The 57671-nt window shown below is 41.5% G+C and carries 42 protein-coding genes and 1 pseudogene (1 of these 43 running past the window's edge); 17 read left to right on the top strand and 26 right to left on the bottom strand.

The features are described 5' to 3' along the window. Positions 1–364, bottom strand: partial view of a T9SS type A sorting domain-containing protein gene (locus tag AC59IL_RS37680; RefSeq protein WP_496557424.1) — the beginning only. The gene continues 1121 nt to the left of window position 1, outside the view; only the first 364 of its 1485 coding nucleotides appear in the window; its start codon is at positions 362–364; its stop codon lies off the left edge, out of view. A gap of 610 nt (positions 365–974) precedes the next feature. Between AC59IL_RS37680 and AC59IL_RS37675 the strand changes: the two genes are divergently transcribed. Further along, complete coding sequence (locus tag AC59IL_RS37675) at positions 975–1178, top strand: hypothetical protein (protein WP_496557423.1); 204 nt, start codon at positions 975–977, stop codon at positions 1176–1178. Between the two features lie 295 nt (positions 1179–1473). On the opposite strand, the gene AC59IL_RS37670 is transcribed toward AC59IL_RS37675, so the two are convergent. Beyond that, positions 1474–2961, bottom strand: coding sequence for a T9SS type A sorting domain-containing protein (locus AC59IL_RS37670; RefSeq protein WP_496557422.1), 1488 nt, complete (start codon positions 2959–2961; stop codon positions 1474–1476). Positions 2962–3849: 888 nt separating this feature from the next. Continuing rightward, complete coding sequence (locus AC59IL_RS37665) at positions 3850–5322, bottom strand: T9SS type A sorting domain-containing protein (RefSeq protein WP_496557421.1); 1473 nt, start codon at positions 5320–5322, stop codon at positions 3850–3852. A 275-nt stretch (positions 5323–5597) separates the two neighbouring features. On the opposite strand from AC59IL_RS37665, the gene AC59IL_RS37660 reads away from it, so the two are divergent. Continuing rightward, on the top strand, positions 5598–5732 hold the full coding sequence (locus AC59IL_RS37660; protein ID WP_496557420.1) for a hypothetical protein: 135 nt from the start codon (positions 5598–5600) through the stop codon (positions 5730–5732). A gap of 66 nt (positions 5733–5798) precedes the next feature. Here the strand turns inward: AC59IL_RS37660 and AC59IL_RS37655 are convergent, their stop codons facing one another. From AC59IL_RS37655 to AC59IL_RS37645, 3 genes are all read right to left on the bottom strand, one after another. Then, positions 5799–7241 carry a T9SS type A sorting domain-containing protein gene (locus AC59IL_RS37655; RefSeq protein WP_496557419.1) on the bottom strand — a complete coding sequence of 481 codons (1443 nt, stop codon included), beginning with the start codon at positions 7239–7241 and terminating at the stop codon, positions 5799–5801. Between the two features lie 488 nt (positions 7242–7729). Next, the gene (gene cmk, locus AC59IL_RS37650) at positions 7730–8455 is read right to left on the bottom strand and encodes a (d)CMP kinase (protein ID WP_496557418.1); all 726 of its coding nucleotides are present in this window, start codon (positions 8453–8455) and stop codon (positions 7730–7732) included. Between the two features lie 415 nt (positions 8456–8870). Then, complete coding sequence (locus AC59IL_RS37645) at positions 8871–11396, bottom strand: ATP-dependent Clp protease ATP-binding subunit (RefSeq protein WP_496557417.1); 2526 nt, start codon at positions 11394–11396, stop codon at positions 8871–8873. Positions 11397–11525: 129 nt separating this feature from the next. Between AC59IL_RS37645 and AC59IL_RS37640 the strand changes: the two genes are divergently transcribed. Both AC59IL_RS37640 and AC59IL_RS37635 read left to right on the top strand, forming a co-directional pair. Beyond that, a complete protein-coding gene (locus AC59IL_RS37640) occupies positions 11526–11900 on the top strand; it encodes an STAS domain-containing protein (RefSeq protein WP_496557416.1) in 375 nt (124 codons plus the stop codon). A 425-nt stretch (positions 11901–12325) separates the two neighbouring features. After that, the gene (locus tag AC59IL_RS37635) at positions 12326–13018 is read left to right on the top strand and encodes a 2-C-methyl-D-erythritol 4-phosphate cytidylyltransferase (protein ID WP_496557415.1); all 693 of its coding nucleotides are present in this window, start codon (positions 12326–12328) and stop codon (positions 13016–13018) included. An 83-nt stretch (positions 13019–13101) separates the two neighbouring features. Here AC59IL_RS37635 and AC59IL_RS37630 read toward each other — a convergent pair whose 3' ends face one another. The 12 genes from AC59IL_RS37630 to AC59IL_RS37575 form a co-directional block, all read right to left on the bottom strand. Continuing rightward, a complete protein-coding gene (locus AC59IL_RS37630; RefSeq protein WP_496557414.1) occupies positions 13102–14025 on the bottom strand; it encodes a GNAT family N-acetyltransferase in 924 nt (307 codons plus the stop codon). Between the two features lie 103 nt (positions 14026–14128). Beyond that, entirely contained in the window at positions 14129–17128 is a 3000-nt protein-coding gene (locus AC59IL_RS37625; protein WP_496557413.1) for a M1 family metallopeptidase, read from the bottom strand. Positions 17129–17258: 130 nt separating this feature from the next. Next, the gene (locus AC59IL_RS37620) at positions 17259–18821 is read right to left on the bottom strand and encodes a M1 family metallopeptidase (RefSeq protein WP_496557412.1); all 1563 of its coding nucleotides are present in this window, start codon (positions 18819–18821) and stop codon (positions 17259–17261) included. A gap of 130 nt (positions 18822–18951) precedes the next feature. Further along, entirely contained in the window at positions 18952–20361 is a 1410-nt protein-coding gene (locus tag AC59IL_RS37615; RefSeq protein ID WP_496557411.1) for a sugar transferase, read from the bottom strand. Positions 20362–20369: 8 nt separating this feature from the next. Beyond that, on the bottom strand, positions 20370–21344 hold the full coding sequence (locus AC59IL_RS37610) for a Gfo/Idh/MocA family protein (RefSeq protein WP_496557410.1): 975 nt from the start codon (positions 21342–21344) through the stop codon (positions 20370–20372). 183 nt (positions 21345–21527) lie between these two features. Further along, positions 21528–22292, bottom strand: coding sequence for a murein L,D-transpeptidase catalytic domain family protein (locus AC59IL_RS37605; protein WP_496557409.1), 765 nt, complete (start codon positions 22290–22292; stop codon positions 21528–21530). Between the two features lie 435 nt (positions 22293–22727). Beyond that, positions 22728–23126, bottom strand: coding sequence for a hypothetical protein (locus AC59IL_RS37600; protein ID WP_496557408.1), 399 nt, complete (start codon positions 23124–23126; stop codon positions 22728–22730). 3 nt (positions 23127–23129) lie between these two features. Next, positions 23130–23600, bottom strand: a complete 471-nt coding sequence (locus AC59IL_RS37595) for a Panacea domain-containing protein (RefSeq protein ID WP_496557407.1) — start codon at positions 23598–23600, stop codon at positions 23130–23132. Between the two features lie 238 nt (positions 23601–23838). Beyond that, positions 23839–24546 (bottom strand): LytR/AlgR family response regulator transcription factor, encoded by a 708-nt coding sequence (locus tag AC59IL_RS37590; protein WP_496557406.1) that lies wholly within the window; start codon positions 24544–24546, stop codon positions 23839–23841. Then, positions 24536–25933, bottom strand: coding sequence for a sensor histidine kinase (locus AC59IL_RS37585; protein ID WP_496557405.1), 1398 nt, complete (start codon positions 25931–25933; stop codon positions 24536–24538). Before AC59IL_RS37585 ends, AC59IL_RS37590 begins: the two co-directional genes overlap by 11 nt. Beyond that, a complete protein-coding gene (locus AC59IL_RS37580) occupies positions 25933–26253 on the bottom strand; it encodes a DUF4907 domain-containing protein (RefSeq protein WP_496557404.1) in 321 nt (106 codons plus the stop codon). The genes AC59IL_RS37585 and AC59IL_RS37580 overlap by 1 nt, the downstream gene beginning before the upstream one ends. Before the next feature lie 10 nt (positions 26254–26263). Continuing rightward, entirely contained in the window at positions 26264–27292 is a 1029-nt protein-coding gene (locus tag AC59IL_RS37575) for a Kelch repeat-containing protein (protein WP_496557403.1), read from the bottom strand. Positions 27293–27944: 652 nt separating this feature from the next. On the opposite strand from AC59IL_RS37575, the gene AC59IL_RS37570 reads away from it, so the two are divergent. Continuing rightward, positions 27945–29291: a DUF4270 family protein gene (locus AC59IL_RS37570; RefSeq protein ID WP_496557402.1), complete on the top strand. Its 1347-nt coding sequence runs from the start codon at positions 27945–27947 to the stop codon at positions 29289–29291. A 10-nt stretch (positions 29292–29301) separates the two neighbouring features. Beyond that, positions 29302–30549: a BamG family beta-barrel-assembly machinery protein gene (gene bamG, locus AC59IL_RS37565; RefSeq protein ID WP_496557401.1), complete on the top strand. Its 1248-nt coding sequence runs from the start codon at positions 29302–29304 to the stop codon at positions 30547–30549. A gap of 289 nt (positions 30550–30838) precedes the next feature. Here bamG and AC59IL_RS37560 read toward each other — a convergent pair whose 3' ends face one another. Next, positions 30839–31738 (bottom strand): hypothetical protein, encoded by a 900-nt coding sequence (locus tag AC59IL_RS37560; protein WP_496557400.1) that lies wholly within the window; start codon positions 31736–31738, stop codon positions 30839–30841. Positions 31739–31887: 149 nt separating this feature from the next. Further along, positions 31888–32877 carry a helix-turn-helix domain-containing protein gene (locus tag AC59IL_RS37555; RefSeq protein WP_496557399.1) on the bottom strand — a complete coding sequence of 330 codons (990 nt, stop codon included), beginning with the start codon at positions 32875–32877 and terminating at the stop codon, positions 31888–31890. A gap of 430 nt (positions 32878–33307) precedes the next feature. Here AC59IL_RS37555 and AC59IL_RS37550 point away from each other — a divergent pair, with 430 nt between their 5' ends. From AC59IL_RS37550 to AC59IL_RS37505, 10 genes are all read left to right on the top strand, one after another. Beyond that, positions 33308–33952, top strand: coding sequence for a GNAT family N-acetyltransferase (locus AC59IL_RS37550; RefSeq protein ID WP_496557398.1), 645 nt, complete (start codon positions 33308–33310; stop codon positions 33950–33952). A 499-nt stretch (positions 33953–34451) separates the two neighbouring features. Further along, positions 34452–34802, top strand: coding sequence for a helix-turn-helix domain-containing protein (locus AC59IL_RS37545; RefSeq protein WP_496557397.1), 351 nt, complete (start codon positions 34452–34454; stop codon positions 34800–34802). 1389 nt (positions 34803–36191) lie between these two features. After that, positions 36192–36467 carry a hypothetical protein gene (locus AC59IL_RS37540; protein WP_496557396.1) on the top strand — a complete coding sequence of 92 codons (276 nt, stop codon included), beginning with the start codon at positions 36192–36194 and terminating at the stop codon, positions 36465–36467. A gap of 171 nt (positions 36468–36638) precedes the next feature. Further along, complete coding sequence (locus AC59IL_RS37535) at positions 36639–37505, top strand: glycosyltransferase family 2 protein (protein WP_496557395.1); 867 nt, start codon at positions 36639–36641, stop codon at positions 37503–37505. 83 nt (positions 37506–37588) lie between these two features. After that, positions 37589–38056 (top strand): MauE/DoxX family redox-associated membrane protein, encoded by a 468-nt coding sequence (locus AC59IL_RS37530; protein ID WP_496557394.1) that lies wholly within the window; start codon positions 37589–37591, stop codon positions 38054–38056. A gap of 67 nt (positions 38057–38123) precedes the next feature. Next, entirely contained in the window at positions 38124–39677 is a 1554-nt protein-coding gene (locus AC59IL_RS37525) for a hypothetical protein (RefSeq protein WP_496557393.1), read from the top strand. Between the two features lie 4 nt (positions 39678–39681). Beyond that, positions 39682–40116, top strand: a complete 435-nt coding sequence (locus AC59IL_RS37520) for a MauE/DoxX family redox-associated membrane protein (RefSeq protein ID WP_496557392.1) — start codon at positions 39682–39684, stop codon at positions 40114–40116. A gap of 63 nt (positions 40117–40179) precedes the next feature. Then, complete coding sequence (locus AC59IL_RS37515) at positions 40180–41733, top strand: hypothetical protein (RefSeq protein ID WP_496557391.1); 1554 nt, start codon at positions 40180–40182, stop codon at positions 41731–41733. Positions 41734–41754: 21 nt separating this feature from the next. Then, a complete protein-coding gene (locus AC59IL_RS37510; protein WP_496557390.1) occupies positions 41755–42249 on the top strand; it encodes a TlpA family protein disulfide reductase in 495 nt (164 codons plus the stop codon). A gap of 293 nt (positions 42250–42542) precedes the next feature. Continuing rightward, positions 42543–42800 (top strand): hypothetical protein, encoded by a 258-nt coding sequence (locus tag AC59IL_RS37505; RefSeq protein ID WP_496557389.1) that lies wholly within the window; start codon positions 42543–42545, stop codon positions 42798–42800. A gap of 933 nt (positions 42801–43733) precedes the next feature. On the opposite strand, the gene AC59IL_RS37500 is transcribed toward AC59IL_RS37505, so the two are convergent. The 6 genes and pseudogenes from AC59IL_RS37500 to AC59IL_RS37475 form a co-directional block, all read right to left on the bottom strand. Further along, positions 43734–46523, bottom strand: a complete 2790-nt coding sequence (locus tag AC59IL_RS37500; protein ID WP_496557388.1) for an alpha/beta hydrolase family protein — start codon at positions 46521–46523, stop codon at positions 43734–43736. Between the two features lie 445 nt (positions 46524–46968). Beyond that, complete coding sequence (locus AC59IL_RS37495; protein ID WP_496557387.1) at positions 46969–48636, bottom strand: thioredoxin family protein; 1668 nt, start codon at positions 48634–48636, stop codon at positions 46969–46971. Positions 48637–49458: 822 nt separating this feature from the next. Continuing rightward, positions 49459–49977: pseudogene (locus AC59IL_RS37490) on the bottom strand (IS66 family transposase); the annotation flags it as partial. A 319-nt stretch (positions 49978–50296) separates the two neighbouring features. Beyond that, on the bottom strand, positions 50297–51748 hold the full coding sequence (locus tag AC59IL_RS37485) for a RagB/SusD family nutrient uptake outer membrane protein (RefSeq protein WP_496557386.1): 1452 nt from the start codon (positions 51746–51748) through the stop codon (positions 50297–50299). A gap of 47 nt (positions 51749–51795) precedes the next feature. Continuing rightward, on the bottom strand, positions 51796–55206 hold the full coding sequence (locus tag AC59IL_RS37480; protein WP_496557385.1) for a SusC/RagA family TonB-linked outer membrane protein: 3411 nt from the start codon (positions 55204–55206) through the stop codon (positions 51796–51798). A 594-nt stretch (positions 55207–55800) separates the two neighbouring features. Continuing rightward, positions 55801–57072, bottom strand: a complete 1272-nt coding sequence (locus AC59IL_RS37475; RefSeq protein WP_496557384.1) for a FecR family protein — start codon at positions 57070–57072, stop codon at positions 55801–55803. Between the two features lie 390 nt (positions 57073–57462). On the opposite strand from AC59IL_RS37475, the gene AC59IL_RS37470 reads away from it, so the two are divergent. Continuing rightward, positions 57463–57671 (top strand): hypothetical protein (locus AC59IL_RS37470; RefSeq protein ID WP_496557383.1); only part of this gene is annotated, 209 nt, incomplete at its 3' end.

Raw genomic sequence — 57671 nt, 5'->3', positions numbered from 1 at the left:
CATAAATATTCTCAGGTAATTCAGCATCCTTTGAATCTGTAACGGTTGATTTTACAAACAAAATATCGGCATACGTTGTACATGGAAATGCCTGGATATAATTTCCATTGGCATCGATAGCATATATATCGAAACATACTTTAACGGTATTGGATGTTTTGTTTACCGGGGGCGTTCCAATATTTGCCGGGTTATTGCCACCTACCCCTGGCGTGAGAACAACGCCATTACTATATGTAGTTTCAATTTTAGCGCCCTGCGATAACACCCAACCTGTTGGAGCAGGATAAAAGCCTTCTTCTAATTGTGCCTGCAAAAAATTTACAGTCGCTGCAAAAAAAGCAAGTAGTAAAATGTGCTTCATAAAAATTCATTTTTGTGGTTAAGAAATGTTGGAGGGGCAATGGCTTACAGCGGTATATTGGGGTTTAAATTTTCAATGGGTATAGCGAATAGTTTACCTCACCGGTAAACCGGTGGCACATGCAGTATGAAACAATTTGATTAATGGTTGCTAATACTAATCAGTCACGCGGACCGGATAAAAGCGGTGCACGTTACCTGCCAGTAACAGGTCGCTGGCGTTGGCGTTTTTAAGGGAAGAAAATCAATTAATTCAACTATCAGTTTAATACGTGAAGAAGGGTGCGTCGTTAAAAGAAAGCTTTTGTGATTGAGAAACAAAGGAAGAATTGGATACAGATAAACAAATATAATATCCGTTATTAATATTTGCAATACTTAAAATATTTAATTGACTTAAAACATGTTTTTAATACATAAAAAAGCCTTCTACTGACTCACAAACAGACCCGGACCTTGACCATCATCAATAAATATTCCCGGCTCAAAATCATAACCACCTGTTATACATCGGTATATATGCGGCTTAGGCAAAACATAACCTGGATCAATAGGCCGTGCTGCTTTTAATTTCTATTTTGATAGCCATTAACTCCTAAACACCCACCTATATGAAACGAATGCTTGTTATCTGTGGCCTGGTAGCCCTGACTGCTTTTAGTACTGCCTTTTCAGCTTTTGCATACCATCACGAAAAAGAAGTAAAAGATCACCATGCCAAATGCACGGGATCAAGGTATTGCAACGCCTGCAAAAACTGTAACTATTGCGGCCATTGCGCTAAAAATGGCGGCACCTGCGGCGTTTGCCGGTAATGTGCAGTAACACTAAGAGATTAAAACAGAAAAGGAGAAAAAGAGAACGGTCAATTCTCTTCTTCTCCTTTTTTATTCAGATACACTGAAATGCTCAAACGAAGGGACTATCAGTGTTCAGTATTTTGTGAGAATTTTAAAACTGCCAGGCGATCTTATTTGCGCCTTAGCGCGAACCTAAATGCTCATCTTAGCAATTCTTCCTGAGCGAAGCGAAGGAACCTCCAACAAATAAAATGGCCCTCCCACCCCATCCGGGATGAAAAGGCCATTCCTAACAACAAAAAACAATACGTTATTTCACAATTACTATCTTATGCGTTTGTCTTTCATTTGTTGCTTTGTTAGTGATCAGCAACATGTATACACCGGCATTTAAACCGTTGATCGCCAAATTGTCGTTGTGGTAGTTGCTCCAGTTCTTCACAATCTTACCACTTAAATCGGCAATTGAAATATCGCGGTTGGCACTGCTGCCGAACAGCACATTCATATTACCCGATGTTCCGGGGTTGGGATATACCGATACACGGGCCGATTCTTCCAAACCACGCACACCACGCGAAACGCTGATGGTTGGTGTGTTGTCTTTATCTATCTGCACTAAACGGTACCAGGTAAAGCCGGCAGCCGTATTGGTTTCCTGATACTGATAAGTGTTCGGCGTACCGCTATAACCATCCGGGGTTTTGGTAGCCACATACCCGCTGGTTTCCCAGCCACCATTGCCTGTGCTACGCTGAATTTTAAAACCGGCATTATTGCTTTCGAATGTTGTAGTCCATCGCAGATTTACATTTGTACCACTACGATTGGCACTGAAATTAATCAGCGATACAGGTAATGTAGAGGCAGCGGGCCAGTTTACCGTTACCGTGGCATCATTAAACATATTATCGGCGCTGGTGCCAAAATTATTATCCGGCCCGTCGTCGGTTAAACGATAAGTGAAGGTTAACTGGGTAACAGCCGTTCCATTACGGGTAATGGTAAAGGTACCATTGCTATTTACGATTACACTACCATTAACCGGCTGTGTTAAAACCGACCATTGCAAATCACTGTATGCATCATTGGCATCGTTATCGGTACCGCCGGCATCAACAGCATAACCCGATGGTGCAGCCGGATATGAACTGTTCGATCCATACAGTATACCGCTAAATGATAACTCGTTTTTATCGCCCCTGTTAAAGGCATCATCGAGGGCCACCGGTGGACAATTGCTTCCACCACAAATAAGCGTTACACCGCTAATGCTGAAGTTATCAACCACATATTTGACTCCGCTTTGTGTACAACCGGCATGAAAAGATATAAATACTCTAAAACTCGAAGCTGTTACAGCAGCCGGAAAAGTAAAAGTAAAACAGGTTGTTCCGCCACTCGTTGGCAACGAATAATTGTCAACCTGGGCAAGTATATTAGCAGGGTCCGTTGCATCGCTCGATTTTTTAATATCCGATTTTACAAACAAGATATCTGCATAGGTTGCACAGGGCAACGTTGTTTTGTTGTTAAGGTTTGCATCATATGGCCAAAAGTCGAAACATACTTTTACGGTGTTGGATGTTTTATTTACCGGGGGAGTGCCAAAAAAAGCCGGGTTATTACCACCCACACCAGGGGTTGTGATAACACCATTTGAATTAACTACACCAAAACCTGCTCCGGACGACATCATCCAATCGGTGGTGGGCGTTGGATCAAAATCTTCTTCCAACTGTGCCTGTAAAAAATTTGTAGTAATTGCAAAAAAAGCAAATAGTAAAAACCGCTTCATAAAAATTCATTTTTGTGTTTAAGGAATGATGGGGGTAATGGTTTACAGCGGTATATTGGTGTTTTAAAACTTCAACGGGTATAGACAATAGTTTACCTCACCGGTAAACCGGTGGCACATGCAGTATGAAACAATTTGATTAATGGTTGCTAATACAGTCCCCGCGGACTGGATAATAAAAACGGGTGCGCTTCACCTTAGTAACCGGTGGCTGGCATATTACTTATGCAAATAGTGTTTCTTCTGAATAATAAAAGGCGGAGCCTGTTTGCCAGGTGCCGCGCATGCGCGGCAGCATTGATCGAACGCAGAGATGCGCGATCGTAAAAATCGATTCATAACTTTCTTTTTACGGTTATAGGGGTAAAAGCAGCATTTCAGAGTATACTGGCCGTTGCAGTTTTCAAGGGAAAGAGATCAAATAAATTCAACTATCAGATTGAATACGTTACGAAGGGCGTGCGATTAACTGAAAGGCTTTTGTGGTGGAAAACAAAGGAAGAATTGGATACAGAGATGAAACAAAAATAATATGTGATATTCATATATGCAATAGTAAATATACTTAATTGACTTAAAACAAGTTTTCAATAAACATTCGATTTGTATAATATAGAAGATCCCCGCTTCCCGGGGCGCCCGGATTACCAAATCCTGAGCGGAGTTGAAGGAGGGTAAATACAATAAAAAAAGCCTTCCGCTGCCTCACAAACAGGGAAGGCTGTACCAATAACAACACAACTATTCAAGAATAAGGCAATAGGCAGTAGGCAATGGGCAATAGGCAAATCGTATAGTTTCCGGTTACCAGTTACCAGTTAACCCGGTTACCAGGCAACCGGAACCTGGCAACCGGAACCCGGAACCCGGTAACCGGTAACTGATAAATTACCGTTTTATAAATATCTTTTCAACCTGCTTTTTCATCGTAAAGCGGTCAGTAATAACCAGCATATAAGTTCCGGTTTGCAGATCGAACAGCGTTAAATTATCATCGGCATAGCTGTTCCAGCGTTTAACAAGTCTGCCGCTGAAATCGGTTATCGTAATATCCCTTACCGATGCGCTTCCAAACAATATATTTACAACTGAACCGGGATTGGGATAAATGAGCATCTTTTTAAGCTCCTCTATACCCCTCACCGCTGTGGCAGGCAAAATTCTTTGTGCGCCATCTCTATCTACCTCAACCAGCCGGTACCAGGCAACAGCATTGGAATTATGCTCTTCCCTGAATTCATATTGCAGTTTATTGTCAGAAAATCCGTCAACAGCCTTGCTGGCAATAAAGCCTACTCGTTGATATACATTACCGGTTAATCGCTGTATTTCAAAACCCGCATTGTTGCTTTCGCTTAATGTTGTCCATTTTAAAATAACGGATGCCCCGCTTCGGTTACCACTGAAGTTAACCATCGATATTGGCAAAGACGCACCGGCCCCATATAACACGGTAACAGTCGCCGTATCGGCCAGGTTATCGCCGGTAGTGGCAAAGTTGTTGTCGGCGCCATCGTCGAATAAGCGATAGGTAAAAGTTAACAGGGGCACTCCGGGGTTGTTGCGATTAATGGTGGCAGTACCATTATTATTTACCACAACCGATCCGTTAGCGGGCTGTGTAACAACCGCCCAGCGCAAATGCGTATAGGTATCGTCCTGGTCATAATCGGTACCTGCTGTATCAACGGCATATCCGGCCGGTGGCGGGGGGAAGAAGATATTAGACCCATACAGCACGGCATTAAACGACAATTCATTGGGTAAAACGCGGCGGAACACATCGGGCATGGCAATTGGCGGACAAGCGCAGGTGCATTCGGGAACCACCCCGTTGATCGTAAGATTGTCTAATACATATTTTATTCCGCCCTGGTTACAACCTGCATGAAAGGTTATAAACAGCCTGAAATCGGCCAAAGGCACCCCTGCAGGCATGGGAAAGCTGTAACACACGTTTCCACCATTGGCGGGAAGCAGCAAGTCTGTAACGCTGGCATACACATTATTGGCATCATTCAGGTCACTGTTGCTGTTAACATGTGACTTTGTAAAATAGAAATCAACATAGGTGTCGCACGGAAATGACAGTATATTTTTCAGGTTAGATGAATACGCAAAAATGTCGAAACAAACTTTAAACGTATTGGAAGTTTTATCCAAAACCGGCGTTCCGATCGCAGCGGGATTATTGCCGCCAACGCCCGGAGTAACAATCGCATTATTGCCATTAACCGATGCCACCTGGGCGCCGTTTAAATACACCCAATCAGGACCGGGATTCGAGAAATCTTCGGTTATCTGAGCCTGTAAGGCAAATGCATAAAATAAGGAAACGAACGAAAGTAATAATCGCTTCATAACTTCTGATTTTAGGTTTACAAAGTGGGTTTAGGTATCAACAGGCACGGCATGCAAAGCGTGCTTTACAGGGAGTACGGGTAAATAAATACGTGTGCTACCTGTGGATACCGATTTATCGGTACCGCTGTTGTATAATCAGAAGCTATTACTACCAATCAGTGGGAAGGAATAAAAAAAAGTGTGAGTATTGAGCCTGATCAAATATAGTGTACTTGTATCACATATGCAATATTCTGATATTAAAAATTGATAAAAACACTTACTCCTAAGGGTTGGCGTTATTATTCCGAAAGCAGCATAACGACTCAGGGCTACAGGTTGCCGGTTACCAGATACCAGATACCGGTTACCGGTTACCTGTTGCCTGTTACCAGTTGCCGGGAAACGGGGAAACCAGTAACCGGTAACAATTAAAAAAGCCTTCCCCACAAAGTGAGAAAGGCTTCTTATTAGGTAAACAGAAAATAAAATTCTTACCTGTTGATCAGGATCTTTGATATGGTTTTTCGTGAAGTGTTTTTATCGATAACCTGCAACATATACATGCCTGTTTGCAAGCCATTCACTGTTAAGTTATCATCGCGATAACTGTTCCAGCGTTTAACCAGTTTGCCGCTGAGGTCGGTGATAGAAATATCACGGAGCGATGAACTGCCAAACAGAACATTAATGGTTGAACCCGGATTTGGATAGATCAGCATTTTCTTCAGGTCTTCCAGTCCGCGTACAGCCAGTGACGGAAGTATCTTTCGCGTACCATCCATATTGATTTGCACCAGGCGGTACCAGGCCACATTATTGCTGTTGAAGGTTTCGCCAAACTGATACGATATAGGGAAATTGCTGGTTCCGTTGCTCGCCTTGCTGGCTACATAACCAATGGTTTTAAACTCATTATTGATCATGCGTTGTATTTCAAAACCAGCACTGCTGCTTTCCGAAGCAGTTGTCCATTTTAAGCTAACAGCCGTACCATTGCGGTTGCCTGTAAAGTTAACCAGCTCTACCGGTAACGAAGCGCCTGCACCGAGTATCAGCGTAACCAATGCTGTATCGCTATTGCCGTTCGGATCGGTTAATTTGTAAACAAAAGTGGCAACACCGCTTACATTAGGATCTGTACGTGTAATCAATGCGGTACCGGTGGGACTAACCACAACAGAAATACCGGCAAGGGAAGGACCAGACTCTAACGTCCATGTAAGCTGGGCATAAGCATCATTCGGATCATTATCTATACCTGCAGCATACACCTGGGCTCCCGGAACAGTTGGGTAGGATGGATTATCGCCATATAATACAGCAGTAACCGGTAACAATCCTATAACAAATCTATCAGGTAAAGCCACGGGCGGGCAGGCAGTGCCGGTGCACACTTCAGATAAGCCGGTGATCACAAAATTATCGAAGGCCATTTTTGTACTGCCGAAATCGCAACCGGGGTTTACTTTCACAAACACACGAAATTGGGTAGCCGTAACAGCCGAAGGGAAAGTAAATGAATTGGTAATTCTTCCACCCGTACCGGCGCTCAATCCGGTAACTATTCCGAATATATTAGCCGAATTGTTCAGATCGTTGCTGTTATTTACCGAAGGATCAACGAAGTAAAGGTCAACAGTAGATGCACAGGGTAATGAAACGAGTGACCCATTATCATAACCCCAAAAATCAAAACTAAAAGTAACTGTATTAGATGATTTTTTAACGATGGGTGTTCCAATTACCGGATTGCTGTTGCCGTTTGGTGAAACAACAACCTCATTGGTACTGTTCACTGTTTTGTAGCTATAACCGTTAGCCAGTATCCAGTTTGCCGGATGAGGAGAAAAATCCTCTTCGAGCTGAGCCTGCAGTATGCCTGCATATAAACTAAATAATAAAAGTAATGCGCCTGAATGTAGCATTCGCTTCATAACATTTTTTTTAAGGTTTGATACAATGTAATTGCGTATAGCTTACACCAGGTACAGATTAATTTGGGCAGATTTTAAAATAGATAATGGACGAATAAATACGGTTATCCGGGCTGGAGGTTAAAACAGGCTTTAATCAGGAAGAATGGATATAAACAAGGGATTCTTACGCATACGAACAGGCCATTCGAATGCACAGTTTGGTTAGATTTAGGATAGTTTGAATAAATCTTTAAACAAAAATGGAGCAAACACTTAGAGCAGGACAAAAGTAATTCACATATTTTGAATTAGCAATAATCTGAATATAATTTATTTTAAATGTAAAATGCACTCCTAACCAAGCCGGTTAGACATTACATAACATTAACAATCATACTCTTGTGGTAGAATTTTGGGATTTCGAGATTTAGAGATTTTGAGATTTGTTCAGTTGTTGCACCAAAGGAAATCTCAAAATCCCGAAATCAATAAATCAGAAATCCTGCTTAGTCGAGCCGTTCGTGTACCCATTTCTGGGCAATTTCTAACTGGTCTTTTATGGTTAGATGGGAATTGTCGAGCTCCAGTGCATCTTCGGCTTTGCGTAAAGGACTTATTTCGCGGTGCGAATCGATATAATCACGCATTTCGAGATTGGCTTTTACCTCTTCTATAGTTACGTTGGGATTTTTTTCATACAGTTCCTGAAAACGGCGTTTGACCCTGATGTCTTTATCGGCCGTCATAAATATCTTCAGCTCAGCATTTGGAAATACAACCGTACCAATATCGCGGCCATCCATTACGATGCCTTTGTTTTTACCCATCTCCTGCTGCTGTTTTACGGCAAAGTCGCGCACTTCTTTAATAGCAGCTACTTCGCTTACCTTTTCGGCCACCACCAGGTCGCGTATAACGTATTCAACATTCTCGCCATTGAGGTATATTTCGCTCTGGCCGGTTTTATGGTTCGATAAAAACGTGAGCTTAATATTTTTAAGGGCGTGCTCTACGGCCTCATGGTGCGTCCAGTCAACGTGATTACGCAAAAAATACAGGGTAATAGCGCGGTACATGGCGCCGCTATCGATATAAATATAGCCTAACTCCCGGGCGAGTTGTTTTGCCAGCGTACTTTTTCCGCATGACGACCACCCATCAATGGTGATAATGATCTTTGGTTGCATAGATGTGCTGCAAAAATAGTCAGAACTGGGATAGATTGGATGCATGGGATATATGGGATTCGCAAGAAAATTAAAAATCCTACTGTGATATATGAGATACATAAGAAAGTTGATCATCCATATCCCACAAATCCTGCTAATCCCAGTACAAATAAAAGTGTCGTCCCAAACGGAACGACACTAAATGTTGTAGTGGGACGTGTTTTTTGACACACTACGCTGAGTCACCTGGTTCAAGTTCAACCTTAGAGGATTGCCCTGATATATATGCCGGCACGTCGAAAATGCCACTTACGGTCATGGGATAATGTTCAACCGAGGGACGCACTATACAAACGAATTTGTAGCTATTTAGTTGTTTTCAGGTGCATAAAAAAAGTCCCCGCTATGGTATACAAAGCGGGGACTAAGAGTATTATTTATTTATATCTAAGGTATAATTAAAAGCGTATCATAACATCTATGACGCTTCAGATTTTTCCTTGGAGGTTTTCAAAGTAAACCTGATTTTTGAATTCTCCTTATCCAGATCTGCCAACAGTGTATCACCCTGTTTAATATGCAGCGCCAGTATTTCTTCGGCCAAAGGATCTTCGAGATATTTCTGAATAGCGCGGTGTAACGGACGTGCACCAAACTGCTGATCATATCCTTTTTCAGCAATGAAATTTTTGGCTTCGGTAGTTAACTCTAACGTAAAGCCTAAGTTGGCCAAACGTTTCATAACGCCCTTCATTAATATATCAATGATCTGGTGGATGTGCTCTTTGGTCAGTGAATTGAAGATGATCACATCGTCGATACGGTTTAAGAACTCGGGCGAGAAGGTTCTTTTCAACGCCTTTTCAATAACCGCCTTGTTGGTTTCATTGGTGCTTGCCGTACGGGCTGCGGTAGCAAAACCTACACCTTCACCAAAGTCTTTCAACTGACGAACACCAATGTTCGATGTCATGATGATGGTCGTATTCTTGAAATCAACTCTACGGCCCAAACCATCTGTCAACTGTCCGTCGTCGAGCACCTGCAACAGGATATTGTAAATATCCGGGTGGGCTTTTTCGATTTCATCGAGTAATATTACCGAGTATGGTTTACGACGTACTTTTTCGGTCAATTGTCCGCCTTCTTCATAACCAACATATCCGGGAGGCGCACCGATTAAACGGCTAACCGTAAATTTCTCCATGTATTCACTCATATCAATGCGAATCAGCGCATCTTCCGAGTCGAACATGTAACGTGCGAGCGAGCGTGCCAGCTCAGTTTTACCTACACCGGTAGGACCGAGGAAGATAAAGGTACCGATCGGTTTTTTCGGATCTTTCAAACCAACACGGTTACGCTGAATGGCTTTCACCACTTTTTCAATGGCTTCGTCCTGCCCTACTACCATGCCTCTCATATCTTCGCCCATGCGACGCAGTTTTTCGCTTTCGGCCTGCACCATCCGTTTAACGGGGATGCCGGTCATCATGCTCACTACTTCGGCAATGGCTTCTTCGTCTATGGGATAGCGTTTATGCTTGCTTTCTTCTTCCCAGCTTGCTTTTGCTTTTTCGAGCTCTTCCTGCAGGCGTTTTTCGGTATCGCGTAAAGAAGCTGCTTCTTCAAACTTCTGGCTCTTTACTACTTTGTTCTTTTCTACTTTAACATCCTCGATCTTTTTTTCGAGGTCGAGAATTTCCTTGGGCACATTAATGTTTTTGAGGTGCACGCGGGCGCCTACTTCATCCATTACATCAATGGCTTTATCGGGCAATAAACGATCGGTGATATAACGGTCGCTCAGCTTTACGCAGGCGTCGATAGCATCGTCGCTGTAAGTTACGTTGTGATAATCCTCGTATTTCGATTTGATGTTGTTGAGTATCTGAATGGTTTCATCAACACTTGGCGGTTCAACCATTACTTTCTGAAAGCGGCGATCGAGAGCGCCGTCTTTTTCGATATACATTCTGTATTCATCAAGCGTAGAGGCGCCAATGCACTGGAGTTCGCCTCTTGCGAGGGCTGGTTTGAATATGTTCGAAGCGTCGAGTGAACCGCTGGCGCCGCCGGCGCCTACGATGGTATGTATTTCATCGATGAACAGAATTACATCTCTGTTCTTTTCGAGTTCATTCATGATCGCTTTCATACGCTCTTCAAACTGACCACGGTACTTGGTACCGGCAACCAGGGCTGCAAGGTCTAACGAGATCACGCGTTTGTCGAACAATACCCTTGATACTTTACGTTGAACGATACGCAGGGCGAGTCCTTCCACGATAGCGGTTTTACCTACTCCGGGTTCACCGATCAGTATCGGGTTGTTCTTTTTACGGCGCGATAATATCTGTGATACTCTTTCAATTTCTTCTTCACGGCCTACGATCGGGTCAAGTGCCCCGCTTTCGGCTAAACGAGTTATGTCGCGACCAAAATTGTCTAATACCGGAGTTTTACTTTTGGTATTACCCTGCGAACGTGATTTTTGCTGGGAATATTTCTTTTCGTCATCAAAGTCATCCTCATTTTCATCAGCATATTCACTTCGCACATCGTTGCTTTTAACAACGCCCAATTCGTTTCTGAATAAATCGTAATCCACGTCGAACTGATTTAAAATTTGAGTTGCTATGTTTTCCTTATTCTTAAGAATGGAGAGCATCAGGTGTTCTGTTTCAACAGTCGGACTCTTTAAAGCTTTTGCCTCCAAAACGGTAACCCGTATCACCTTTTCGGCCTGTTTGGTGAGGGGCAAGCTGTTTATGTTAGCAATGTTTTTACCGGTTTTGTCTTTTACTGCCAGTTCAACCTCTTTCCGCAATTCGTACAGATCCACATTAAAGCTTTTCAATATACGGACAGCAGTGTTCTCTCCTTCACGGATCAACCCCAGCAACAAATGTTCAGTTCCGATAAAATCGTTTCCCAACCGTAAAGCCTCCTCTCTGCTAAAAGAAATGATCTCCTTTACCTGGGCTGAAAAATTGTTGTCCATTTTATTTATAATTTGTTGTGTGTTATACAATAATAACGAATATTTTTGACATTATGTTCGGGTCTTTTATTAACGGCTGCTTGCTATTTGTTTTGTCATTTGCTTTCATTTTTAATCGTTAAAGGTCTTATGCAGTTCAAAATTGATACCAGTGAGAAATTCCATGCCATTAGGATAAAAGAGCCGGCTTTATCTGCTAATATGACAGCGGAACTGGATGCTTGTTTAATACCCCTGTTGCAACAGGAAGTTAAAAATGTGGTGCTTAATTTACAAGACATTCAAAACATTGATAACGCTGCCGGTGAGCACCTTGTAAAGCTACAACAAACCTTTTACGATCAAAGCGCATCGTTCGTAATTTGTTGTTTGCAAAAACAGGTCGAAAAATCGCTGGATAGCAGCGATCTGCTTGAATTGATCAACTTCGCGCCTTCCGAAAGCGAAGCCTGGGACATTGTGCACATGGAAGAAATTGAAAGGGAGCTGGGCGATGCAATTTAAGCGGTTCAGCACCCCGAATTAGCCCGGGTATTTCTGAAACTCAGGCTGGTAATTTTCACGATAAAACAAGCGGCGCCACGGCCTGGAACCGTAGCACCGCTAACAACCGCCGTTGTGTCACATACCCGTACAAGGATTTTTGTTTATCAGGCCGCCCGATTGCATTCAGATGCCTGTTTTTTTATCCCGCGCTGCCGCGGGATAAAATGTTAAAGTTTACATGCAGGTTCTAAGTTCTAAGTTTGAGTTCTAAGTTGAGTGCCGGATTATTGGCTAAATGCTTTGCTCAACAAATGAATGAACAGCTAAGAACCAGGGACTTTTAAAATAATTCCCACCCCCTATGTCAACTTCCGCAATCCAGGAACCAGGAAACTCAGAACAGAGAATTAAGAACTGAGAACTAAGAACATAGAACTTATTTAATGAAAAAATACGCCGTCATAGTAGCCGGAGGTTCCGGCTTGAGAATGGGTACATCAATACCAAAACAATTTTTGCCATTACGCGGAAAACCGGTGCTGTGGTATTCGCTTACCGCTTTTTTAGAAGCATTTAAAGACCTGGAGATAATTCTTGTACTTCCGCAGGACCATTTGCAAACAGGCCACGAAATATTGCGAACCACCAAAGACCCCGACCGTATATGGATAACAGTAGGCGGTGAAACCCGCTTTCATTCGGTAAAGAACGGTCTCGATCATATTCATCACCACTCCATCGTATTCGTTCACGACGGCGTACGCTGCTTGCTTACGCCCGACCTCATTCGCCGTTGTTACGATAAAGCCCTCGATAAAGGAAATGCCATTCCAGCTATTCAGGCAATTGATACCATTCGCATTGAAACAGTCGGCGGCAACCAGCTGATCGACCGGCATAAAGTGCGCATCATTCAAACGCCGCAAACTTTTTACAGCGATATCATTAAAGCTGCCTTTGAACTGGATTACGACGAATCGTTTACCGATGAGGCCAGTGTGGTAGAAAAACTGGGCGTGAAGATTCAGTTGATCGAAGGCGAAGCTACCAACATCAAAATCACCCGTCCGGTTGATGTTTTGATGGCAGAGAAGATTTTAGAAGAAAGGGAATTGGCAATAGGCAATAGGCAATAAGCAAAGTACAATATGTTCCCGGTTACCAGTTTCTCCGGTTACCGGGAACAGGCAACTTGTAACTGGTAACCTGAACTTAAAACTTAATACTTATTACTTACAACTTTCAAATACCATGGTAATCTATTAATCCACAAAGAGGGATAGATCTCAGTGGTGGCGCCGAAGCTGCTGTAAAAAAAAGCAAGATTGCGTATATCACTCCCTTCAAAGTCGAGCAGCAGCGACCGGCTGGCATGATCATAAATAAACCGGTCGATCAAAAAATGCGAGGCGCCCTGTGTTCGTCCATTGGGGTGATTGCCTACCAGAATATAATAAGCCCGGTTATGCGAAAAGAAGTATACGCACGATGCCACCAGTTCGCCAGCAGCCGTATACACACCGCACGCCATGGCCTTTTGCTGCTGATGCAGGTATTTGTACAACTGCACAAAATTTACATAATCCGCATCAACCACATCGCTCACGCGGTCCATTTGCATACGACTTAAATAAATCACTTCCTCAACAGGTACATCGGTTGCATACCGGTTATTCAACTGCCGGCTTCGTTTTATATTTCTTTTGATGTTTTCGCGATAGCCATTATATATGGTATCATAGCTCTGATATAGCGGCAATATATAATTGCTGTGCAGTTTTAAAAAACGGTCGGTCGAAGAAAATATATTGCCGTAATTGAGCCTGATATCAATGAGTTTAACCCGGGCAGGAATTGCCTGTATGAATTGCGTTACTTTATCTTCGGTAAGATTATTTCCGAATACGCCCAGCGAAGCCACAAATGCAGGCTGATACACATATTGTACACCCCATTTTTTTCGTACAGGCAAAGGCATCACCGCTTCGTAATCGCCCCACACCAGCGCATCCCATTGGGTGGTCATGCGATCGAGATAATACGAATACGCATAGATCAACCCATTTCGGGCATTATCAATGCAATGGTCCCATTTAACCGCATCGATCTGATGGCGTTGATAATATTGAAGGTTGGGGTGCATATTTTATAGTCCGAAAGACCGGAAGTCGGAAAGTCGGAAAGAATTACTTCGTGTATTTGTTTTTCTTTCGGGCTTCCGGGCTTTCCCGACGTTCGGACTTTTATTAAAACGGAATTTTATTGCCCGATGCCTTACGCAGGTTTAAACGGTGTATGTCTAAACTGAAGGATAGCCTTTTGAAAAATTTATTTTCATCGGGCACTGTTTTCAGGTTATCCCTGAACGCTGCGCTGTACAATACCGGTGCATAAATATTCAACAGGTTTTTGAACAATACTAACTGCAATCCGGCCACGTACAAAAACCGGCTGGTAGCGGCATTTTTCTTCCAGGCTTCCGCATAAGTGCCTACATCGAGAAAAACACGTAGCGGAATTTGTATGGGGAACATACCTTTGGGCAGGGTGCTGTTCAGGTTCATCGAAGCGATCCAGTTGTCTGAACGGCCCTGCAATCCCTGAAACAGATCGGTGCGTATTTTTAAACCGCCGTCGCGCATCATGATCTGCTGACTGCCCAATCCTGTTTGCTCATTACGGCCTAAAAAGTAATTGCTGTAGGTATAATCTTCATAGCCGCGTACTGCGGTTAGTTTTGGCTGATATACTTCGGTACTGAACTGTTTCGAAATCGTTTTTTCGCCGATATAACCAAATTTGGCTGCAAACACCCGCATGTTCAATCCACCTTTATCGGCATAATTAAAGAAGTAATTGCCGGTAGCGGTTGCCCGGTAAAATCCATCGCCCTGCTGTACCTGCAACTGCACATCGTAAGGATACAATGCGCGGTAATCGCCAATATTAAATGTAAACTGGTTCAGGTAGCGTTGCTTCATTTTTCCTTCGGTAGGATAATACGCCCCATCGGTACTTTTTATTACGTACTTAAAATCCTTCTCCCCTATCAGGTAAGTCCTCCATTCAATCCATTTGTCGACCGTAGTGCGCGGGTCCTTACTGTTAAAGGTGAGGCGCAGTGCAGGTGTTATTTTATAAAAGTTCGCAAATATTTTGTTCGAGTTGCTGTCGGTTCCATCGAGTGTTGAATACCGCAGGCCGGCTACCGACAAATCGATCTTTTGAAAAAGCCCATCGGTACGCCAGGTATAACCCATGCGTGCGATGCCATTAATTTGTTTGCTGGCGGTTGCATACAGCGGCGCTACAAAAAACTGGAACTTATGCTGCGGAAAGGTATAGTTGTGCAATGCCAGTCCCACCATAAAATGATCATACAGGTTATACCCGATAACCGGCATCCAGTTGATATAATTTACGCGTTCGTAATCTTTAAATGAAAACATAAAGGCCGGCCGTAACTTTTTATGCCCCGCAAAAGAGGTAATGGCGCCTTTTTGCTGCAGCGAATCGAAAAAAGGCTTAAGGTCTTTACCCGCGCCTGCCTGCATGGTTTGCTGAAAGTCGGTTGGATACGGATGCCTGAACTGCCACTGTTTATAATAAGCCTGCATGCAGCTGTCGAACCTTTGCGTACCAATAGCACCTTCGAGGTGTTGCATCATAACACCCGTTTTAATGTACACCATTACGAGGTAGTTCAAAAACGTAAACTCAGCCGATGTGCAGGTTATGGGCTGATCTTTCTTCACTTTCGCTATCGCATCGATTGCCAGCACTTCGGGGTTATCGGGCAATCTTTTTTGAATCCATTTCGAATATTCCTGTCTGGGATACTTCAGCGCTTTATACCGGCTATCGTAATACGTGTTGATGCCTTCATCCATCCACGGATAATCGCGTTCGTTGGTGGCCAGTATACCATAAAACCAGTTATGGCCTATTTCATGTTCAATGGTAAGATCGAGCTGTTTTGGATCCATCCCGGGCGAGAGGCTGGTAATGGTAGGATATTCCATTCCGCCGGGAAAACCCATTTTAGCTTCTACCACACTTACCACATTATAAGGATACTCGCCGATGAGGTTCGACCTGTAATGAATGGCATCTTTTAAATAGTAGATGCTGCTATCCCAGCTATTGCTTTTTTGCTTCCGGTAAAAACTCCAGGCCTGCACTACCCTGCCCGATGATAGCTGAATGGTATCGTGTTTTACGATATAGGCCGAATCGGCAAACCAGGCAAAATCGTGCACGTTGTCCTGGATGTAACGAAGGGTTTTTGTAGCTACAGGCGCCCTGAGCGTCCTGAGCGTAGTCGAAGGATCGCCCTGTTCTGCGTCCTGAGCGTAGTCGAAGGACGGTTTCTTTTGTTTATGGTTTGTAGTTTGTGGTTTATGGTTGCTTCGCGGTGCAGGCTTCTTACGGCCCTGCGAAGCACTTTTATTTGCTGCAGGCTTTTTTCTGACTTCTGACTTCCGACTTCCGACTTCTGACTTCCGACCTCTGACTTCCGGCTTCCGACCTCCGACTTCCGTTGGCGAGCTTACAAAATTGGCTCTTCCCAACAGCCATTGTTTCTCTTCTTCATTCTGCAATTCGCCGGTGGCGGCCACTGCATAGTATTGGGGAACGGTAATGCGCACATCAAAGCTGCCAAACTCGCTGTAAAATTCACCCTGATCGAGATAAGGCATGGGATGCCAGCCGGTACGATCGTATACAGCCGGTTTGGGATACCATTGCGTAACCTGGTACGAATGGTTGGTATGTCCGCCCCTTGAAAAGTTAGCCGGCAGTTTAACATGAAACGGCGTGGTTATTTCAGTTTCCTGGCCCGGCGCCAGCGGAGCGGGCAGGTATACTTTTAAAATATCGATGTATTGCGGGTGATCTTCGGTTTTAACGGTGTTGTTGCCTACCCTGAAATCGAGCCGGTTGATATAGCCGCGTTGTTCGCGATTGGAGAAATAAAAATCGGTGCGGCCGTTTTGCAGGGTTTGTTCGGTAAAGGCAGTGTTATCGTTCTTAAAGGCATTCGGCCATAAATGAAACCAGATGAAAGTAAGCGTATCGGGCGAATGATTTATGTAACGCAGCTTTAAAAAACCATCCAGCGTATGCTCATTATCGTTCAAACTTACATCAATGGTATAATGAACTTCCTGTTGCCAGTAAGCAGTTTGTGCCACACTGTGCAGTTGAGCAATGACAATACAAAAAAGAATGTATAATTTTTTCATTTTGAATATGCTTAACGCTGAACGCTGAATGCTGAACGCCGAACGCTTAACGCTTAACGCTCAAAGCCAAATACACACTAAGTTTTGCATTTTTTGCGTTTTGCGTTCAGCGTTCTGCGTTTAGCGGTATTTACAACTTCCCCTCTTTGTCGAGCATCGAAAACAAAGAGTCAAGGTTTTTGCCACTTACTTTTTCCAGTTCGTGTTTAAAATCATCGGGCGAAGGGTGACGGTACTTCCAGTCGTTAAAATAGGCCTGCAATCCTTTGTCGAGAACATCCCTGCCTATAGCCTGCTCAATCGTATATAACCAAACTGCGGTTTTAATATAAATAACGATGCCATACTCCTCTTTATTGGTAAAAGCGACCGACGGTGTGTTGATCGGTTCTTTGGCGGGTATCGAGTTCAATACATTATATATTCTTGCCTGAAAATCGGCTTCGGGCAATTCCTTTACATCTTTAGGTATCATGTTACCAAAAATGCTGTTCGCCCGGTATTTTTCGGCTTCGTACCTGAACTGAAAATAGGTATTAACGCCTTCATCCATCCACGGATGGTCGCGCTCGTTACTGCCTAAAATGCCATAGAACCAGTTGTGCCCTACTTCATGCGTGATCACGGCATCCATTTCTTCTTCGCCGGCCTTGGGCGAAGTGATGAGGGTGATCGTGGGATACTCCATACCGCCCGACGACAAATTACCCGGACCTTCTACAGCCTGTACCACCGGATAAGGATATTTGCCGATCCAGCCCGAATAGTGGCGTACCGCATCTTTTATAAAACCAACACTTCCTTTCCACTGCTTGTTGCCGGTGGGTTGTCCGTACGAGAACACATTTATCGTATCGCCTTCCAGTTGCAGGGTATCGTAACGGATAACAAAATCTTTGGCGGCAAACCAGGCAAAGTCGTGAATATGATCGCCATAGTACTGCAAAGTTTTCGATTTGCCGGGCGTGGTGGTCTTGTATTTTACATCCAGCTGCTTCCCATTATTTTCAGCGCCTATTTGTTTGTACTTTTTCAGCTCATTCAGGGTTTGCAGCGTGCCTGTTGCCCCTACCACATATTCAGACGGTACGGTAACATTCACCCGAAAACTGCCATACTCGCTGTAAAACTCGCCCTGGTCAAGATAGGGAAAAGCATGCCAGCCGGTTTGATCGTACACAGCGGGTTTGGGATACCACTGGCAAATCATGAACTGCTGTCCATCGTACCCCGACCGGGAATAATAATTGGGCAGTTTTACAAAGAACGGCGTTGCAATAGTAATGTGTGCGCCGGGCAACAGCGGTTGCGGCAACACCAGCTTTACCACATCAATATTGGCGGTATCGGCTACGGTTTGCGCTACCTGGCCGTTTACTTTAAACAGCAAACTGTCGATATAACCGGGTTCGGTAGTTGTAATTTTTTTCTGGGCTTCCTTATCATTGGCCAGTTGTTTGGCCAGTGCCGTGTTTTTGTTTTTGTAGGCATTGGGCCACAAATGAAACCACACATAGGTAAGGGTATCGGGCGAATGATTGATGTATTCCAACGACAGATCGCCTTTTAAGCTATGCTGTTTATCGTTCAGCGCAACCTGAATGGTATAGTTCACCTCCTGTTGCCAGTAGCTCGTTTGGGAAAAACCATGCACAGAGAATAACACAGCTATAATCAACCCTAATGTTTTCATAGATTGTATTTTGTTCAATTCAGTTTTTGATTTCCCAGGTATCACTTGCTGGTTACCAGTTACCGGTTACCAGTTACCGGTTACCGGTTACCAGTCGCCGGTTACCCGGTACCCGGGAACAGGCAACCTGCTACTGGCCTTTCCCGAGGAAAATAATCCTAAGCGTATACACCATTATCTTAAAATCGAGGGCCAGGGAAATATTCTCAATATAAATCAAATCGTACTTCATCCGTTCTATCATCTGGTGTACATTTTCGGCATAACCGAATTGTACCATGCCCCATGATGTTAGTCCGGGTTTTACCTTCAACAGGTATGAAAAATACGGAACCTGTTCGTGTATCTGATTAATATAAAAAGCCCGTTCGGGCCGGGGCCCTACCAGGCTCATTTCGCCTTTAATAATATTCCATAACTGGGGCAATTCATCGAGGCGCCATTTACGCATGATGCGCCCCCAGGGGGTAATGCGCGGGTCGTTGCCACTCGACAACTGCGGACCGTTCTTTTCGGCCGGGTGATACATTGAACGGAATTTGTAAATACGGAATTTCCTGCCTTTATATCCTACGCGGTACTGCGAGTACATAACCGGCCCCGGAGAAGAAAACTTCACCCTGATCATAACATACAATATCAGCGGCGATAAAAAAACAAAGCCAAGCATGGCAATGGCTACATCCAGCACGCGTTTGATATTTTGTTGCCACTGCGGCATCAGGCCCGATTTGATATCGGTTAATACGGCCCCGAACAAATTGCTGGTTTTTACCGAACCCGAAAGAATATCCAGCACATCGGGCACTATCTTTACTTCAACATCCATTTCGCTGAGGCGGTTCACGATCTTTTCAACCTGCACCTTTTCCTGTTTTTCCATGGCCACCACCACCAGTTTAATATGCTGCTCGCCAATTACCTTTTCCATATCCTGCAGCCAGCCATGCCAGGGCAAATGATGACTGATGCCATTGGGTTGCGATCCGGTACAAATAAAACCGGTATAATGATAACCGGCTGTGCGCAATCCGTCGCGTGTATCGAAATAAATTTTTTCGGCTATCGAATTGCCGCCTATAAGCAGGGTGTTAAAACGAACATGTCCTTCGGTCAATTGCTTTTTTACCCTGCCCAGCAGCATATTGCGGCCGATCCAGGTAAAAAGCAATTGCGCAGTTATATAACTTAATAAAGCCTTATAAAAATAGATATAGTCTTTCTGATGATCATTGATCACAATGGCAAAAAAGATAATGGTGCAGCCGATGAGGCAGCAAAGAAAGGTTATTGCAAATTCGTTTAACCGCGACTTGCTGTATAAAGAATAATAAGCGCCTACGAGGGTATAAAATATAAGCCAGGTAATGGGAATAATGCTGATGCCCAGCCAGAACCGGTTGTTCAGGTAAAAGGGGTGATTAATATCTTCATGCAACAGGTACCGCCGCGAATAGTACAAAACGATCCACGCCAATATAGCCGCTATATAGTCGCTGAGCAAATACCAGGTACTATGGATACGTTTTACAGAAGGCATGTATGGAGTTACACAGTAATATTATTGTTTTTGATTTTCTGCAATATCTGATGAGCTACGTCCATTGCGCGGTAACCATCCACTTCCGATACCATAGTAGGTTGATCTAATAAAATGGCATCGCGAAAAGATTCCAGTTCCTTTTTTATGGCATTTACTTCCGGCACCTGCGGATTAACCACAGCTATCGTTTTTTTACCGTGCAGCGTATCAAGATCAAAGGAAAAGGCGTCTATATCCTGTGGGGATTTTAATTTAATTACTTCTGATTTTTTGTTCAGAAAGTCGATGCCAATGTAAGCATCTTTCTGAAATAATCGCATTTTACGCATTTTCTTCATCGAAATGCGGCTCGAGGTAAGGTTGGCCACACAGCCGTTGTTGAACTCGATGCGTACGTTGGCGATATCGGGGGTATCGGTCATAACAGCTACTCCGCTGGCCGATATTTGTTTTACTTCACTTTTTACCAGGCTCAGTATGATGTCGATATCATGGATCATCAGGTCGAGGATCACGCTCACTTCGGTACCCCGAACATTGAACTGCGCCAGGCGGTGCACCTCGATGAACATCGGGTTCAGCTCCAATTGTCTTACAGCCAGAAAAGCGGGGTTAAACCGCTCAACATGACCTACCTGCAGTTTAACGGCCGATTCCTTTACCAGTTTTACCAGTTCCCGGGCTTCATCCATGGTATTGGCCATTGGCTTTTCAACAAACACGTGTTTGCCTTTGCGGATGGCCATTTTTGCCAGGTTGAAATGGTAGGTGGTGGGTGCAATGATATCCACTACATCCACTGCATCCATCAGCCGTTCGGGATCGAGGAAACGGGGAACCTGATATTTTTCGGTTACATCCTGTGACGCGACATCAGAGGGGTCGTAAAAACCTACAACTTCTGTATTGTTGATTTCCTTCCAGTTGTTCAGATGAAATTTTCCAAGATGTCCAACGCCAAATACACCAATCTTTAGCATACGTAAGGTTAAAAGCGCAAAGATAACGGGTACTACCGGTTACCAAACGCTTTTTTATTACCAGTAATTGTATTGGATGTGAATAAGTTAGGAAAAACCAACTGGCAATCGGCAATATGCAATTTGGCAATCACCCGGCAGAGCGGGTTACCTTGCTTATTGCCAATTGCTTATTGCTTATTGCTACTTCACCATTGCCGAGCGGCTGGCGTAGGCGGGCGATGAGCCGTAAATGAACAAACAGCTGCCATCTTTTAACAGATCGATGAGCTCGTTCGATATATCGGGCGAAACTGCGGGGCATCCCCAGCTGCGACCGATATAGCCCTGGTTGTAAATAAAGCCTTCGCTTACATAATCGGCTCCATGTATTACAATGCCGCGGCGCATAGCACAGTCGTTAATGCCCTTTTCCATACCCTCGAGCTTTAACGAATAGCCATTGCTGCCATTATAGGCATTGCCGGTTACATAAAAACCTAAGCTGCTTTTGCAGGAAGATGGTTTATTGGAGAATGATTTGGCGATAATTTTTCCGGTTTTAACACCATGGGCCACCCAGGTGTTGTACAGCAACTGGTATGTGTTGAGGTCGATAACATATAACCGTTTACTGGTGCTGGGCTGACTGAAATCAACGATCGCCAGCAGGTTATCTTTAATACGATGGGTTTTTACCAGCCGGGACATTCCTTTGAGGGCCATGGCAAATACCCTTTTCGACAATCCTGCATCTTTTAAACGCAAACTGTCGTACACATTCAGTTTTTTTGAAATAGAAAAGTTAGCAGATGCGCTATTGGAAATAGCGGTTGTATCGGAAAAAGTACGAACAATGCGTCTTTTTCCATTTTTAACAGGTGCAAAAGACGATTGCAGCGCTACAATACCCATCAACAGGAATAGCCAAAACAGCTTTCCCGGCCTTGCCATTAATTGTTTTTGCATGAATCCGTTCCCATTTTTTGATAGAAGTGAAATCCAATCACAACCTATCGGTACAGAAATAACCAGGTTTAAAAGTTTTTATTGTGCTCATGGCAACCCTGAAAACGCCATAAGAACCCTTTTTAAACCAGGGAGATTTATACATCAATAATCAGTCCGGCTTTGCGGCTAATACACATTAACAATAATAATAAATTGTTTTCAGTTTGTCAATAGGAAGGTATGCATATAAATGGGGATAAAAATCGAAGTCAGAAGTCGGAGGTCGGAAGTAAAGTTGAAAAGTTAAAAAGTTAAAAGGTTAACAAGTTGACAGGTAGCCGGAAACTATACGATTTGCCGTTTGCCGTTTCACGTTTGTCGTTTGCCAATTACCGCCTATTGCCTATTCACTACTGCCTACTGCCTTTTGCCCCACTGCTAACTGTCAACCGCTTAAGTAGATTTTTCCCTATTGAAAAGATAATTCACCACCACATAAAAGAACCCGAATACATTGGCGGTGGTAGTGGTAATTAAGGCAATAAGCACGCCGTCGGAAAGATGAACCGCGCCGCGGCCGCATTGTATTACGATCATGAGCACAAAAAACATCCATAATACGGTAACAGCGAATATCCAGTAGCTATAGGTTTTTCGGGCTTTGTTATCGTCGAGCAGGCGCTTCAGCTGGGCTTTGGAAAATTCGGCATCAATATCAAGCACATTAATTTCTTCAACATTCGCCTCTTTTACATTTACACGGGTGTCGGCCGGCTGGTCGAGCAGCGGGTGTAATAAGTCCTTTACCTCATTAACCGAGGCAACAGAAGATTTGGGCGGAGTTTTCATCATTTATTACCTGATTAGCAACCGTTCGAAGTAGTTTTTGATTTCTTCGTTGCCGATGGGGGTTGATTTTTCGATGGGATCATACACTTTCGACCAGGGCGCCTGTGGCTGGTGGGTCCAGTTAGATAAGGCCATGGCTGAAAAATCTTTTAACACGTCCCAGGTATAATTAATGGAATCGATGGCTTCGTTATCGAGCAGGTATCGTTTTTTTTCGGTGTCGGTGGGAGTAACAGAGGCCGTATCGGTGATGAGTTTACTGCCGTATAGCTTGAAGTTATCATAAATTTCAGGCACAACCGGACCGAACTTCCAGGCCTGAAAATTTTCCCTGATGAGCGGCGCGCCGTATTTGGCAAGATGATATCCCTGCGCAAAATAAACAAGCTTTTGCAGCTTCATTTGTGTTACAAACTTACCGTCATCGATACCTTTTTTTACAAAGGCATAGGCTATTAGTGATGCAGGATAGGCCATAAGGTTACGTTTACTTACTTCAAATATAGTAATTATTCGCGAGTACTAATTTCTTTAGTGGTAAATCGTGAGTGGTGAGTGGTGAATGGTGAGTAGCTGTTAAGCTTCTCAAACCCTAACTAATTTTGTCAATCCGATTTTACCGATTGAACCATTGACCACTCACAACTCACAACTCACCACTGACCACTGACCACTCTCCACTCACCTCTTGCCCTTTGCTCCTCTCTGCCGGCAATTACAACTTCTCACCTATGATCGAATATAGCAAATTCCGATAGTGCTCGCTGCAGGGCAGTTCGGTATCGCCCAGCAATACGGCTTTGCGCGAAACGGTATCTACTTTGCGCAGCGAAATGATATACGAACGGTGTATGCGAATGAACTCATCGTGCGGTAACCTGCTTTCGAAGTATTTTAAGCTTTGCAACGTAACAAACGGTTTCTTACTGTCGACCAGATGAATTTTAGTATAGTCTTTCAACCCTTCGAGATACAGGATGTCGCTGTAAAATATCTTCTGGATCTTGTGCGAGGTTTTGATGAACAGAAAATCGTCTTTACGCAACGCCGTTTTGGCCTTTCTGAAACCAATGTATTCATAGGCCTTGTTCACGGCCGTCATAAAGCGGTCGAACGACACGGGTTTTAACAGGTAATCGATGGCATCCATGGCAAAGCCTTCAATGGCAAATTCATGGTGTGCGGTTACAAAAATGACTGCCGGTTTTTTGTTGAGCGTTTTTAAAAACTGAATACCGCTGAGATCGGGCATGCGTATATCGAGCAGCACGAGGTCGATTTCTTCTTTCTCGAAATACGGAAAAGCCGAAACAGGCCCTTCGCAACGGGCTACCAGATTCAGATAAGGAACTTTCTGAATAAAGTCTTCTAACAGGTCGAGCGCCCAGGGTTCGTCATCGATGATAATGCAATTAACTTTCATAGTCCAGTTCGATTTTCAGATTAACAATGTACAGGTGATCATTTTCAACTACATCCAGCAGGTGACGGCCGGGATATAAAACATCCAGCCTTCTTTGGGCATTGATAAGCCCTACCCCACCGGAAGATTCCCTGCTTGATTGGGTGATGGCGTTTCCAACTGTTAGCGTTAATTCATTTCCTATAACAGCAATCGAAATGTTTATTTCGGATGGCGCTGTATAGCTGATGCCGTGTTTAAAAGCGTTTTCGATAAACGTGATCAGCAGCAACGGGGCAATTACCAAACCGTTCGTGCGGCCTGATACGTTATAATGAATGGTTATATTTTTAGAAAGCCGAAGCTTTTGTAAATCGATATAATTGCTGATGTATTCAAGGTCGTTGGCCAGTTGAATTTTATCGGCGGTTGAATCGTACAGCACATACCGCATGATGCGCGAAAACTTTAATATGCTGTGTTCGGTTTGTTCCGATTTAAAATGTGCCTGTGAATAAATGCTGTTGAGTGTATTGAACAAAAAATGCGGATTGATCTGCAGCTTCAGAAAATTCAGCTCGGCATTTAACCGTTCGTTCTCCAGTATCTTTTTTTGTTTTTCACTGATGAACAGCGAATGCGCCAGTTTTATAAATCCGCTTAACAGCAAAATCACAATGCCAGAAGATAACGCATCTTTCAGCGTTATAATATACACCATTTGGGGAAAGCGTTCTTTAAAAAAGTGCGGCGGCGGCATGCCGGGTTCGGTAATGTCGGGGGCCATAGCAGAATCTTTACCAGCTATAAAAAAAGATTTGCCACGCTCCTGTTTGTTATCGGGCGCTCCATCAACGGGTTCCGAAACAGCTACGGTGCCATAACCCTGCTCTGTAACAAATACACTTCTGCGCTCGCCGGGACCGGGGCCTCCCCCGAGTTCGTTGACAGCAGCACCGGGTTTAGTTTCTTTTTCACTTCCGGCTGCGCCGCGGGTGCGCGACGGAACCATATACGGACGTGTGGCAGCGAGGTAAAACCGGTCGAACCGGTGCTTGTGGGTCTTTAAAAAATAAACTTCCAGTATCATTTGCTGGGCGCATATGAATATGAGTGCGGCCATCAGCGATAAAAAGTAACTGAGTAACTGGCGTTTTTTAAATAAGCGGGGTAATAAGTAATAGAAGTTTAAATAGAAAAGGGCTATCAGGAAGGCTTTGTTGATGATTTCGCGGTAAAAGAAACGTACGTCGGGAATGCGAACGCGGTAAATGTACAGGGGTAATATTAAAAAAAGTCCCCATAGCAACACATGCACTATAATTACCAGCAGTTTTTGCCGAACTGTTTTCACCGGTTTAAACCCCAGCACAGCAGCAAGGGCATCCCGGATTTTTTCTTTGGTCATCACTTTGATTGAGCACGTAAGACGCCAAGTCGCTGCAACTGCTGGTGGTTAATTGCCGGAATTTCCCCTGATTTTATCTTTTCTATAACAATTTGGGCCGTACCGGCGGCTTGTTGTTCATTGCTGAAGCCTGCCCCGCCCGGTTCGCCCGGAATAAAAGGCTGATGAATGATGATGCTGTCTTTTACCAGCACATCGTACCCCCAGCCCTGCTCAGTTTTAAAACATTTGTACGATAACGGGCCTTTATGGGTTTTGCGAAAGGCCAGCATAAAAAAAGTACTGCCGGCAGCAAATAACAATGCTGCCAGCAGTATCAATTTATGTTTTTTAGTTATTGTCGGTAGTAACATCTTCTACAGTTGGCTGAAACTCATACATGTTATCGAAAGACGCTGAACCGCTACGGCCGGTCATTACAAAACCACGGCCACCTAATGTAAAGGCGAGGGCGCCTGTACGGGCAGTGCCGCTGAACGCAGTTTTTTCAACCCACAGGTCGGTCGAAGGATCGTATTCCCAGGTATGTGTGTTCATGCTGCCGTTTTCGCCGGTAGCGAGATACACTTTATTATTCATTACAAAAGTTACTGCATTGTAACGAATAATAGTAGTATACTTATCGTCGAAGCTGTTGTCGCTTACATTGGTCAGTTTGTTTTTAGCCGTCCAGGTATCGGTACCGGGGTCATACACCTGCAAATCGTTCAGGGCCGAGCTATTGTTATTACCACTGCATATATAAGCCTGGTTGTTCACAACGAATGCGGTAGCCTGACTTCTTTTTGAACCACCCACACCGGCTTTTTGCGTCCATGAATCGGCAGAAGGATCATATTGCCACAGATCTTTCAGGAAATTATCGTCATATCCGGTAGCTACATACCCTTTATTGTTCAGCACAAAAGCAACTGCTTCGATGCGGGCTGTTCCGCCGAAATCATTTTTCTGGGTCCATTTGTTGGTAGCAGGATTAAAGGAGTACATATCTTTCAGGTAATTGCCGCTGGCGTCGGTTCCGGTACCAACATATCCCAATCCGTTTATTGAAAAGGCAATAGCCGAATTACGTTCAATGCCGGTAAAGCTGGCGATCTGTGTCCAGTACTTTGTAGTTAAAGAATATTTCCAGAAATCATTAAACTTTTTATTGTCTGATTCTCCGGTTCCAACAAATACCGTATCATTTACAGAAAAAATAACAGCCTCGCTGCGGGCAGGGCCATCGAAATAATCACTGATTTTCCAGTTACCAATGAGATCGCTGGAACTTGATGAACTTTTGCTACAGGCAGGAATAATTAACAAAGGCGCGGTCGCAATCACAAGGGCCAGGGTGTAAACTACAACATTCTTCATTTGAAATTTTTTTGTTTTTTAAAGACAAACCAAACAGCAATTTTTGATTTCAGGATTTTTAAATTTTGCGATTTCTTTTGGTGCAACCCTCCAATAAATCACAAAATCTCAATATCTCAAAATCCAAAAATCAAAATGGTTTCGGGAGCGTAAAAGTATTTCCGCGTATTGCAAACAACTTTATAAAATAGATGGATAAGGATATTGAATCGACAATTCAGCACATTTTATCTGCAACCGCTGTTAAAAATATGGCATAAATCAGCCGGGGCGCAAATTAACAAATGAAAATACGCTATTTTGCCCGTTGATATGATTAACGTGCATTTAACATTTCCAGACAAGCCTTTTGGCCATGGGCAGGCAATATATTTAGACATTTGCAGGCCATTTAGCCGATGAGCACTGACCGATAAAAACAACGGGTTCGTCGATTATTCGGCCACAATTATATATAATAACAAATTTTCGTGCAGCCTGCCGGATAAATTGCGCCGCTGTGCAGGATGGGGAGCAGGGTTACAAAGCAGGAAGATATTGCTTTTTATAAACTGTTACCGGTTACCAGATTCCGGTTTCCGGGTGCGCGGCAACTGGTAACTGGCAGCTGGTAACCGGCAACTTTAAATAAACAATCACTCACTAAACTTATATGTACATATTCAAAAGGATACCTTTTTTCACATACTGCATTTTGTTTACCACCCTGTTATCGTCGTGCTATAAAAAAGATGTTCAGGTAGGGGCCGATCTGGCCGAAAGCCACACGCGCATTTTAACCGTAGATACAGTGGCGGTGGTTTTATCGACCTATGTACTCGACTCATTCGCTACCTCGGGCAACAGCTTTGCCCTGATAGGTAATTACAACGATGCGTATGCAGGCAATACCGTAGCCAGCACCTTTTTTCAACCCGGCTTGCCCACTTTATCAGAAGACGCCAGTACCCTGCTGCCTAAAAATGCCGTGTACGATTCGCTGATGCTGTACATGAAACCGAGCGGCTATTATTACGGCGATACCACCAAACCTTTCAGCATTACAGTAAATGAACTGGCCGCACAACCCGATTATACCAATACCAATGCCAGTAAATTATACAACACCTCTTACTTTCCGGTAAAATCAACGCCCCTGGCCACGTATTCGCAACTGATCAGTCCGGCACGCCGCGATTCAGTAAAGATCAGGCTGCCCGACAGCAAAGGCGCTGATTTCTTTACCAAGATTCAGCAAAAGGCAACGCAGTTTACGAGCGAAACCAACTTCCTCAACTATTTCAACGGAATTTCGATAACACCTTCTTCAACCACCGGCGCCGCATATGGATTTAACCTGGCCGACAGCAGTATACGGGTGCGTTTGCATTATCACCTTACTATTCCTTATCGTGCCGATAAAGTAATTGATTTTATTCTTACCCGAACCAGCTATCAGTTCAACCGCATAATAACCGACCGCAGCAACACTACAATGGCGCCTACGGTAATCGGCCAGCGTGAATTCTTTCCAACCAACACCAATTCGTTTGCCATAACACAAAGCGGAACCGGTGTATTGCTGAAAGCAAAATTCCCTTCGTTGCGTGATGTACTTAAGATAAATGACGTGGTGAAACTAATGAGCGCTAAGCTAATAATAGAACCGGTGAAGGGCACCTACGGTTTATACGTGAATAAACTACCCGATCCGTTGTTCATGGTCACTACCGACAACACCAATAACTTCGGCACGGTACTAACCGACACCACAGGCTCGGGGGTTCAATACCGGTCGCCGCAAATAGATTATGTGTATGGCATTTATTCTAACTACACCTTTACGGTTACCTCGTATTTGAATTACCTGATGAACACATCGGGCACCATCGAAAGCGGTATGTTCATAATGCAGAGTGACCCCTCTACTTCCAAACAAATTAACCGCGGCGTGATCGGCAGCCGGCAAAACACCAACTACCAGGCGAAACTGGTTTTAACTCTATTGACAATCGAATAATCACCATATAATGAGAAAAATAGTACTGGCCGGCCTTTTTGTAGTGTTGATGATTCAGGCAAATGCACAGAATTTAAGTTCGCCCTACTCAGTGTATGGTGTAGGCGAAATTCAAAACTCATACCCCGACCGCAGCAGCGGTATGGCGAATACATCGATTTCACTGATTTCGACTCCCGGTTTCATACTCAATAAAAACCCGGCATCATTGATTGGTCTTGAAAGAAGTTTGGGACAGGTTGACCTGGCGCTGGTAGGCAAAACCGTTAATTTTTCCGGTACGCCCATTACCAGCAGCAACAGCAGCGGTAAAGACATGACCATCAAACGCGTGTCGCTGTCGGCCAAACTCAATAACCACTGGGCCAGCAGCGTAGGTTTTATGCCATTCAGTTATGTGAACTATTCATTCACCGGCCAAAAAAGCATTGAAGGAAGTTCCAGCACCTATACCGGCACCTATGAAGGCAACGGCGGGTTGTACAATATTTTCTGGAATAATGCTTTTGCCGTTGGCAAACACCTGGCGATGGGGTTGCGCAGTTCATTTATATTCGGTTCTATTAATCAAACCGAAACACTCGAAGGCGCTACCCTGAATGTACCGGTGGTATCGCAGGTAAGTAATTACTATAACAATTTTCGCTTTGAGTATGGCGCTATATATGGTGGTAAAATTGATAAAGACTGGCGCTATTCGTTAGGCGGAAAAATAACTACCAAAGCCAATTTGCGCACCGATAAAACATTAACCGTTACCGAAGGAAGCACTGCGGTAGAAACCAATAAAGACCTGGGCACCGGCACCTTTTCATTGCCCTGGCAATACGATGCCGGTATTTCGCTGACCAATAAAGGACGCTCAACCTTTTCGGTTGATTACAGCTTTGCCAACTGGGCGGGTATTAATACCGGCGGCACTACCTGGACAACCGTGAACAGCCAGCGCCTGAGTGCCGGTGTGCAGTTCAGCAAACAGGTACAACGCTTTGGCCTGGTAGCAGAGAAAAGTTATTTTCAGGCAGGTGTATTCACCGGACAAAGCTACATGCAGGTAAAAGGACAGCAGCTAAACGAGTTTGGTATGACGGCAGGTTATGGCGGTTATTTAAGCCGTGGATTATCGTATGGACTTTCGCTCGAAGGCGGCCGCCGAGGCACCACTGCCAATGGGTTGATAAGGGAAAATTATGTGCAGTTTACCATAGCACTATCTTACAGAGAAGTGCTTTACAGCAAGGGAAGGAAGTACGATTAAGAGCAGTTTATGGTTTGTGGTTAACCTCAGATTCGGAAATGTTTTTTGTTTGTTACCTGTTGATAATTTAAACCTGTTTACTCTTTTATTATTTGTTACCTGCTGATAAATTTAATTCATGTGCCACGTAATGATTACGTGGCATATTTGTTTAATGCTGTTTATAGTTTCTTGTTTATAGTTTGAGGTTACTTCAGTTTCAGAAAGGTTTACCATTTGTTACCTGTTATCGAAGTAAAAGAACCAGAAACTAAAAACTATAAACCAGAAACTTTATACCATGGGCAACTCATTTCCTTTTATAGAAATAAAGCTTCACAGAAGATGCCAGCGCCTTTTCGCTGATGGTAAAATACCCGCTGTTGTCGGCGGCAAAGGCAATGGCTTCGCCCTGCGGCTCCTGCTGGTAGGGCAGTTTGGAAGAGGGGCCGCTTAACGCCTGCAGTATTGTTTGGCTCGATTTATAAGGATAATAATAAATAGCATCGTAGGTTTTTACCACAATCTCATTACCATTGGGCAACATGGCTGCACTCACCACATAATTATACGGCAAACTGCCGATTTCCTCAGCCTTATTCATACTGGTTGTACTATAGGGATAAGTGAGCTTAAATATCTTCGACTTCAAATCGTTTTTGGTAATGATGTAGATGTCTTCGGTAGCGGCATCTACCAGTATCGCTTCGGCATTGTGACTGCCATCGGGATAAAAAAAAGCGATTGTATCTACCTGCTGAACGGTATCGGTGGCCAATGCAGGTTCTTCGAGGCGGTAAATGGCATAGTCAGGATGCACCAGCAGGTTATCGCCCGTTTCGGCAACGTATAAGTATGGCTTTCCGGATTTAGGCCCCGACGACAATGCAATATCTTCCCAGTCGCGGTTGCTGACATTAGCGAGGTGAACCGTTTTCAGAACGGTACCATCATGCTTCAGTAAGAACAGGTCGGGCGGATTGCCGCTATCCTGTTCAACCCACAAATAACCGGGATTTGTTTTGCTGTCGGCAATACCGGAAGCTTCAACCAGTTGGGGCGAACTCACCGTAAACTCCTGCGGTGTGGTGGCAAAACCATTCTGGCTGCCGCTGCTGCTCTCGTGTTTGCACGACGACGCCAGGCCGGCCATTAAAAAGATGAAAAGATATCTGCTGGTAATAATGCGTATCCCCTTGCTTGCGAACATAACTTTTACAAGGTAGATAAGAATAGCGAAATCAAATGTAATTTTTTTGTTATTGACCCTCAAAAAATAACGAATATTGAATATTAAATGTAGAATGTTGAAGTAAAAACAACTTCGACATTTATCATTGGGCATTCGTTATTCGATATTTATTCTTCCTCTTCCCGGTCCTGTACACTGTCGCGAAGGCGTTTGGGCGAAATACCGATCTCTTTTTTGAATGTATTCCAAAATGAAGGAGCGTGTGAATATCCTACCCGGGTGGCAATGTCTTCGAACGGCAACGAGGTATAGGCTACCAGCTCATAGGCTTTTTTCATGCGAACTTCTTTCCTGAAGTCGACCCATGCCAGGCCATAAATTTGCTTAAAACATACTTTCAGTTTGGTAGTGCTGAGGTTAACATAGTGCGACAGGTCATCGAGCAAATGATCATGACCCGGTTCGGCCAGCAATTTCTCTTTTATTTTATAAATAGCTTCTGCATCTTCTTCACTCACCCGGTTGCGGCATTTTCTTCGTTCAAGTCCCGACCGGTTGAAAAAGGGCAACAACAGTTCTTTCGATTTCAGTTCAAGCCAGGCAGCATAATAGTTGTCGGTAAAATCGCAGTACAACATATCAGAAACGGCTACACGCATTGGTGCGATCATGGGAAAATGTTTACAATTCAGCATAGCCGCTTTGTTGTTGTGCATCATTTGAACAAACGATTCGCAGTTGGGATGATACGGCAAATAATCAATCAGTTCATCTAATGAAAAATGAATGGTAAAGAAAGAATAGTTCCCCGGATTATGAAATACCGCTTTACCCTGTTCGCCTGGTTGATATAACAAATTGCAGGCCCACTCGTAAAAAGCATACAGTTTGCGGTTATAGTCGAGCACAATGGTATGCTTTAAGTTCACAAACAAAAAAGGGTTGGGCTCATTCACCACGCAGGGAACTTCGCATGCATGGTTGATGAAGCAATAGTAATGACGAAAGGTGAACCCCGATCCGGCGATCTGGCTAAATAGAATAGTTCCAAATGATCCTGATAAAACCTTACTGTGTGTTTCGGCGAAGAGGCTGGATGGAATATCATGCTGACGCGGAACTAACGGCTGGCGGCGCGGAAGTCTGTTCGATTCCATAATAAAAAGGTTAAGGTTTAATAAACAACTTAAAGTTACAAAAGATGAAACATACAACCCTAAAGGGTTTCATAAAATTAACAGCCCGTTATACCCGAATCGGAACAAGGGTATTGAATTAAGCTAACCGATACAAATAAACGTGTGTTATTTATACTTAATTAAATTTCTTTATAACTGTTAGAAATATTTTTTTTATCAAATTGAAAAATATTTCTCCCGATTTCGTAGCCAAAAAAGAAACCAGTTCGTTATATTTAGCGTACTTAGTCGCTGCAATGGCGATTGTAACCAAAAGGCAAAAAACTACTTCAACACCCTGTTCACCAAACGAAATTCGTATCGACCCCTGTTATCCGTTCCTTCTTTTTTGGATAGCGAAAACTAACGTTCACTTTTTACAAAGCGCGTATTATTAAATTATTAATGAATGAATGATTTTGCTGCCATGAATAGTATAATGCCCTTATACAGCGCCCTTGCGCCCAATAAACAGCATGCTGTAGTATATGAACGAACGTTTACTAACGACCAACTAACGGTGCAACTTCGTCCGCTGTGGTTACCGCACGACTGGCCCGAAATAAGCAACTGGTTGTACGACGAATTTGCCAAAGGCATAGTGCCGGTGAACCGTATGCCGGTAAGCGAACTACAGGAAACTTTTTCGTTTATGCTACAATGCACTTTTGCCCAACCGTTTATGGGTATGCTGAATGGAAACCCCGGCTTTATGATAGAGATATGCGAAGGCGGCAAGCATTACGATGGACTGGATGAGGGTCCGCATGAATACGAGCCGGGCGATCACATGATACGATTATTGTTGTCGCCCCCTATGATCAGCATGCGACATTTTGCCGACTATGCATTACTGAGCTGTATTGATCATTTTTTTTCGTATCTTCAGGTAAAGCGGATCGTTTGGGAATTGACCGACAAAGACAAGCACTACATTAATCTGGCCAACCGGTTAAGGTTTGAAGAACATCGTTTGCACGACTGGCCCGGCGTACACCTTTATTTGTACAGCAGGGAAAATTTCACCCGCTTTTTGCATACTTATCAACAATAAATACCAATTACTTACAACAACTACGGGAAACTAAATAAGTATATAACAACCGTTCATTATTCTATGCCGAAAGCGGTACCCACATGTTAACTTATACCCCAAAGCTAAAGATCGCTGAAAGCGATGCTAAAACCTTCAAGCATATTATGTGACAAAAAGGCAAGCATAATTGTAATGCTTTTTTTGCTATTTTCGTTTATGAGTCACCGTTCCTATGGTTAATGGAGCCGTGTAATGAGCATTACTCCCCGATTATATAGCTCATTATAGCAGGCAGGATACAATAAAGGTACTGATCATGTTCGTGTTGAAAACGATACGATTTGTAGTGTTATCATCCGGTTGCCGCGGATGGAATGCTTTATTAATTCCTGCTGTTCAAAAACCACCTTCTGTAATTATTACCGACCCTGGTCAATGGCACCACTCTTACCGTATGATAGCAGCAAAAGGCCGTTGTCCCTGATCAAAAATAATGTGCACCATTAAACCTTGTTCTATGCCTTTTAAAAAACAGGATATACAATATATCCGCCAGGCAAAAGCGATCCTTACAGAAAATTTCGACCGGCCGATCACCATTCCACAGCTGGCCAAAAAAGCGGGTATTAATGAGGCCAAGTTAAAAAAGGGCTTCAGGGATTTGTATGGCCAAAGCATTCATGATTGTTTGCAGCAATTGCGCATTGAAAAGGCCAAGCATCTGCTTACCACCACCAATGATACGGTGACCGACATATCGATGTATGTAGGCTATAGCCAGATCAACCACTTTATTACCCTATTTAAAAGAGTAGTGGGCGCCCCACCTGCTGAGTGGAGAGCACTCATGAAAAAAAGCAGGAAATGAGTTGGTTGCAGGTTACCGGTTGCCGGATACCGGTTACCAGTTGCCGGATACCGGTTGCAGGTTGCAAGTTGCAGGTTCCAGGGTACCAGTTGCAGGCTATCAGCTACGCTGTGTAAGTTACCGGTTACAGAGAAACAAGGGTACACCCTGTAACTTGTAACCAGCAACTTGTAACATACTCCCAACTGCAGTTTACTTACTTCCCTGTAAAATTTTACCCTATGGGGCAAAATACCCGGTTTGAATAATTTTTCCTCCCGATTTCATAACATCAGGCGGCAGGTTGCCCTGTACCTTTGTATGGGAACATAGAACTTCACTAACCTTAATTACTTTATATATACCCTGATTACCTGCCGTATGCAGACATCATCCATCGCAGCCAATCGCGCGCCGATGAACGGGCATTGTATTATAGTGAATTCAGTGATTATGCTGTGTATGGTATGTGAAAGATGCGAAACATAATTGCCACTCAGCTATGGTTGGGCGATATGTTTCAATAACTGAAAAAGATGCTGCATTACGAGGTTTAACCAGGAAGGGAGCCGCCATGGCTACGCGGTTGGCTCCCTTATTTTTAAGGCACAAGGTTCAAGGCACAAGAGACAAGGCACAAGGCATAGGAAACAAGGCACAAGTAAAGACACAAGCACCAAGGCTCAAGGGCATAAAGTGAAGAGGTTTTAATGATTAATGATACTATCAAGCAGCGGGGTGGGTCATCCGTTAGTCGGCGGAGGCTCATCATCGCTGCTTTTTAATTTGTATACATGTGTGGCGAGATGGTCACACCTATATTATATGTATACACTAACGGTTAGCGGTTACCAGTTACCGGTTACTGGTTACTGGTTACTGGTTACTGGTTACTGGTTACCGGATTCCTGATACCAGTCAACCAGTAGTTGGCAACCCGGTAATTTGAAACATTAAATCTGCAAGCTGCAAAAATTAACCGGTTTGAATAATTTTTCCTCCCGATTTCGTAGCTGCAAACTTTTTTCCCGCAGTATCTTTGATTCAACAAAGCAACAAAGTGCCGACAGAAGAACAAAGCAAAAGCACAACCGAAGTTACAGACAGATTGTTGCAAACTAAATGAGACCAACACTTGTCGGAGCATTATTCTTACCTCTGAAAACAGAACAACCTTTGGTAATATATAGCTTAACCATGTACAACTCGCTACATAAATCGCCGTTCCGTTCACGGAATGGTTATATCAGGCCTTGACCAAAAGATAAAGGTTTAATTACGCAGGAGCCGTCTTGATAAGGGGCGGTTCCTTAATCAAGGCCGGCTATCTGCAAATGGCAACATTGTAGCTATTGGGATAAAGTTGCAGGTTACAAGTTTCAAGGTAGCAACCGCCCTGTAACCTGTAACATGGAACCTGTAACAGGTAAACTGACAACTGGTACCGGGAACTATAAACAAGAAACCCCGTCCGACCGGGTCATCCGGGCGGGCACAAACCAGAAACTGAAGATATTCCCTCCCTATGGCCTTGCCCATCCCGCCATAAACCGGGATTGGCAGGCAGGGAGCGGCTTACTAACCTATGAGATAAGAATAAAAGGATCAATTTTTTTTGAGAGGGTTCAATATGCAAAAACCGCTGCCGGTGATGCACATCCTTTGATTGTATTTCATCGCTCGTGAGAAAGATCGAAGGAGGTGCTCACCTGGGCGGAGCAGATTGCAATTTCTGATTTCGGGATTTGGAGATTTTTAGATTTGTTTTAGTGCATCACCTGAATAAAATCACAAAATCTAAAAATTTCAAAATCAAAAAATCAAAATATTTTACCGGTCAATTTAAACCTTATTGTTATGGAATCAGTATTCGTTAACACGCCGGCGCAACAGAACGACAATCAAAACGGACAACATAGCGGCAACAACACCCAAAGCGGCCGGCCCGATATAAAAAGGTTATCTATTATTATACCTGCCTATAACGAAGAAAGAACCATCGGCACAGTGCTCGACAAGATCAATGAAGTGATACTCCTAAATAATATTGAAAAAGAAGTGATAATTGTAAATGATTGTTCAAAAGACCGCACCGAGCAGGTGGTGCATGAATATACTACCAACAATCCCAATCTGACTATCAAATACCTCAAATACCTTAAACATGCAACCAACCAGGGCAAAGGGGCGGCTATACATACGGGTATAGCCAGTGCTACCGGTGAATACCTGCTGGTGCAGGATGCCGACCTGGAATACGATCCCATGGAGTACAACACCTTACTAAAGCCCATCATCAACGGACATGCTGATGTAGTATACGGATCGCGTTTCATGGGCGGCAATCCGCACCGGATCCTTTTCTTCTGGCACTCGATAGGCAATGCGGTGCTCACCTTTCTGAGTAATATGTTCAGCAACCTGAACCTCACAGATATGGAAACCGGGTACAAAGTGTTTAGAACATCTATCATTCAAAATATCTGGCTGGAAGAGAAACGGTTTGGGTTTGAGCCGGAAGTAACTCAAAAAATAAGCATGGTCCCTAACATACGCATCTACGAAGTAGGTATCAGCTATTACGGCCGCACCTTCGCCGAAGGCAAAAAGATCGGGTGGAAGGATGGATTTAGGGCTATTTATTGCATATTGAAATATGGACTATTCAATAACAAGGTATTGGTAAAAAAGACACGGAAAGAGTTGTTGGTACATGAGGGATAGAAGCTATTAGAAATTAGCAAGTGCCAAGGAAAAGAGTATGAATCGAGACATTTATTCACCATAGACCATTCACCATTGACCATATGACAAAGCGCACCACCATCATCGAAATCATCACAGTATTAAACATCATCCTGTTCCTGTACACAGGCATTGCCAAAATAATGGATTACAGCATATTTAAAGAGCAACTCGCTGTATCCCCTATTTTAGGATTTGTTGCCAAACCCGTTGCCATATTATTACCCTGGGTAGAATTTGCAATGGTGCTCATGCTTGTTATACCTCGCTGGAGATTGAAGGGATTGTATGCCTGTTTTGCACTGATGATTCTATTTACGGCGTACATAATTGCACTGTTTAGTATTAGTAAAGAAATGCCCTGCAGTTGCGGGGGTATTATAGAATTGCTTTCCTGGAAACAGCATATTGTGTTTAATACTGCCTTTATTGGGCTCAATCTGTGGGCCATAATCCTATTAAAGAAGGAAAAAAAAGAATTGAGGAAAGAGTGGAATGAAGAAAGTGAATTTAAGATGTCACACGGATAAAGAATAATTGCAAAAGATATAATCGAAATTTAAAGCACAGGCCTTCAATCGTCATAACATTCAATATATGAATGCACAAACTATCACACCAGCAAACGAAGTATCATTTAAAGACTTTTTGTTTAAGAACAAGCGGAATAAGACTATTTTAATATTGGCAGGGGTGGCTATTGCGGTGCAGTTTGCTATTTTCAAATATCTATATCCGTATGCGAGTTTTATACATGGGGATTCGTTTGTTTATTTGAAAACGGCATATCAGAATTTAGATATTAATACCTATATGGTAGGCTATTCCAGGTTCCTTCGGCTGTTTAGTGTGTTTAGTAGCTCTGATTTTGTACTCGTAGGTTTTCAATTCGTATTGATTCAAACCAGCTCTCTCTTCTTTTTGCTAACCCTGTTTTACTTCTATAATCCCAAAAAGGTAATACAGATTATATTATTGTGTTTCTCCGTATCAAATCCTCTATTTCTTCACTTATCCAATCTAATTAGCAGTGATTGTTTTTTTGTAGCCATTAGCCTCACTTGGATTACCTTATTGTTATGGATTATATACCAACCAACTACCAGACTCATTATATTTCATGCTGTCGTGTTATTCATAGCTTTTACCGTTCGGTATAATGCCTTGATCTATCCATTCATTTCGGTCGGAGCTTTTGCATTATCAAGCTTATCCTTTCGTAAAAAATTAACGGGCATTGCCATGGGGACATTGCTTGTTGGATTGTTTGTGTTATATACTAGTTATAAATATAGTCAATTGACTGGGGTCTGGCAATACTCCCCTTTCAGTGGATGGCAGTTGGCCAATAACGCCATGTATGCTTACCGTTATGTCGACAGCACCGACAGGAAACCGGTACCACCAAAATTTGAAGTATTGGACAATATGATCCGTGCTTACTTTGATAGTAGTCATGATGTAAAAAAGAACCCGGTGGAAGCAATAATGGCTAGCACCTACTATATGTGGTCTCCAGGCTTGCCGCTATTTAAATATCGAGATGATCTATTTAAAAACGATTCTATAACCTCTGAGTTTCAAAAATGGGCTTCAATGGGACCAATCTTTAAGGAATATGGGTCCTATATAATCAGACATTATCCGTGGTATTATGTGAAGTATTACATATGGCCTAATACAAGTAAGTATTACGCTCCACCACTAGAGTTTTTGGAACATTATAATTCGGGCAAGGACAGTGTGGGGCTTGTTGCTCAAATATGGTTCAAATATAAAAGCCTTAAAGTAACTACCCGTATGAAAGATTTGAAGGTGAAAACATTAGACTTTTATCCTATCCTTTCCGGTGTAATTAACGTGGTAATGTTTTTTGGTCTCTTGTCTTTCCTGCTCATGAATGATTGGTACCAAAATCACCGATTTCAAAAAGGTGTGTTGTTGGGTGGTACTGTTTGGCTCCTAAATGCTGTATTTACCATTTTCGCATCCTCGGCTGCTATTCGATTCCAAACTTTTCCAATTTTGCTTACTACAGCTTTTGCTTTATTATTAGTGGATTGGTTATGGAAAAAGGCAAGTTTAAAGGTAGAGCAGAGGGCTCAAAAGTCAATAGTCGTAAACAAGATAACATCATTAAATATGCAATAACACTATGAAAAGAGAAACAGTCACAGAAGTCATTGCAATATTATTTCAGATACTGTTCTTGTATACTGGCATAAGCAGAATACTTGACAAAATAGTTTTCAAAGAACAAATTTCCACGTCTCCGTTGCAAGAACCTTTTGCTCCCTATATAGCTACTTGGTTGCCAAAATTAGGAATTCTGATAGCCATAATATTATTCATTCCCTTGTGGCGGTTAAAAGGATTGTATGTCTCCTTTATACTAATGCTATTGTTTACAGGTTATATAATTGCAATACTGATTTTCAACAAACATGTTCCTTGTAGTTGTGGTGGCGTCCTTGAACAATTATCCTGGTACCAGCATATTATTTTCAATACAATGTTTATAGTACTATTAGCAGTGGGAATTAAACTCGAAAGAAAAAATAAAAATGAGAGAAAAATCGCGTATCTGTAATTAACGAACGGCAAGGAGCAAATCATAATTCGTAACGAACTTGTAAACCACAAATTAACTAACATGGCATTTCAAAATTACATATCGTCAATTCCTGCAAATCGATGGAATTGGAAGGATTTGGAGAATAAGAAGTTGTTGTGTTTTGCTGGCATAGTGATATTGATACAATTTGCTTTATTGAAGTTTTTATATCCCTTGCCCAATTTCATGCCCCCAGATTCCAATTCATATATGGAGGCGGCATTTGACAACAAGACAATAAATATGTGGCCGATTGGTTATTCTAAATTTTTACGTTTGCTAAGCAGTTTTACCAATTCTCATTTTGCACTGGTGTTGACACAATTTATCCTTTTACAAAGTAGTCTTCTTTATTTCTTATTTTCAGTTTGTTATTTGGTAAGGCCAAACAAGTGGGTTTTTCGAATCATAGTCACAAGCAGTGTGCTAAACCCATTACTACTGCATATAAGCAATTTTGTTTCGAGCGATGCTCTATTTACATCATTAAGCGTTGTATGGTTTACCCAGTTGTTATTGATAATATTCAAGCCAAATAAGCGGTTATTGGTACTTCATGCAGTGGTATTGCTTTCAACTTTTATGGTTCGCTACAACAGTCTGTATTATCCCTTAATCAGTATTATAATAATATTTACAAACGTCCGAGGAAGATTAAAGTGGGGTGGTATTGCTTTAATTGTAATTCTTTTGTGCGCTTTTGTAGGACGTACCCTATATCAATACCATAAAGTTACTGGCATAGCACAGTATTCGGCCTTTGGTGGCTGGCAATTGGCATCCAATGCCTTGTATGGCTATGCTTATGCTGCCCAAATTGATCCCAATAATGTACCCATAAAATTTCGCCAACTACATTCACTTGTAAACCGGCATATAGATTCTCTTCGTCATCTAATCGTAAGACCCGATAGAGCGGAAAATGATATAGTTGTATATTATTTATGGGACGAGAAATCTCCTTTAAAAGATTATATGCGTAATCATTGGAAGCAGGATACTGATACACGATACTTTAAACAATGGGCAACGATGGCCCCTTTGTACGGAGAATATGGGCTCTATCTGATTATGCAACATCCCAGCTCCTTTATTAGACACTACGTATGGCCTAATCTAATTAAATATTATGTTCCCCCGATAGGATTTCTAGGTGCATACAATATTGGAAAAGACACCGTAGATCAGATAGCAGTTGCCTGGTTTGGCTGGAAAAATAATAAAGTGTTTACCTATTATAAAAATAAAAAGATAAAAATAGTTGAATATTTTCCTGTATTCCTATCAATTATCAATCTGGTCTTTATAGTATGTTTCCTGTCCTTCGTGGTCTCAGGTGGTTTAAAAAAATGTACACCTTATAATAAGCGCATAATATGGTGGTGGTTAGTGGTTTGGTTCTCCAATTTGTTATTTAGCGTGCTATCCGCGCCAATAGAATTACGGTATCAATTATTTCCAATGATCATAACGTTGACGTTAGATATCTTGCTAGTATCATTTCTGGTACAACTAAGTCAGGTTACGCAACCCCCAATAATGGGACAACAGAAATCTAAAGAGATATTGTCAGAATTGGCGACGCGAATTTAAATAATTACAAAGGGTCGTTTTATGAAAAATAAACTATGCATAGTATTAATGATTGGTTTAGTCGCTTGCTTTGGCCGTAGGCCAGTTGCAAAAACCGGATTAGAAGGGAAAGTGTTACCATCATTTGAGGTTTTGTTGTTAGATAGTATAACTCACTTCAATACAGACAATTTGCTGCATGGACAACCCATCGTTTTGTTTTATTTCAGTTCTCAATGCCCCTATTGTCGGGCTCAAACTAAAGAGATAGTTGATGAAATAACAGCACTTAAAGATATCAGATTCATTTTTCTAAGTATTGACTCCATTACCTTAATCAAACAATATGCTGACCATTATAATTTAAAAAAATATGCCAATATTATTATTGGGCAAGATTTTGCCAACCATTTTGCAGATTATTTTAAAGTAACCGCTATCCCATACATCGCTATATACGATAAAAATAAACGGTTAAAAAACGTATTGGTTGGTAAAAGAAATGTAGATCTAATTAAAAGCATTGCTCTTGAGTAAAAATGTCTGCACTACACGCGGGCTTTGAACTTGCAAGCAGGGCCTGCAAAATGTCCAATGATGCCGAAGAGTAGATAGGATCCGTCTGCTCTAAAGATTCAACGGACAAGGTGGCGAAGGCCGCCTGTTATTTCAGCATCTAAAGTTTAGCTGTTCATGGAAAACATTTGCTATTGAATAGGGATAGCTTTAGGTGTGGCAGTTAATGTGGATTAGCCGAAAACCACTAAAAAAGAGTAGGCAAATTTTTAAAATTAAAGTTTAGCTTTTTGATTAAAAAAGCAGCGATTATTATGAAAAAAGCAAAAGTTTTGCTGAGTGCTATTACAGTTCTCGCTATAGTAGGTGGTGCATTGGCCTTTAAGGTAAGAAATGTCAATCATACATGGTATTATGAAGATAATAGTGCCAATCATTTCTGCACACTTTCGGGAACTACATTTCAATCAAAGAAAGATGATATTCTGGGTTCGAATTTTCCAACATATAGCACCGCTTCAAATAGCTCTGCTCGTTGTGCTGGTGTAAATTTAATTGCAGATCCAGAATAAGTTGTGGTAGCATACTAGCTAAGTTTAAATATCTTGGCGTAAGCTAAAAAGAGGCTTTCTTCTATGTTGAAAACAAAGCCTCAAATGGTAAGATTTGCATATTGCACCAGCTTTAAGGTTGGTGCAATTGCTTTTCAGATCCTATATAAAATAATCTCCTTTAGCAAATATTATAAATTAAGCCTCACTTTCCACTATTATTTTTACAGGTTACCTAATAGAAATTTAAAAGAGTAGTCTTGCATGTAAGCCACAGACAGCCTTTTGCATTGAATGATAAGTACATTACCCGACCAATTACATGTGCTAACCCAAGCCAGCAAGTTTTAAATGGTTAAAATGTTTCTCGGTTAATAAATATTGGCAACTATGGTTCAATGATGAGTGTATATTTCAAAAGAGTCTAGCATCACTTTTCTCAAGGTTCGATACCGGTTAAAAAAGACAAACACATCTCCATTGATGACGTGCTCTTCCAGTTCCGTTCCAATCGCCTGTCACTTCCTTGTAGAGTTTGGCATTGCTGATCTAGGCAAAAAGCTATAGCTTACAAATAGCCTTACTACCAACCACTTCGACACTTGAAAATCACAGAACACACGATTGTCCTGCAACTGTAAAAAGTACTTTCTGTTATGCCAATTTACTTGACAGTATGCTATCACCTTAGGCAATTTTTTCCTGTTCATCCAAGTATTGGCGATTTTTCCGCTCGGCGCTGTTTTGTTTGTCACCCACCCATGCTGGTTCTGTTCCTTAATTTCAATATTAAAGGCATAACTTAATAAATTCTATTCACATCCTTACTTTCCCCAGCGTTTACGAATGCCCTAGTTTCCCAAAGAATCCTATCGATTACATATTCAAATGGATGAAAAATTCGAAAGTATTTCGTTTCTGCATATATGGCAAGTAAAATCTATTTTCAGTCGCTTACTTTTCTTGATTTTTTTGTCCGGACGGTGTTAATAGCAAACCCGGTCCAGGTGCTTGGGTATCTTCATTTAATTCAAGCCCGGTTTTAATACCTTTCACTTTAGCTGGTATTCCCTCAGTCATCCATTTAGGCGCTGGAGTCCCTTTCAGATAATGATCAAAAAATTGAGTCATGCGTATAGTATAATCCTCTGACTCTTTTCCAAATACGCTATGCCCTCCTTCATCATATTGTAACATCCATACTTTTTTTCCTAAGCGACGCAACGCCGTAAAAAACTCCACACCTTGATTAAATGGAACAGCGCCGTCATTCTTGTTATTCATCATTAATAAAGGAGTAGTTATTTTATCAACTTCAAAAATGGGAGAATTTTTGATATACAAATCTTTTCGCTCCCAGAGCGTTGCCCCTATTCTACCGCCTCTCAACTCCAAGTACTCTCCCCATCCATATCCTCCTCCCCATAATCCTCCATAACTACTTATCAAGTCTGAAAAGCCTGACGATGAAAAAGCGGCAGCAAATAGATTAGTGTGAGTAATTAGATAATTTGTTTCATATCCTCCAAAACTATGTCCTTTAATTCCAATCTTTTTATTGTTTACAAATGACATTTTTGACAAGTATTCGACTGCAGACACCATAGAGTTGTAAACACTTCGTCCAGGTTGTCCGATTGTATAATGAATATCCGGTGTAAATACTAGGTAGCCATTACTTACAAACCATGGTATGTTTAGGTCTCCATATGAAAATGAAGGTTTAAAGTATGCATTCAGTCTATCAGACATCTTATCATAAAAGTAAATGATCAAAGGGTATTTCTTCTTTGAATCAAAATTTTGTGGCTTATATAAAATTCCCTGCGAAGTAATCTTGTCTAAGGTCTTCCAACTATGCAATTCAGATTTCAACCAAATAAAATTTCTCTCAGGATGAACATTACTTAGCTGTTTATAAGTTCTAAAATCAGTAGTAAAGTAATAATTAGGAGATTCATCAGAACACATTCGTCTAACAACATATGCGTTTGAGTTCTTTGCTTTAATTGGAGGTGAATGCGAGTCATCAGGTACATAAACACTATTTGGAATAAAATAAATATATGGACCCATAGTTAATAATTCCGGAGCTCCCGGTACGCTTACTACCTTTTTATAAAATCCATTTTCTTTTGAACTATTGTTAAATGCAGTCAAAATTAGCGTATCCTTTTCATGGTAAACTTTTTTTGAATAATCGGTTCCCAAATTGAATACTATGTTATGTTTTTGTCCATAGCCACCTGTAATATTAATGGCATGTATTTTTCCTGTCAAGTCAACTTGCCATATATCATGTTGGTCGTAGATAAATACTGCTGAATCTCCACTCATCCAACCGGCTACACCTCTTACTGATAGATAAGAAGCAGGAATTTCTGTTTCAGGGTCTACCCAATTGACAGAAATATCTTTTGTTATATTTCTATCTATCCCCGAGGCAATTTCGTAACAATAAAAGCTTTTCCGAAATGAGTTGTAGTAGATAATATATTTCCCTTGTGGCGAAAGAGTAAAAGTATTACCGTACTTTCCAAAATATGTTTGTGTCTTTATTAGTTTCCTTGTTCCATCTTCAAACACTAAATAGACAGATCGTCGGCAGGCTGGATTCCAATTCCATTCCGACATGCTGACATCTCCGTCAGTATGGGAAATTAATACAATATCATCTCTTCTTTCATCAGAAAAAGGTGGCCATCTTTCGGGTGCATCATTCTCCATTTGCAATTGGGCTACCATTTTATTTTCAACATACACAACTGCCGCATAGCTTCGAGGTAATAACTCTTTTAATTGCTGCGATTGCAACTTTGTATCGGTATAGCTCCATAGGTCAAATCTAATCGCATCTCGGTTAGGCATAGGGTAATCCCTTTCCTTTAATAAAAAAAATAATCTTTTTCCATCTTTACTAAAGCCAGTAATGCGATCTAATTGAAAATTACTACTTATTTGTGATGATTGATCTGCAATCAATAAAACTGAAGTATCGTTGCCAGGTTTGTAATACCAGAAAGAGTTTATATCTTTTCTATTTTCCTGCTTGCACTGAACTACAAAGGCTAATTGATTAAAGTTGTTGTCAAAAACAAAATTACTTGCTGTAGTGTTGGTGTCTTTTGAGTACCATATTGGGGTAATACTTCCACTGGAAAGATCCACCCATTGTACAATTTGTTTATAAGCACTATTTAGTTTTTCCTCTTTTTGGAGTAACAACACATTCCCATCGATACTAAAAAGGTAGTTTTTTACAGATGCAAAAACATCTTGCTTTTTAGACACAAGGTTATAAACAATTAGTTTATCATCAGCCCCTTTCAATTGAAAAGCGAGTATTTCATTTTGTCCATATAACGGCATTTTAAAAGAAGCGACATTTGATATATAACTCACAACATAATTGCCGAGATCTATAATGCCTAGAGAGTCTTGGGATTTTGTAAAAATGACCTTTCGGCTGTCGTTTGTAAATAGTGCGTTATCTACATTACTCAGCTCGATTTTACAAATAGAGCCGATGTCTTGTAAAATGAATGTTTTGCCTCCTTCAGGTTGGTTATTTATCGTGTAAAATACAAATTTTCCATCATTACTTATTGTAGCGCCTTCAATATACGTCCATCTTCGAAACGTGGAGGTATCAATACAAGGCTTGTCTAATTCAGAGGTGATTTTTTGAGAAAAGGCTATTGTAATTGATAAGGTAAAGATAAAGGATAAAATCAATCGTTTCATGGCAAATGCATATTTGTGTAATGTTTTTATTGCAAATAATGAATTAGGAGGGTACTATATCTTGGCTCCGCTTCTATTAACCTTGAAATATAAAGGCTTGATATTCTATGTTAAGTTACAAAATAGTCGTCTAGTAGGAACAGATAGTACCTAAAATATCTATTTTTCATTCCGAAATTCACATTTTCGTAATCTTTTTAGCTTCTACTATTGCTTATTCAAATAGGGGAAAATTGTTATATTTTTAAAGTGCCTCAGAATACACTATTGTAAACAACGCATGGCGAGCTATAATGTCAAAAATTCTAGAACAATGACAATTGCCTATTATGTAAATAACAAGGTCTTCAGTTTTGTTATTGGTGTTATTGACCGTCTTTGACATACCGATAAAATTTAAAACTTTGTCGAACGACTGTTCCGACGAAATAAATTGGCGTTAATATTAAGACTTTTTTGGCGCCTCATTTCTTTTTTCTACTTCCCATGTTGGCTCACCATTTTGCATTTTTTCAAGCGCATCTTGAGCATCCTTAAACTGTGGTAGTAATTTAATAATTTTTTTCTCTAAATTTATTGCATCTTTTTTTCGTCCCAATTTATAAAGTAAGTTCGCTTTAGTGTCCATATGATTAATCCTTATAGGGTTTACTTTGGGAAGAATTTCTACAGATCTTTTACTCCATGAAAGAGCTATTCGTAACTCTTGTTTATTATTGCTATGCGAAAACACATACCATGCATAATTATTCAGAATATAAACATCCAAATTCGAAATTCCCGTTAATTGAACTTGACGAATTAAATATTTAGTATAATTTTTCCAATTTTTTGTACCCTCATACCATAGCACTTTAGCTTTCGTAACGCTCAACTTTGCATACTTTGCATTGTATTGATTTTTAATATTATTATCGATACTATCCCAATCAGGTTCAATTCCATTTTTTCTGGCAAGGATGTACAAAGGATTAACATCTTCCTTGTATATTATATCATTTACAATTCGTTCAGAGAAAACGTTTGTTTGCATAATCTTATTAATTTTCTTGGAATAATTGTAAAAGAATTTAAACGATTTACTCTTAGAACACATCAATTCAGGAAATGAAATTATAAATTTAATACCGTCCCTTGAGTAGATGTTTTTTGGGGAGGCTGACAATAAATAATTATCGATATAGTCACTTGCAATTGTGTCTGCCAGCGATTGATCAAACGTTCTTGCTGTGTACGCTAAATATGGAGCTATAGTATAATTCTTGTTCAGTCGATATTCATTCAATAAAGTATAAAACTGATTGCAAGAATCAAGAGCTTCATTAATAAGTGAAATAAAAGAATTCACATCTTTTTGGCCAACATCTCTATGCATCAACCTACCATCTGGAGAAAAGAAAAGATATGTGGGGAATATATATATATCATATTGCTTTTGAATTGCATTCGCACCTGCGTACCAATTTTTAACTTGCTCATTATCACTTTCTGAAGTATCCAATTGAATTTTTTGGGAAACGAACTTGTCATTAACATAATTACCAACGTTTTCATTTGCATAAACGGCAATATCCATTTTTTTACAAGGTCCGCACCAGGAAGCATAGCAATCAACAAAAATGTATTTATTTTCCCTTTTAGCCTTTTCCTTTATTTGTTGCCAGTTCAATCCTTGTTCAAATTTTATTCCGTTGCCGAAATCACTTCGATGATAGGTACCCTCCATTGACCATGACTCTTCGGTGGATAAATTTTTGTCAATCCTAACCAAATTAAGCTTGGAACGATCTTGTGACAAAGACCAATTATAAGTGATTACGCGGTCTGGGTTATTTTCATTTTCGGGAGTATAAGTGATTGTTTCTGTAAAACTCTGGCCAATTGTAATCCATTTTATAGCATGCGCCTTTATTTTATTTTTTATGCTTTTAATTTCAAATGCAGGACCACCATAAGCAATTGTCTCATTTACCGTAGCTATATCCGAATTTTGACCTATAGTCACCCTTTCTATTGAAATGGAGTCAACTCCTTGGATAATCCTCATTTTTAAAGGAACGCCATTCGCGTATTCAGGGCCCTGCAAGACTTTGCTATCTTCAATTATCCACATACCGGAAAAATTCTTTTCTTGCGAAAATGTCGATAACGAGCAACTGAGAAAGCATGAAACACACAAACCAATTACTACCATTTTGTTATGAATACTATTTAAGATACAATACATACTTTTTAAATATTTTCTCACTTATTAGTTACTATGTAAGACCGATTTTCAAACTGCAACCGTAATTCATCTTATATGAGACTAAGTGTAAATCACTCGCCTAAGTACAGGTACCAGCCCTTATCCTTTAGTAGGCTTTTCATTTTAAAACTTTCTTTACACTTTGTATTACTTATCGGCTCGCCACAATATTGTTCTACCGTTGTTGCGTCTTTTCTAAATTATCGTAATCTATACGCTAGGCCTAGAATGACATTTGTAATCACCCGGCCAACTAAAGGCATCAGCCTGTGGTTGGTTGGTTTTTTATTTTAAATATGTTTAGAGCAGCATCCATTTCTTCGGACGCTGACAGCCAGGGCTTGATGGATTTTCTTAATTGTTTGCATAATTTTCATATTATTTAATGGTTTTAGTTATATTAGTTATGCTCATGGGGCGTCACAAGAACTTGATTAACCTAAACACAGATACGATACCTGGAAAAATCTAACCTTTCGAATCGCGTAGCTATGACCACCGTTGTTTGTGTCTTCTTACCAACAACAGCCCATGACATTTATAATTTCTGGCTCCGGAAAGAGTCTTTGGGTCAATGAATTTTCTATACTTATTGATAACTATGGTTCAATGATGACAGCTTCTTCTAAAAGAGCCTGAAACCAGTTTTGTGGCAATAACTCTTTAATCCGGCTGGAAGGAAAGCATTTACATCATGGAGTTTGCAAGTCGCAAACAAAGAATATAAAATGGCGGCATTTTGAGCGGTATCGTGGGATCCGGCGAACAGGTATAAATATTTCGGCCAAGAGCTATCGGCCGAATGGTATTCTCGATAAGATTAGTATCCATTAGCAACATGCCATCATGCAGGTACATGCCGAGTTGCTATTCTCGCTCAGAAAAATAAGCCGTTGCTTTACCAATCGGGCTTCTCAGCGTGATTAGCTTAGGTATTTCTTCTCTTACCCAGGAAGCTAACTCATTAAAGATCGGAACCGGTTTTTCCTGCCTTATTTCTTTACGTTGATCGAAGCTGAAGTTTTGTTCCCGACAATAGCTTCTATGCTGTATAATTTGCCATATAGCAATGGCATGTTCAGCTCGTTTGCGATCTGTAAACTTTGCTTCATGGAATTTCCTGCGGGCATGCGCATTACAATTGAAGTGCGTTACTCCCTGAATGCTTCCGTAATGCTTATACACATTATAGCAATCCGTGTGAAGGTATCCTTTGAAGTCTCATAATACCGGCCTTGCGTGTTTGTTGCCTCTTCCTCGCAGGTATTGTCGAGTAGATACACAGATTACTCTCTTATATCCCTCACAGAACCCTCCGTGTTCTTTGGCTCTTTCGTCTTATTGCTCGCCTCCAGTATCGCCTAACATAGGATTAGTTACCAATATGTCAAAGAACGAAACTATTCTTTAATAGCGTTTATTTTGATTTGTAATTACTCGGGCGTTTACAATCATTTATGTATAATTCATTTGGGGCAGGCAATATTTTTTACAGTCTATTTACTCCTATCAACAAGAGGCCAACTTAATAACCAGAGTTCTGTACTAGGTTATTGTCTCTCTCTATTTCAGAAGAAGGAATGGGATACCACTGCCAGTTTGTACTCCATGAACCACCTTTGGCGGAGCAAACTCCACCAGGGGTCCCCATTACAGAATCCATGCTACCCGTTCTTTTCAAGTCTAGCCAGCGATGCCCCCATTCGGTAAAAAGCTCGACTTGTCGTTCATGTAAGATTGCCGCTAATAATGAGGTTTTATCAGAAGCGGTAGTATTTGAAAGTCCTGCTCTGTTGCGTATCATATTCAGATCACTTTGAGCACCGCTTATATTATCTTGTTGGGCTCTTGACTCTGCTCTTATCAAATATTGTTCAGCTAACCTTAAAACCATTAAATATTCACTTATAGAAGCACCAGGCGTCGCTTCTTTATATTTATAAGGGTAATAATATGTGCTTGTTCCAGGAGGGGTTGGCGTAACGCTACTTACCCAGTCTAACTTACGGTGATCTCCTGTTTCGAAAGCATTTAGCAAGTTATCGCTCAAGCTCACAGGATTGCTATTATCTAAACCACTGGGCGGAATAATAAATGTCCGTGCATCCTCTGTATTCCAGCCACTGTTTACAGGTTGTAATTGCCATATTGCTTCGCTGCTGTTTTTTAAAAAAGCATCGCTCAAGGTTGTTAAATTATACATGGATGAGTTATTAATAACTGTGGTGGCTTGCGCTTCAGCATTTATATAATCACCATTAAATAAATATGCTCGAGCCAATAAAGCTGTTGCAGCCCATTTAGTAGGTCTTACTCTTTCAGTTGTCGCCGTTAACGCATCAGCTTTTAAATAATTGGAACTTAAAAGACTTTGAGCATCTTTAAGATCCTCAATTATCTGTAGATAAACTTGAGATTTTGGTGCACGCGCAAGCCTCGAATTTACAGTATAATCAGTGCTTAATGCTAAAGGCGCATCTCCATACAATGTTACAAGATAGAAGTAAAAAAAAGCTCGCATGAATTTTGCTTCTCCAAGTAATTGTTGTTTTACAGCAGGTGTCAACGAAGATGATTTATTAACTCCTTCAATCGCCGAATTGCAAATGAAAATGAATGGATAAATATTATACCATGAGTCCGAACCTGCTACCGATGTAGATAAATTGTTTTTGTAATAAGCAGTATATTTCGCATCAGTTGATCCGCTCCAAAGCGTTAATTCGTCTGCAGATAAAGCAGTATATAAGGTGAGGGAAGTAAATCCTCCCGCTGCAAAGTTGTTTGAACTTATTTTTATATAAACACCAGTCAACACAGCAGCAGCTGTGATATCACTTGCATACACATTGGCTGCATTGGTGCTTGTAACTGGTGCGTTTGTTTCAATGAGCTTTTTACAACCAGTTAAACTTAAAGTGATAAGAAAAACACTTATATAAATTCTTATTTTAGGTGTGCTATTTATTCCACGCATGATTATTAAATTTTCATGTCAAATAAAATATCCAAGTTTTTCTGGCATTACAATTCTAATTGCAAGCCGATCGTCAATATTTTTAAAGGAGGAAGTGAATTTGTACTTCTAGTCTCAGGATCAAGTCCGTAAAAATTTGTTATCGTCAATAAATTTTGTCCTTGTATATATAATTTACACTTTTGCAAGTGGACGTTTCTCTTCCAAGACTCCGGTAATTGCCAAGACAATGAAATGTTTTTGAACCGTATATAAGACGCGTCAGTCCAAGCTGCATCACTATTAGATGCTGCGTTACCAGACAAACTATAATCAGAATTGTATTTTTGAATATCAGTGATGTCGCCGGATTTTTGCCAGCGGTTAAGCACTGAAGTAGGTTGGTTGCCAAAAGTTCCAGGTAAGATACCAAAAAAATAATTCTGCCCTTTTTGTTTTACGAATTGGAAAAATACTTGTAAATCAAATCCTTTATAGTGAAAATCATTTTGAAATCCTCCATAGTACTTGGGAAAGGGATTAATGAGAACAGTCTTATCAGCAGGATCATTTGGGGAGGATGTTGCATTTCCATGTGCATCTGTGACCTGATATTTTCCAGTTAATTGGTCAACACCAAGAAAATGAAATGCTTTTATCGCAAATAGTGGTTGTCCAACTATTAATGATTGAGCATAACTCGACGTTGCAAGATTGGGAAATTCAACTAATTTATTTTTGGGCAGAGTTAAATTAAAGCTGCTTGACCAACTAAATTCTTTTCCTTTTAAATTAATTGTATTAAGCATAAATTCCCAAGCAGTATTTTGAACTGTTGCAGGAAAATTTTCTATTATGAATCCAAAACCCGTAATAGAGGGAAGGGCATATCCTAATAGTTGATTAGACGAACGATTTTTAACAAAATTCGAAGTAAACAAAACTCTATCTCTTAAAAATCCCAGATCTAAGCCAATTTGTAATTTTCTGGTCTCCTCCCATTTTAAATATGGGTTTGGAAGGTTGTTTGGTGCTAGTCCTGTTGCACCTTGGTATGGAACATCTGGTTTTATAGGACTATATAAATTTAGGAATTGGTAATCACCGATCTGGTCATTGCCTGTTGTGCCATAGCTGCCTCTTATTTTACCAAAACTGACAAAAGATAAATTCTTTTTGCTAAATTTTTCGTTGCTAAATATCCATCCCGCACCCACAGCGCCAAAATTATGGAACTGATTTGCTTGTCCGAAACGACTGCTGCCATCTCTACGAGAAGAGAGATTAACCAAATATTTTTCTTGCCAATTATAACTTACTCTACCAAATAATGCAGTGTATTTGTAGACAGAAGAAATTGTTGAATTTACTCTCAGAATCGATGCTGAGTTGATGTCGGCAAGGATTAAATCACTATTATACGATATGCCTCGTATTTGTTGACCGTTACTAGTGGTTTGTTGTATTGTAGTTCCAATTAACGCTTCCATTCTTCCCTTCCATATATTTTTTTTAATCCTAGCTTGTGGTTCAATTATCCAAGTCGTTATGTTATTGTTTCCATATAATGCACCTCTACCGAGATTACCATATAAGGGCCGCAATTCCGGTGCACGATAAATTAGCGGAACAAGTACAGTTTCGTTGGACTGAAGATTCGTATAACCGAAACTACTCCGGATATCAAGACCCGGCAAAACTTCATAACTAAGTGTTGCATTACTAACCAAATTGTTAGTTTTATTTTGATATGTATTATAAAGGATTGCAAGGGGATTTGTCCAGGTACTGCGACCAGAAGAGTTTGGCATCCAGTTAAGCGTTCCATCGGTATTGTAAAGCGCGGGAGCGTCCGGCGGGAGCTGAATAGCGCTGAGTGTTAAGTCTTCGCTAAATAATTTGTTATTGTCAGCTAAATAGCTGCCAGATAATTGCGTACGGAATTTTTGATTAGCAGAAACATTATTAATGCTGAAATGTAAAGATCCTTTGCGGTCGGCAAAATTACCTGGAAATACAGTTGTCTCTTTATGATAACCCGCGCCTAGCAAAAATTGTGTATTAGCATTACCTCCAGAAACAGTAGTTTGAACATCGTTGTAATGAGCTGTACCTCCTATTAATTCCTTTTGCCAATCAGTATACCGGGTGGTATCCCATGTACCGTTAATGTCATAGTCATAAAAACCTAATGATGCATTATCATTTGCTTTTGCTTCATGACGCATTTGTAGATACTGCTGAGTATTTAAAAGGTCCAGCTTATGCGTAACTTTCCCCCAACCACTTTGAGCATTGATAGCTACCTTCGTTTGTCCTGCTTTTCCTTTTTTGGTTGTAATCAAAATTGCTCCATTAGCAGCTCGTGATCCATAAATAGCCGTTGCGTCAGCATCTTTTAATACCTCAATAGACTCAACGTCGGCAGGGTTTATAAAGCTAAATGGGTTACCATATGAAATATTTCCTCCAGAATATCCTAAAATATTTCCCAAGCCAGGCAAAAGCGTACCGTTGTACGGTACTCCATCAATCACGTATAGAGGGTCGTTTCCTTTTCCAATGCTGTTTTGTCCTTGCAGCTGTACGGTTAAGCCACTACCAGGTAACCCTGAGGCCTGGGTAATAAACAAACCGGGTACCCGTCCCTCCAGTGCCAGCAACGGATTATTCACCGGCTGCTTTTCTATATCACTCGATTTAACACTACTCACATTCCCTGTACTCAACCTCTTCGTCGTCGTCCCATACGCAATCACCACCGTTTCATCCAATAGAGATGTTTTAGAAGGCTGCAAACTCACCATTAGCGAATTTTTTCCCTTTATGGAAATCAACTGAGACTCATGCCCAACGTAAGACACTTCCAACACTGCATTTTCAGAAACATTTTTTAAAGTAAATTTCCCATCTATATCAGTAGTAACCCCCTGGCTACTGCCTTTCACCTTCACATTAGCCCCCGCTAACGGATTGCCTTGATCGTCGAATACGCGACCCGAAATGTCAATTGGATCCTGTACAGGCTGAGCCGGCCCCTCCACTTCACTCACCCTCTTTTCCTTCGGCTTCACCACCACCACTTTATCCATAATGCTGTACGTTAGTTGCGGCTGGTCTTTGAAGCAGATCTCCAGCACTTTTTCGAGGCTGGCGTTGTTGATCTTAACGGTAACGTGTTTGGCCTTTTGTATCAGGCTTTGCATGTACAAAAAGCTGTAGTGCGTTTGTTTTTCGATTTCTGAAAAAACTTTTTCGAGCGGGGCGTTTTGTACATTGAGATTTATGGTTTGGGTGTCGCCACCGGCATATGCTATAGGAGTGTTTAATACGGTTAGTAAGCATAGAGTCAAAAGAGTCGTAAAACAACGGAACCGGCCAGGACTGGTCCCGTGTCGTAAGGGGTGTTGAAATTCTCTCATAATTGGCAGTTTTTTGCTGACGCAGCTCTTCCCGCCCATTGCGGGTTGTTGGCGCATACAGCCGATGGTTATGAATGTGGAGTTGTTTCGCATGCGTTTAATGCTTTTGCGCTGCTTTGGTTATATTATATTTTCACAGGCACGGATTCCCTTCGATCAGGCCTTACCCATCCCTTCGACCCGCCGATAGTCGGGCAGGCTTCGCTCAGGATGAAGGGTACGGACGAAATAACAGGGAACAATGACTTAGCTACGATTCAAAGTCAATCATTCATTCTGCGGTTTATTTACTAAACCGGTCCATAAAATGTAAAACTGAAAATATCAGTAAGGAAAAGGCTGTGCATGGCACAATAGCGTGAAGCAATCATTCATAGTTTGCGGCTCCCGAAGGATGGCCGTCTTCATATAGCAAGGGCAACAACCGTTTAAGGGTGGATAAGTTTAACGGCTATGATATAATTGTGAGAGAAGTGATTTGCCCTTCCCGTTTTTCATAGTCGGAATTTTGGATTGGTATTTGATTGTGAATGGTGAATGGTGAATAGATACCGAATTTTGGAATTTCCTGTTACTGCTTAGCACTCGCTACACGCAGTTCCAATACTATTCGTTTTCTGCTAATCTTACTTACTTACAACTTATTACTTACTACTTTCTTACAATTATCGTTTTCCCGTCTATCCCAAAATGCACACCGCCGGTTGCTTCAAGTAGCTGTAATAAATTTGATACTGGTACCGACCGGGGTATTCTTCCGCTTAACCCTTCGGTTGGTTTGCTTTCGTACTGAATATTTACATCGTACCAGCGTGATACCTGTCTGAGTATGCTTTCTATATCGGCATTGCGAAACTGAAAATACCCGTCTTTCCATGCCACCGTTTCATCTACATCTATATCGCTTGATACTTTTATTTGTCCGTTTTCGGTTAGTTTAGCCTGTTGGCCTGGTAATAAGGTTTGTGATTTATTCGCAGTCTGCTGTATTGGTGTTTTAGCCTTTACTTCATCACCCGATGAGATTTTTATTTTGCCTTCGAGCAGGGTAGCCTCTACTGCTTCTTCATCGCTGTAGGCATTGATGTTGAAGTGCGTGCCTAAAACCTCAATCATCCCCTTGCCACCGCTTGAGGGTGATTGAGGGAAGTATACTCTAAACGGCTTCTTCGGGTTCTTTTCTATTTCAAAATATAATTCGCCGGTTACTTCAACACTTCTTTCATTTCCTGCAAATAGGGTCGGATATCTAATAGAGGAAGCTGCGTTTAACCACACTTTGCTTCCATCTGGTAATACTAACTGATATTGGCCTCCTCTAGGTGTTGACAAAGTGTTGAAGGTTATCGTCTGCGGGTTGCTTCCGGCTTCTGACTTCCTCCCGATAGCTATCGGGACGACTTCATACCTGAGCTTTCCATCGTTTAGCTTTATCACCTTCACATTGCCCTGTTGTATCAACGCGCCGTTCGAAACACTATCGAGTACTATTACCCGTCCATCGGCAAGGGTTAACCGGGCATGATCTCCACCGGGCTGCACATCATTTTTATAAGCTACCTCAGCAGGTGTTTCTTTTGTGGTTTCAGTTGGTTTGGGTGTTATTAAGATCCAGGTTAGCAAGGCTGCTATTAATAATGCGGCAGCTGTTGCTGTTACAACCCACCTCAGCTTCACCACCTTCGGCCGGGAACGGGGAATACCGGCTCTTTCAACCAGCTTTTCCCAGTTCGCGGTAACATCGTAACCGGTTAGCTTACGAAGCTCGGTGCTTATATATTCTTCATGGTTATACTGTTCAAAGAAGCTGCGGTTTTCATTAGATAACTCGACCCACGCTGATAACTCTTCGGTTTCTGTTTCCGAAATGGTGCCGTTTACATGCTTGCCAATCAACTCCGCAATCCGGTCGTTAGGATCCATAACAGTCTGTGTGTGAGGTAAACAAATTCATAATTACTTAACCATTTCGTCATATTCTGATAACCTGCCACATCTATAGAAACAATAAAAATGTTTTTATTCCCACTCAGTTGGTCATTTTTTTTCAAGAAAATGGGATTTTTTATCAGTTGCAGGTTTTTGCTGATGCAAGGCGGAATTTCGGTCAAAGCCTTAATTCGCGCGAAGGCGAAAGAAATATATAAGGTATCTAATGCCTGCCCGGCTGCGTAATTCAGGCGGGAATGGTTCAACAGGTAAAACCCCGCGAGAAATCCATCGGATGCCTTACACGCCTTCATTCCGACACAGATTATTAAATAGACCCCACAGTTTACTAAATAGGCCCAACTTAATTGCTTCAGCAAGGGAATGGTTGGTTTAACATGTGAACTTTTTGGTTCTACATGGGAAGTTCCAACCTCTGCAAGGGAAGTTCTTTCTTTTGTAAGTGAAGTTTTTGCTTCAGTAAGTGAATTGGCAACTCATGTAATGGAAATAATTGCTAAAGTCAGGGATCTTTTTAGTTCAATCAGGGGTATCCCTCCGGGAAGTTTAACAATGGATAGTAAAATAGTTAT

This window comes from Niastella sp. sgz303648 (genome assembly GCF_059587045.1).
Note: the sequence above shows the minus strand (reverse complement) of the source record. Positions and strands in the feature narration are given on the sequence as shown.

Coding starts and splice junctions, on each gene's coding strand:
- AC59IL_RS37520 (WP_496557392.1), top strand. CDS start 39,682: ATGAAAAGAGAAACAGTCACAGAAGTCATTGCAATATTATTTCAGATA.
- AC59IL_RS37530 (WP_496557394.1), top strand. CDS start 37,589: ATGACAAAGCGCACCACCATCATCGAAATCATCACAGTATTAAACATC.
- AC59IL_RS37630 (WP_496557414.1), bottom strand. CDS start 14,025: ATGCACCCCAACCTTCAATATTATCAACGCCATCAGATCGATGCGGTT.
- AC59IL_RS37635 (WP_496557415.1), top strand. CDS start 12,326: ATGAAAAAATACGCCGTCATAGTAGCCGGAGGTTCCGGCTTGAGAATG.
- AC59IL_RS37585 (WP_496557405.1), bottom strand. CDS start 25,933: ATGACCAAAGAAAAAATCCGGGATGCCCTTGCTGCTGTGCTGGGGTTT.
- bamG (WP_496557401.1), top strand. CDS start 29,302: ATGAGAAAAATAGTACTGGCCGGCCTTTTTGTAGTGTTGATGATTCAG.
- AC59IL_RS37500 (WP_496557388.1), bottom strand. CDS start 46,523: ATGAAACGATTGATTTTATCCTTTATCTTTACCTTATCAATTACAATA.
- AC59IL_RS37675 (WP_496557423.1), top strand. CDS start 975: ATGAAACGAATGCTTGTTATCTGTGGCCTGGTAGCCCTGACTGCTTTT.
- AC59IL_RS37590 (WP_496557406.1), bottom strand. CDS start 24,546: ATGAAAGTTAATTGCATTATCATCGATGACGAACCCTGGGCGCTCGAC.
- AC59IL_RS37605 (WP_496557409.1), bottom strand. CDS start 22,292: ATGCAAAAACAATTAATGGCAAGGCCGGGAAAGCTGTTTTGGCTATTC.
- AC59IL_RS37545 (WP_496557397.1), top strand. CDS start 34,452: ATGCCTTTTAAAAAACAGGATATACAATATATCCGCCAGGCAAAAGCG.
- AC59IL_RS37670 (WP_496557422.1), bottom strand. CDS start 2,961: ATGAAGCGGTTTTTACTATTTGCTTTTTTTGCAATTACTACAAATTTT.
- AC59IL_RS37475 (WP_496557384.1), bottom strand. CDS start 57,072: ATGGATCCTAACGACCGGATTGCGGAGTTGATTGGCAAGCATGTAAAC.
- AC59IL_RS37640 (WP_496557416.1), top strand. CDS start 11,526: ATGCAGTTCAAAATTGATACCAGTGAGAAATTCCATGCCATTAGGATA.
- AC59IL_RS37560 (WP_496557400.1), bottom strand. CDS start 31,738: ATGTTCGCAAGCAAGGGGATACGCATTATTACCAGCAGATATCTTTTC.
- AC59IL_RS37600 (WP_496557408.1), bottom strand. CDS start 23,126: ATGATGAAAACTCCGCCCAAATCTTCTGTTGCCTCGGTTAATGAGGTA.
- AC59IL_RS37510 (WP_496557390.1), top strand. CDS start 41,755: ATGAAAAATAAACTATGCATAGTATTAATGATTGGTTTAGTCGCTTGC.
- AC59IL_RS37570 (WP_496557402.1), top strand. CDS start 27,945: ATGTACATATTCAAAAGGATACCTTTTTTCACATACTGCATTTTGTTT.
- AC59IL_RS37595 (WP_496557407.1), bottom strand. CDS start 23,600: ATGGCCTATCCTGCATCACTAATAGCCTATGCCTTTGTAAAAAAAGGT.
- AC59IL_RS37665 (WP_496557421.1), bottom strand. CDS start 5,322: ATGAAGCGATTATTACTTTCGTTCGTTTCCTTATTTTATGCATTTGCC.
- AC59IL_RS37485 (WP_496557386.1), bottom strand. CDS start 51,748: ATGCGTGGAATAAATAGCACACCTAAAATAAGAATTTATATAAGTGTT.
- AC59IL_RS37555 (WP_496557399.1), bottom strand. CDS start 32,877: ATGGAATCGAACAGACTTCCGCGCCGCCAGCCGTTAGTTCCGCGTCAG.
- AC59IL_RS37550 (WP_496557398.1), top strand. CDS start 33,308: ATGAATGATTTTGCTGCCATGAATAGTATAATGCCCTTATACAGCGCC.
- AC59IL_RS37655 (WP_496557419.1), bottom strand. CDS start 7,241: ATGAAGCGAATGCTACATTCAGGCGCATTACTTTTATTATTTAGTTTA.
- AC59IL_RS37610 (WP_496557410.1), bottom strand. CDS start 21,344: ATGCTAAAGATTGGTGTATTTGGCGTTGGACATCTTGGAAAATTTCAT.
- AC59IL_RS37515 (WP_496557391.1), top strand. CDS start 40,180: ATGGCATTTCAAAATTACATATCGTCAATTCCTGCAAATCGATGGAAT.
- AC59IL_RS37620 (WP_496557412.1), bottom strand. CDS start 18,821: ATGAAAACATTAGGGTTGATTATAGCTGTGTTATTCTCTGTGCATGGT.
- AC59IL_RS37645 (WP_496557417.1), bottom strand. CDS start 11,396: ATGGACAACAATTTTTCAGCCCAGGTAAAGGAGATCATTTCTTTTAGC.
- AC59IL_RS37535 (WP_496557395.1), top strand. CDS start 36,639: ATGGAATCAGTATTCGTTAACACGCCGGCGCAACAGAACGACAATCAA.
- AC59IL_RS37480 (WP_496557385.1), bottom strand. CDS start 55,206: ATGCGCCAACAACCCGCAATGGGCGGGAAGAGCTGCGTCAGCAAAAAA.
- AC59IL_RS37625 (WP_496557413.1), bottom strand. CDS start 17,128: ATGAAAAAATTATACATTCTTTTTTGTATTGTCATTGCTCAACTGCAC.
- AC59IL_RS37495 (WP_496557387.1), bottom strand. CDS start 48,636: ATGTGGATAATTGAAGATAGCAAAGTCTTGCAGGGCCCTGAATACGCG.
- AC59IL_RS37540 (WP_496557396.1), top strand. CDS start 36,192: ATGGAACCTGTAACAGGTAAACTGACAACTGGTACCGGGAACTATAAA.
- AC59IL_RS37615 (WP_496557411.1), bottom strand. CDS start 20,361: ATGCCTTCTGTAAAACGTATCCATAGTACCTGGTATTTGCTCAGCGAC.
- AC59IL_RS37505 (WP_496557389.1), top strand. CDS start 42,543: ATGAAAAAAGCAAAAGTTTTGCTGAGTGCTATTACAGTTCTCGCTATA.
- AC59IL_RS37525 (WP_496557393.1), top strand. CDS start 38,124: ATGAATGCACAAACTATCACACCAGCAAACGAAGTATCATTTAAAGAC.
- AC59IL_RS37575 (WP_496557403.1), bottom strand. CDS start 27,292: ATGAAGAATGTTGTAGTTTACACCCTGGCCCTTGTGATTGCGACCGCG.
- cmk (WP_496557418.1), bottom strand. CDS start 8,455: ATGCATCCAATCTATCCCAGTTCTGACTATTTTTGCAGCACATCTATG.